The organism is Bradyrhizobium retamae (assembly GCF_001440415.1).
GTDB lineage: Bacteria > Pseudomonadota > Alphaproteobacteria > Rhizobiales > Xanthobacteraceae > Bradyrhizobium > Bradyrhizobium retamae.
The window spans coordinates 1-55,305 of sequence record NZ_LLYA01000013.1 but is presented as its reverse complement, the minus strand read 5'-3'; the positions used below and the strand labels follow the sequence as shown (position 1 = coordinate 55,305).

The window sequence follows — 55,305 nt, the reverse complement described above, 5'->3', positions numbered from 1 at the left end:
GGATGCGCCCGTTCCAGATCGGCGGGCCTTCGTCGGGATAGAGTTTTTCCCGAACCGCCGAATGGATACCGTCGGCCGCGACCAGCAGCGTGCCATCGTGAGCGCCTTTCGATTTGCCGGTCGCCCTGTCGATGAATTCGGCGTGGACGCCATTCTCCGTTTCGGTCCAGCCGGAGAGGTGATGGCTGGTCAGGATGTTCTCTCTTCCTAACCGCTCGATTGCGGCATCGAGCAGGATCTGCTGCAGCGTGCCGCGATGGATCGAGAATTGCGGCCATTTGTAACCGGCCTCGATGCCGCGCGGCTCGCTCCAGATCGGCTTGCCGTGTTTGGAAAAATACGCGAGCTCCTTGGTGCGGACGGCGACCGCATCGAGCGCATCGTGCAGGCCGAGCTCGATCAATTCGCGTACCGCATGCGGCAGCACGTTGATGCCGACGCCGAGCGGCCGCAGTTCGGGCACGCTTTCGAAAACTTTAGCGGGAACGCCGATCTGATGCAGGCTGAGCGCCAGCGTCAGCCCGCCAATGCCGCCGCCCGCGATGAGAACAGTCATGGTACGCCCCTGTTGCTTCGCGGGCGTCATGGCATGAGGGAGGGCAGGGGGCAACTGCGAAGGGCGGCAAGTCCCTCAGCGCCCCGGTCATTTACGGAAGCGGCGGGGCTGGGCCGAAGAAGCCGACGATCTTGACCAGACGGCCGTCGGGACCGACCTCGCCGAAATCGATCGACGTGTCGCCGCAGGTTCCATCCGCACGCACCAGGCGCCAGAGGAAACGGACCAAGTGGTGGTGCACATCGATGCCGCTCATGAACTCGAGCCGAGCGCCGGGCCGGCTGGCCAGCACTTCGCCTATCTTCTCCGCCAGCGCGTCGCGTCCGGCCAGCGAGACGTTCGGATCGAGATAAACGCCGTTGTCGCTCCAGCATTGCGCGAGCAGGGTGCGTCTGGCCGCATCGTCTAGCTCGTTCGATGCCGCCATGTACTGCGTTACAGTTTTCGCGATTGCGCTCTTGTCCATCCGTGCTGTCCTTGAAGTTCGGGTTCTACAGGGTTCACTCTGCAAGGAATTCCGAAGTTCGTCACTTACATCCGAGGTAATTGCTCTTCCGAAGCGATGCTCTAGATTGCCGGCATGGCTGCTTCAGACACAGACTCGCACGAAATCCCGGCTGGACATTTCAGCCGCCTGCTGAAGCACTGGCGCGGCGTTCGCCGGCTGACCCAGATCGAACTGGCGGCTGACGCAAACGTGTCGGCCCGGCATCTATGCTTTCTGGAGACCGGCCGGTCGCAGCCGAGCCGCGAGATGGTGCAGCTACTCGGCAGCGCGCTCGATCTGCCGCTCGAGGAGCGGAATGCACTGCATGTCGCTGCGGGCTTCGTGCCGCCCTATGGCGACAAGGGGCTGGCGGCCGAGAATTTGCAGCCGGTGCGGCAGGCGCTGGACTTCATTCTCCGGCAGCAAGAGCCCTATCCGGGGATCGTGATCGATGGGCATTGGGACGTTCGCATCCGCAATCAGGCGTCGCCGCGCCTGCTAAAGCCTTTCCGCGATGCGTACGAAATGGAGAACGGCCTTGCGGACAACGCCATGCACGTCGTCTTTCATCCAAAGGGCCTGCGGCAGTTCATGCTGAACTGGGACGAGTTCGCACGGCAGTTGATTCAGATACTGCACCGCGACGTCGCGCAGGGCAGTCGGGCCGCGGCGCAATTGCTCGATGAAATCATGGCCTATCCCGGGCTGTCGGCCGATTGGCGGCTGCCGCGGCATCCGCAGGCGTCTTCGCCGGTCATGACCATGCACCTGGCCAAGGGCGACTATCGTCTCGCCTTCTTCTCCACCTTCACGACGCTGGCGATGCCGATGGACGCGGCGCTGCAGCAAATCAAGATCGAGTGCTTCTTTCCGGCTGATGATGCGACCGCCAGAAAGGCGCACCAACTGGCCCTTTCACAAAGTTCGGGAGACAAAAATGCAGCATGCCTTGCGGAATGATCCACCGGGCAGTTCGATGGATGAACTGCGTGCCCTGAACGCCCGCTTCATCCATAATTTCGTAACGCGCGACGTGGCCTCGCACGACGCATTACTGCATCCTGATTTCATCAATATCTGGCCGACCGGCCAGCGGTGGGATCGCGCGACCTATCTGAAATATTGGGCGACCGCCTTCGATCCTAACGTCATCTTTTATTGGGACGTCCGTGACGAGCGCATCACCATCATCGGCGACGTTGCGCTGGTGCGCTCCACCAACAAGCACATCCGCCGCCGCAATGGCAACGAAGTGACCGGCATGACCATGTACACCGACACATATCTGTTCGAGAACGGCGCGTGGAAGTGCATCCAGGCCCAGCTAACAGCGGTGGCTCCCGAGCACTATCCCCCCGACGATACGATCGTCAGCGTCTATATCGAGGGAACGCTTCAGCCGCGGGCGAATTGAACTGCGAAGGCCGCTCCACCCACTTGGGTGTGGACGGCGGATGAGCATGCCATTAACGTCCGGCTTCCCGTGAGGACAGCCATGTTCAAGCTCTACTACGCCCCCGGCACCTGCGCACTCGCATCGCATATCGCTCTGGAAGAGGCCGGCGCCGCCTACACGGCAGAGCGGCTCGACTTCAAGAACAGCCAGCAGACCACCCCGCAATATCTTGCCATCAACCCGAAGGGCCGCGTGCCCGCGCTGGTGACGGACCGCGGCACGCTGACCGAAACGCCGGCGATCCTTGCCTTCATTGCGAGCAGTTTTCCGAAAGCGCAGCTTGCGCCCGAAGATCCCTTCGCCTTCGCGCAGGCACAGTCCTTCAACAGCTATCTCTGTTCCACCGTGCATGTGTCCCACGCCCACAAAATGCGCGGCTATCGCTGGGCGGCCGAGGAGTCCTCGCTTGCCGATATGAAGCGCAAGGTGCCGGAGACCATGGCCGCCGGGTTTGCGCTGATCGAGCGCGACATGCTGAAGGGGCCGTGGGTGATGGGCGAGCAGTACACGATCTGCGACCCCTATCTGTATACGATCGGGCTCTGGCTGGAAGGCGACGGCGTCGATCTCGCGACGCTGCCGAAGGTGGCCGCTCATCGCAAGCGGATGTCGGAGCGGCCGGCCGTGCAGAAGGTGATGGCGGAAGAGAAGGCCTGATTCGTAGGGTGGGCAAAGCCACCGGGTCGCGCGAATGCGCGCCCGATGACAGGCTCCGCGTGCCCACCGTCACGAGCGCGAATGGAGAGATGGTGGGCACGGCGCAAGCGCGCCTTTGCCCACCCTACGCAGCCTTTTTCGCGCGCTCCATCTCGCGGCCGATGCCGAGCATGATGTTGCGCAGCCAGATCGAGCCGGGGTCCATCTGGGCGCGGGTCGGATAGAACATGAACTGCTCGTCGATTCCGGGATCGAGCGGCGGCGCGACGGTCGAAAGCGACAATTGCTTCGCCAGCGCACCGATCAGCCGGCGCGGCACGAAGGCGACGAGATCGGTGCGCGCGGTGACGTGCAGCGCCTCGAGATAGCCCGGCACGACCAGCGCGATCCGCCGCTCGATCCCCTTGGGGCGCAACCACATGTCGATCAGGTCCTCGCTCTGGCCGCGGATCACGACCGCGACATGGCGCGCGTCGAGAAAGGCTTCGATCCGCTTCAGCCGCGCGCCGGCGGGATGACCGCGCCGGACGGCAAGCGCGTCGCTGTCGGTGTAGAGCCGTTGCCGATGAAATCCGGTGAAGGCGTTGCCGATCGAGATCACAAGATCGATGGTGCGAGCGAATTCCGCGGTGAAGATCGCCGGCCCGCGCCATGGTACCACGTCGATCCGGACGTTCGGTGCAGCCTTGGTGATCTTCTCCATCAGCGGGGGCATCAGAAGCTCGACCGCCAGATCCGGCATCATCAGGCGAAACTGGCGCTCGCTCCGCGCAGCGTCGAATTCATCGGCGATGAATAGCGAGCGTACCTGGTCGAGCGCCTGCGCCAGCGGCGCGCGCAAGGCTTGCGCCCGCGGCGTCAACTCCATGCGCGCGCCGGTTCGAACCAGCAGTGGATCTCCGATCAGGTCGCGCAGCCGCTGCAGCGCGTGGCTCGCCGCCGGCTGCGACAGCCCGATCCGCATCGCGGCGCGGCTGACGCTGGTTTCCCTCAAGAGCGCGTCGAGCGCCACCAGCAGATTGAGGTCAAGCGAATTCAAATTCATCAAGTGAATATATATCATATTCTCTATTGATTGGAAGAATGCCGCGCGGCGCGCGATGATCTCGACATCGGATCCAAGGAGAAGCCGCCATGAGCGCAGCCGACAACAAGAAACTCGTGCAGCAGATCTACACAGAGTCAGCGAACCGCAGCGGAACGACCTTCCTCGACAATATCGCCGAGGACGTCACCTGGGTCGTCACCGGCCAATATTCCTGGTCGGGCGAGTTCAAGGGCCGTGAGGCTATCAATAACGGCCTCATGGGTCATCTGCGGTCGCTGCTCGCCGCCGGGCGGCCGCGCACGCTGGCGTTCAACTTCATTGCGGAAGGCGAATATGTCGTGGTCGAAGCGCGGGGCGACAACGTCACCAAGGACGGCGTCCGCTACGACAATCAGTATTGCATGGTCTGGCGCATCGAGGACGGCAAAATCAAGGAGATCAAGGAATATTGCGATTCCGCGCTGGTCGAGCGCGTGCTCGGGCCGTTCCCGGCAGAGCGGAAGCTTGCCGCTGCGGTTTAGAGCGCGCACGACACGGCCGAGCTGAAAATGAAAAACGGCGCCCGCAAGGGCGCCGTCTTTGCCTGAATGCGTTCGTCCGCTCAGGCCGCCTTCACCGACATATGCCTGAACATGTTGCTGCGGGCTTCGTCGTCCATCTCGGCCTTGAACTTGAAATTATCCTTCAGCGCGATCGCCTTGGCGGCGGCCGGCCGAGCCGAGATTTCGTCTACCAGCCGCTTGACGTTGGGATATTTCGCCGCCGCATCATCGCCCATCACGAACGCGGCCATCCGCGCCCAGCCCCACAGCGCCATGTCGACGATGGTGTAGGTGTCGCCCACCATATATTTGCGGCCGGCGAGATGATCATTGAGGATCGCGTAGTGGCGCTGCGCCTCGAACTGGTAGCGGTTGTGGGCATAGTCGTGGTTCTGGTCCTTCGGCGCGAAATGCTTGAAGTGAACCGCCTGTCCCGAGTACGGCCCGACGCCGGTCGCCACGAACATCAGCCAGGACAGCGTCTGCGCACGATTTTGCGGCGTGTTGGCGGGCAGAAACTTGCCGGTCTTTTCCGCCAGATAAAGCAGGATCGCGTTGCTGTCGAACACCGTGACGCCGTCGTCGTCGATGGCGGGCACCTTGGCGTTCGGATTGATGGCAAGATATTCCGGCTTGAACTGGTCGCCCTTGCGGGTGTCAACGGCGACCGGCTGGTAGGCGATGCCGGCTTCCTCGAGGAAGAGGGCGACCTTGGTCGGGTTGGGCGATCCGTTGAAGTAGAATTTGAGCATTTTGGAATTTCCCCATTGCTTCTTTGCAGGAAGCTTACTTGCGGACTCCGGACACGGCGGGAATGCCGCCGGAGGGCACGTCCATGCTCAAATTTTTGCGGGCTGCGCAAGCGACGAGTTCGTGAAAAGCCGGACCTTACGAAAGACCGGGCCCTACGATATGAGCAGGCCGCCTATACCGGTAACCGCAAGGGCGACGCCGGCAGCAATCATCACCGACGCAAAGCGGATTTCCGAACGCAAAGCGGTGCGTTGCCCCGTGCGTTCCGATCCTCGCGCATAACCGTGGACGATGACCTGTTCGCTAAAGGTGCCGTTGGCGTCCAGAATGTCGGTCAAGCCCGCGCTGGCAATCAGGATGCCGAGGATGACCAATCCGGCAGGACCCAGCAAGCTCAACAGCAGCATTGGAAACACGCCAATCAGGAAGACCGGCAGCAGCGGCAGCACAATGAGCGACTCGGAGCCTCGGGTGCGCATGGGAGCAATCTCTTATGCGAAAATGAATGTAGCACGCGTGTCCCGAAATAGGAACGAAAAGGCGCATCGCCACCCGCTTGCATGGCACGGCTGCCATGCCGACGGACCGCGCCGGCTGCGCGGAGTATGGGCCAAGCCGAATTTCGCGCCATCGCCGGCCCGGCGAGCCATACGCGCACTGCGGTGCTTTGGCGCGGCCGTGCCATAAGCCTCGCCTGGGCGTCTCGTGATGATGCGAAACGAGGCTTAGCCTGCGGCCATCCCGGAGCGGATTTCGGCGCGCAATTCATCGATGAGCTTGAGGCCGTTCTTGGTCTCGACATGCCAGTAGGTCCAGCCGTTGCAGGCGCCGGAGCCCTGCGCCACTGCGCCGATTCGGTGAATGGACCCGACCTTGTCGCCGAGCATGATGGCGCCGTCGGCGCGGACCAGCGCGCCGTGGCGCTTCTTGGAGTCGACCAGTTTGGTGCCGGGCGGAATCATGCCGCGCTCGATCAGTTCGGAAAATGCCACGCGCGGGGCGTCGCGCGCAGTCATGAACGGCGCTAGCGTTGCTTCCGGCAGCGGTTCGACGGCGGCGATGCGTTCTTCGGCTGCAGCAGCATAGATCCTGTCGCGCTCGAAGCCGATGTAGCGGCGGCCGAGACGCTTTGCCACGGCCCCTGTCGTGCCGGTGCCGTTGAAGGGGTCGATCACGAGATCGCCGGGCTTTGACGAGGACAGCAGCACGCGCGCCAGCAACCCTTCCGGCTTCTGGGTCGGGTGCACTTTCTTGCCGTCGGCGCCCTTGAGGCGCTCTTCGCCGGTGCAAAGCGGGATCAGCCAGTCGGAACGCGCCTGCACGTCCTCATTGGCGGCCTTCAGGGCCTCATAATTGAAGGTATAGCCCTTGGCCTTCTCGTCGCGCGCCGCCCAGATCATGGTTTCATGGGCATTGGTGAAGCGGCGGCCGCGGAAATTCGGCATCGGATTGGTCTTGCGCCAGACGATGTCGTTGAGGACCCAGAAGCCGAGGTCCTGCATGATCGCGCCGACGCGGAAAATGTTGTGGTAGGAGCCGATCACCCACAGCGTTGCCGACGGTTTCATGACGCGGCGGCAGGCGAGCAGCCAGGCGCGGGTGAAATCATCGTAAGCGGCGAACGACGAAAACTTATCCCAGTCGTCGTTGACGGCATCGACGTGGGATTCATCGGGACGCTTCAGGTCGCCCTTGAGCTGCAGGTTGTACGGGGGATCTGCGAACACCAGATCGACCGAACCAGCCGGAAGCTTTGACATCTCGGCGACGCAATCGCCGACGACGATACGCACGCTTGAGTCAGACTCAAATTTGGTGCGGGGCGCCCTTACAGACGCCCCGCGACGCGACACAACCATGACTCAATTACTCTGACTCAGGCGACGCTGTCGGCGACGCGGGACTAAACAACCGACTGGCGATACATTGACCGGGCAAAGTAAAAATCGACTTAACCAAGAAAGTTATCGACGCAGAATGCGAAGAGAGATCATCGGCAAGATTGCCAGCAGAGATTGCGACGGCTTGCGCACTAGGCAATTTTTGCCGGGCGGGTTATTGATTAATGAAATGGAAATTTTACGTGATGGCCGAGTTGAAGATTCCGGCCGACAGCCGGGGATGAGGAAATAGCGCCATGCGTTACGATGATTTCCGCCGCAGCGACGAAATCGAAGACCGTCGCGACCAGGGCGGCGGCGGAATGGGTGGCGGCGGCGGCTTTGGCCTGCCGATGGGCGGCGGCGGGCTCGGTATCGGCACCATCATCGTGCTCGGCCTCGTCGGCTATGCCTTCGGCATCGATCCACGCATCCTGATCGGCGGCGCCGAAATCCTGACGGGCGGCGGTCAGGCGCCGACCTACCAGACCGATCGCCGGTCCGGACCGGCCAAGACCGGCGCGCCGAAGGATGAGGTCGGCAGCATGATCGCCGGCATTCTCGGTGAGATTGACGACCGCTGGAGCGAGATCTTCCAGTCCAGCGGCCAGAATTACACCGGTCCTCGCATCGTGCTGTTTCGCAACGCCACCAATGGCGGACGCTGCGGCATGGCGCAGTCGGCGATGGGGCCGTTCTACTGCCCGCCGGACAAGCAGATCTTCCTCGATACCAGTTTCTTCCGCGAGGTCGAGACGCGCTTCCGCGGCTGTTCAGGCAGTGCCTGCAAGTTCACGGCCGCCTACATCATCGCGCATGAGGCGGGACATCACATCCAGAACCTGCTCGGCATCCTGCCGCGCGTGCAGCGGCTGCAGCAGCAGGCCGGCAGCAAGGCGGAAGCCAATGCGCTGCAGGTCAAGGTCGAGTTGCAGGCGGATTGTCTTTCCGGCGTCTGGGTCAATCGCGAAGAGAAGAAGCGTCCGGGCTTCATCGAGCCCGGCGATATCGACGCGGCACTGAGGACGGCAACCGCGATCGGCGACGACACGCTGCAGCGGCAGTCGACGGGCAGGGTGGTGCCCGACAGCTTCACCCACGGCTCAGCAGCGCAGCGCAAGCAGTGGTTCATGACCGGCTACCAGCAGGGCACGGTGCAGGCCTGCAACACGTTTGCGGCGGGAGCGTTGTAGCTTGAGCAGAAGTAATTCGTCATGGCCGGGCATAGCCGTCCGAAGGACGGTGTCGCTTCCGCTCGCCTATGTCCGGGCCATCCACGTCTTACTTCCAGGAATTGAAAGGTGCCCGGGACAAGCCCGGGCATGACGAGAAAAAGCAGTCATGTCCATCGACGAAACCAAACAATTCGTGCCGCTCAACATCGCGGTGTTGACGATCTCGGATACCCGCTCGCTGGCGGACGATAAATCCGGCGCCACGCTGGCCGACCGGCTGACGGCGGCAGGCCATCGTCTTGCCGCGCGCGAGGTCATTGTCGACGACGTCGATGCGATCCGCGTCATCATCAAGCGCTGGATTGCCGATCCTGGCGTCGATGCGATCATCACCACCGGCGGCACCGGTTTCACCGGCCGCGACGTGACGCCGGAGGCGGTCGAGCCGCTATTCGAAAAGCGGATGGATGGTTTTTCCATCGCCTTCCACATGCTGAGCCATGCCAAGATCGGCACGTCGACGGTGCAGAGCCGCGCCACCGCCGGCGTGGCGGGGGCGACCTTCATCTTCTGCCTGCCGGGATCGCCGGGCGCTTGCCGCGATGCATGGGACGGCATCCTCGCCCCCCAACTCGACTACCGCACGCGCCCGTGCAATTTCGTCGAGATCATGCCGCGGCTGGATGAGCACCTGCGGCGGCCTAAAGCCCAGGGCGCGTCGGCCTGACCAGCGCCCATAACGCACGCCACATGTTGTGCCAGGCCTCGACGCGCAATTGACGTGCGCGCTTGACATGGAAGTCGATGAGTTCGGGCGTGACGCGTCGCGGACGATCGCGACGCTCGGGCTTCACAGGTCCAGCTCCCAGGTTTCCCCGACGAGATCGACGCCAAAGCTATGGTGCGGCTCTTCCTTGACGCGACAGAAGCCCGCGGCCTGATAGATACCGCGCGCGGCGACAAGGATGCTTTGGGTCCACAGCGTCATTTTCTTGTAGCCTTTCTCGCGCGCTGCGCGGACGCATTGCTCGACGAGCGCGCGGCCGACGCCGAGCCCGCGTGCCTTTTTCTCCACTAGCAACAGCCGCAGCTTTGCGACGTCATCGCTGCCCTTCACCAGAAAGATCGAGCCGACCGGTTCGCCGCCTGCTTCCGCGATCCAGCAATGCTCGCGCGAAGCGTCATAGGTCTTGATGAACTGCGCGCAGATCTCGGCGACGAGTGCCTCGTAGCTGATGTCCCAGCCATACTCCTCGGCATAGGCCTTTGCCTGGCTCGAGATCACCCAGCCGATGTCGCCGGGTCGATGGCTGCGCAAGAGAAAAGCGGCTGGCTTCTCCGTGGGCCGTTCCAGTGCCCGCTCGATCGTCGTCATCGCTTGCACGACAGCGGCGCGCTGACTGTCTTCGAGCGAAGCGAGCAGGCTTCCGACCTCCTCGCGCGAGCGGCGCTCGAGCTCGGCAGAGGCGGTGCGGCCTTTGGCGGTCAGCGAGAGTTCGTTGACGCGGCCGTCGTCCTTTGACGGCTTTCGCGTCACGATCTGGCGGCGCTGCAGCGCCTGCAAGGTCCGGCTCAGGAAGCCGGGATCGAGGCCGAGGTCGCGGGTGAGGTCGGTGGCGGTGCAGGTCGAGCGATGCGCGATCTCGTAGATGATGCGCGCTTCCTGCAGCGTGAAGGGGCTGTGCAGGAGCTTCGGCTCGATGATGCCGAGCTTGCGGGTATAGAAGCGACTGAAGCCGCGGACAGCGTCGATCTGTTTATCGGCAGCGTTGTTTGATTCCATCAAGTGATTATTTGACGGAATCAAATAGATTGCAAGCCCGTTGCATGCGCCTAGGCACGTTGTTCCATTTCGATTGTGAACTCAGGCCGTCAGGCGACGACCATGATCCGGCTGCGCAATTGGGTACGCGCCGAGCGACCGAGCTGGCGCAACAGCCTCGTCTCGGAACGGCGGGAATCCGGCCGGTAGCCGCCAAGCCGCTCATAATGATCGCGGGCGATCAGGAGCCCCTGTTCCGCCGATGGCCCGGCGATCATGCGGGCGACGAATTTGAAGCCGTCGCGCAGCCGCGTCTCGGCATAGGGCGAGCGGGCATAGCGAAATACTCCGGCACGCGGCCGTCCGCTGTTCGATACGTTCTGGATGAACTGCGTGGTCTCTTCGATCCAGCCGCTGTCGAGCACCGCGCCGGCGTGCAGGAACATCAGCCATGGCGAGCGCGCCGCCCGCGCGCCGGCGGCCAGCGCCGCGGCGTGTGTTCCATCGAACTTAAGAAAGCGGCAACCGGCCACGTCGGCCACCCGTTCGATCACGCCGTTGCCGGCCCGGTCGATCAGCAGCACCTCGCGGATGACGCCGGCTGCGGCTCCCGGTACCAACGCTGCCAGCGTGGCGACGGCGGGCTGTTCTATTCCTTCGGTCGGAATGATCACGCTCAGCATGAATGAGGTTTCGATGGCTCAAACGGTGAAAAACGCTGCACAGTTATCATCTTGTCACAATCAAAACAGCCGCTTGCGTGCAGATTTTTGCGGCATCGGGCGTGCCCCGTCTCTGGTGCTGCGCCTTCTGTAAATTGTCGTCGGGGATGTTCTTGATTTGTTCTTGATGCGTGCTATGTTCGCTTCATGAGCCGAGCATCCTCTCATGCCCTCAAGCACCCGCCGGTCAAGCCGCCCTCCGAGCCGGCGGGTGCGACCCCTTTTCCCGAGCTCGCGGTCGCCATCGAACGCCAGCGGCGGCGCGGCCGCGGCGCGCAGTCCAACGACAGCGGCCGGTTCGAAGCCGAGGCGCGGGTCGCCTTCGACGATGGCTGGCAGAGTCTGGACGACCTGCCGCCGTTCAAGACCACGGTCTCGCTGGATACCTCGCGCAAGGTCATCACCCGCAACGACTCGCCCGACATCGGTTTCGACCGCTCGATCAATCCCTACCGCGGCTGCGAGCATGGCTGCGTCTACTGCTTCGCGCGGCCGACCCATGCCTTTCTCGGCCTGTCGCCCGGGCTCGATTTCGAATCCAAACTGCTCGCCAAGCCGGACGCGCCGGAATTGCTCGAGAAGGAGCTGGCGGCGCCCGGCTACGAGCCGCGCATGATCGCGATCGGCACCAACACCGATCCCTATCAGCCGATCGAGCGCGAGCACAAAATCATGCGCGGCATCCTCGAAGTGCTCGATCGGGCTGGTCATCCCGTCGGCATCGTCACCAAATCGGCGCTGGTGACGCGCGACATCGATATTCTGCAGCGAATGGCGAAGCGCAATCTGGCCAAGGTCGCGATTTCGGTGACCACGCTCGACCCCAAGCTCGCCCGCACGATGGAGCCGCGCGCCTCGACGCCGCCGAAGCGGCTGGAGGCGCTGCGGCAATTGTCGCAAGCCGGCATCCCCGCCACCGTCATGGTCGCACCCGTTATTCCCGCGCTGAACGATTCCGAGATTGAACGCATTCTCGATGCCGCGGCTCATGCGGGCGTCAAGGAGGCGAGCTACGTGCTGCTGCGGCTGCCGCTCGAGGTGCGCGACCTCTTTCGCGAATGGCTGATGGCGAATTATCCCGACCGTTACCGTCACGTCTTCACCCTGATCCGCGACATGCGCGGCGGGCGCGACTACGACTCGCAATGGGGTACGCGGATGAAGGGCACCGGCCCGATGGCCTGGATGATCGGGCGGCGGTTCGAAATCGCCAGTGAGAAGCTCGGCCTCAACAAGCGGCGTTCGAAACTGACGACCGATCATTTCGCCAAGCCGAAGCGGAACGGACAGCAACTGAGTTTGTTCTGATCGTCATTGCGAGCCATCGGGGTCGCGCGAACGCGCGCCCGATGACGGGCTCCGCGACGCAATCCATCTCGCTACGCGAGGAAGGATGGATTGCTTCCGCCTTCGCTCTCCGAGCGACGGCGGACACGTCGCCGCTTGCGCCCCTCGCATGACGCGGAGGGAGAGTCGCATGAGTACGAAGAAGCCAGTCCCCCGGTTCACGGTCATCACGCTCGGCGTCAACGATATCCGCGCCAGCATCGCCTTTTATGAGGCGCTCGGCTTTGCCCGAAAAATGAACGCAACCGGTGAGGCCGTCGCTTTCTTCGACACCGGCGGCACGGTAATCGCGCTGTTCCCGTGGGACCAACTCGCCGGCGACGCCAAGCTGCCGGATCAGCCGCGGCCGAAGACGTTTCGCGGCACGACGCTCGCCTGGAATTGCAATTCCACCGAGGAGGTGGACGCTGCGCTCGATTTCGCCATCTCCTGCGGCGCGTCGCTGTTGAAACCCGCGCACAAGACCGACTATGGCGGTTATTCCGGCTATTTCGCCGATCCCGACAACCACACTTGGGAAGTCGTGGTGGCGCCCCGCATCGAGGTCGGCGAGGACCGGCGGGTTCACCTGCCGGATTAATTACGCGACGTTACGGCAGCGCCACTTCTCCCGGCCGTATTTGCATTTGCCGGAGCGCCGATGGCAACGGACGCTGCCGGCGAGTGGCGACGAGGTCGCGCTGAATAACGGGAATTGTGCCAGGTTCCCGGTTGCGCGCCGCCGCGCGCTGGCGCACGAATCTCGACCATGATTCGGGACAAGTCTGCCAAGAAACCTGACGGGAAATCGGCCAAGAGAGCCGGCAAGGAAGAGGCCGAGCTGCCCAAGGGCGTGATCACGCTTGCCCCGCCGAGCTTTCGCCGCGAGCGGGCGCTGATCAAGCGCGGCGTCTGGCCGGTTGCCGGCTGCGATGAGGCCGGGCGCGGCCCGCTGGCGGGTCCAGTGGTGGCGGCCGCGGTCATCCTCGATCCCAAGCGGATCCCCAAAGGCATCGACGATTCCAAGCGGCTGACGCCCGAACGCCGCGAGGAATTGTTCGAGGAGATCTGCGCGACGTCGTCCTTTGCGGTCGCCTTTGCCTCGCCTTCGCGGATCGACCGCGATAATATCTTGCGCGCTTCGCTCTGGGCGCTGGCGCGTTCCGTGCGCGCGCTGCCCGAAATGCCGAAGCATGTATTCGTCGACGGCCGCGACAAGATCGATGCGCCTTGCGACTGTAACGCCGTGATCGGCGGCGACGGCATCGTCATGTCGATCGCCGCAGCCTCGATCATCGCCAAGGTGACGCGCGACCGCCTGATGAGCGCATTGGCGCTGGATTGTCCGGGCTACGGCTTTGAAAATCACAAGGGCTACGCCGTGCCGGAACATCGCGAGGCGCTGGACCGATTAGGCCCGAGCATCCACCACCGCAGATTTTTCGCGCCGGTGGTTGCCGCGCGGCTGAAACATGACCCGGAGAGCATCGAGCGCGATCTGTTCACGGTGGATATCACAGCGGAGACGGAGATCGAATCTGAGATTTCGGTGGCGATTTGACTCGGCTGTGATTTTTTCCTGACGCAGAACCGGTAATCCGTTCGCCTGAAATGCTGCAGTTGCCTCGGCGGCTCGTGCGCTCTATCAAAAGTGCTGGGGACAGGGCTGCCCGGCCCGGCATTCGGACGTTTCATGCGCTTCACCTCGCTCGTTGTCGAACTGATCCGCGCCCGGCCGCGGCTGGTGGTCTGGCTCGTGGTGTTGGTCCAGGCCGCAATTTGGCTGATCCTGCCGATGCTGCTGTACCGCAGCCCGCCTGGTGACCTTGCGACCGTGCTGGCCTTTGGCCGGGAATACCAGGTCGGAACATGGCTCGGTCCGCCGTTGGCGTTCTGGCTCGCCGATACCGCGTTTCGTGCCGCCGGCAACCATATGTTCGGCGTCTATCTGCTGGCGCAGGTCTGCGCCGTCGTTACCTTCTGGATCTACTATCAACTGGGCCGCGCGATTGTCGGCGGGCAGCAGGCGGTGCTCGCGGTGCTGCTGTCGATGACGGTGGTGGCCTTCAGCTCGCCCGGCGTCGAGTTCGGCCCGCTGGTGCTGGCGCGCCCGCTATGGGCACTGCTTTTGCTGCATTCCTGGCAATTGATCGGCCAGAACCGGCGCAACGCCTGGTTCGCCTGGTCGATCGAGGCGGGGCTTTTGCTGCTGACGACGCCGGCCGCGCTCGGATTGCTGCTGCTGCTCGCCGGATTTGCCGTTGCCACCACGCGGGGGCGGCGCGTGCTGATGTCGCTCGATCCGCTCTATGCGCTGCTCGTGATCGCCGTCCTGGTCTTGCCCTATCTGATCTGGTTGCTCCGCGCCGATGCGCTCGCGATGCCGCCGTCGCCCGCGATCTCCGATCTCGGCGGGCGCATCCAGCAATGGGGCTGGCTGCTCGTTGGCCTCGTGCTCGCAATGTCCGCCATCGTGCTGCTGGCGATCCTCAATTCCGGCCGGTTCGCCCGCCATGCCGCGGAGGCGCCGATTATCTACCGGCCGCCGGTCGATTCGCTGGCGCGCGACTTCGTCTATTTCTTTGCGCTTGCGCCGGCGCTGCTCGGAAGCCTGATCGCGGGCATCTTCAACCTCGATCATGTCGTCGGCGGGGAGGGCGTCGCCTTGCTGATGTCGGGGCTCGCCGTAATCGTGGCGAGCGGCGATCTGATCCATCTTCGGCGCCAGCGCCTGTTGCGGACGCTGTGGGCGGCGGCGGTCGTCGCGCCTGCCTTGGTGACGATTGTGGCCACGCTGTTTTTGCCATGGACCGCGAATGAAGTGCCGACCTCGCTGCCGGCAAAAGCCATTGCGCATTTCTTCGGCGACAGCTTTGAGCGCCGGACCAACCAGCGGCTGCGCGCGGTGGCCGGCGATCCGCAACTGGCGAGCTTCATCGCCATGAGCAGCGGGCGCCCGCATCTGTTGCTCGATGCCACGCCGGAGCGAACCCCATGGCTGTCGGTCGCGAAATTCAACGAGACCGGCGGTGTCGTGGTCTGGCGCGCCTCCGATACCTCAGGCGCGCCGCCGCCCGACATCGCGCAACGCTTTCCCGGCCTGGTGCCGGAAGTGCCGCGCGCCTTCGAATGGATGGTGAACGGCCGCCAGCCATTGCTGCGGATCGGCTGGGCGATCGTGCGGCCGAAGGCGCCTTAGTTCATCCCTCATGGTGAGGAGGCGCCAACGCGCGGCCCGATGACAGGCTCCGCGCCGTCTCGAACCATGAGCCCGCGGCCCATCGTTCGAGACGCCCGCTCCGCGGGCTCCTCAGGATGAGGGAGAACCTGATTGCTCCAGCGCCTTTGCGATCGTGCGCAGGTCCTGCCAGGACATCCGCTTGTAGGACGGCGAGCGCAACAAATAGGCCGGGTGGAACGTCGCCATGGCGCGGATCGTGCGGGTGCCGGTGTCGTAGTCGAACCACCTGCCGCGGGTCTTCATGATGCCATCGCGGGTCGATAGCAGCGTTTGTGTCGAGGGGTTGCCGAGCGTCACCAGTATGTCGGGATTCACGAGTTCGATCTGCCGCTGGATGAACGGCAGGCAGATTTGCGTCTCCTGCGGCGTTGGCGTTCGGTTGCCGGGCGGCCGCCAGGGAATCACGTTGGCGATGTAGGCCTTGCTGCGGTCTAGTCCGATTGCCGCGATCATCCGGTCCAGCAACTTGCCGGAACGTCCGACGAAGGGCAGGCCCTCGATGTCTTCGTCGCGCCCGGGTGCTTCGCCGACGAACATGATGCGCGCCTGCGGGTTGCCGTCGGCAAACACCAGCCGCGTCGCGGTGTTTCGGAGCGCGCAGCCCTCGAAACTTTCCAGGAGTGTACGCAGCGCTTCCAGTGTCGGCGCCGTTCGCGCCGCTTCGCGCGCGAGCGCGATGGCCGCCTCCGGCGCTATTTCGCTGCGCGGAACCGCCGGCATCGCGGCGGGCATTTCCCTGACGGGGCGGGGTGGAGCAGTCTCGCGGACAGCGATGGGGGCAGCAGCGGTGTCGGGCTCGGTCAGCCGATCGACTGGTCCCTCCGTCAACGCGCAATCGACCCCGGCCTCCAGATAAAAAGCCAGCAATTGCCTGACATTAGGCGCGGGTTCGGGGATCAAATCCATGATGCCAATCTAATATGGATCGAGCCGGCGTGAAACGCCTCGCATTGCATTTCCATGGTTGTCCTCCCCGCAAAAATCGGAAACAACGAGCCTTTAGAGCCGTTCTCAATTGGGCTGAGATCAGATCATGAGTGCAGAAGAACTTTTTCCCCGCGAATCCATGGAATTCGACGTCGTGATCGTCGGCGCCGGGCCGTCCGGCCTCGCTGCGGCGATCCGGCTGAAGCAGCTCAATGCCGATCTCAGCATCGTCGTGGTGGAGAAGGGTTCCGAGGTCGGCGCGCACATCCTCTCGGGCGCGGTGATCGATCCGGTGTCGCTCGACAAGTTGATTCCGGATTGGCGTGAGGACGCCGATTGCCCGCTCAAAACCCAGGTCAAGGACGACCGCTTCTACTGGACCACCGCGACCAGCGCGATCCGGCTGCCGAACTTCGCAATGCCGCCGCTGATGAACAATCATCACTGCTATATCGGCTCGCTCGGCAATGTCTGCCGCTGGCTGGCGCCAAAGGCCGAGGCGCTCGGCGTCGAAATCTATCCTGGCTTTGCCGCGGCCGAGGTGCTGTATGACGATAACGGCGCGGTGCGCGGCATCGCGACCGGCGACATGGGCATCGCCAGGGACGGCAGCCACAAGGATTCATATACCCGCGGCATGGAACTGCTCGGCAAATACACGCTGTTCGCCGAAGGTGCGCGCGGCAGCCTGAGCAAGCAGTTGATCGCCAAATACTCCCTCGACGCCAAAAGCGAGCCGTCGAAATTCGGCATCGGATTGAAGGAAGTCTGGGAAATCGATCCCGCCAAGCACCAGAAGGGCCTGATCCAGCATTCGTTCGGCTGGCCGCTCAACAATAAAACCGGCGGCGGCTCGTTCCTCTATCATTACGACGACAACAAGGTGGCGGTCGGTTTCGTCGTGCATCTCAATTACGACGATCCGTATCTCTCGCCATTCGACGAGTTCCAGCGCTTCAAGACGCATCCCGCCATTCGAACCGTGTTCGAAGGGGGCAAGCGTATCTCCTACGGCGCGCGCGCCATCACCGAGGGCGGCTATCAGTCGGTGCCGCGACTGAGTTTCCCGGGCGGCGCGCTGATCGGCTGCGCGGCAGGCTTTGTCAACGTGCCGCGCATCAAGGGCGTGCACAACGCGATGGGCAGCGGCATGCTCGCGGCCGAACATGTTGCGGCGGCGCTCGGCGCCGGCCGCGCCAACGACGAACTGGTGGAATACGAAAACGCCTGGCGGGATTCCGCCGTAGGTCGAGACCTGCGTCGGGTCCGCAACGTCAAGCCGCTATGGTCGAAATTCGGCACCATCATCGGCGTGGCGCTCGGGGGCTTCGACATGTGGTGCAACACGCTGGGATTTTCGCTGTTCGGAACCCAGTCGCACGCCAAGTCCGACCGCAAGACGCTGGATCCGGCCAAGGCGCATGCGCCGATCGTCTATCCCAAGCCGGATGGCAAGCTCACCTTCGACAAGTTGTCCTCGGTGTTCCTCTCCAACACCAACCATGAGGAGGACCAGCCGGTTCATCTCAAGGTCGCCGACATGAACCTGCAGAAGGCATCCGAGCACGATGTCTATGCCGGTCCGTCGAACCGCTATTGCCCGGCCGGCGTCTATGAATGGGTCGAGGAGGCTTCGGGTCCGCGCTTCCAGATCAACGCCCAGAACTGCGTCCACTGTAAGACCTGCGACGTGAAGGACCCGAACGGCAATATCACCTGGGTTCCGCCGGAAGGCGGCGGTGGGCCCAATTACCAGGGCATGTAGCGAGGCCGTATAGACCACGATTGCGTGAGTTGGAGGAGGGTGATACCGCCTCCGGCCACGATACCGCCACAGTAAAAGCGTTTCCGGGTTGGGCTGGCTAAATCGGAGCTCTAAGGGCCTGTCTGCCAATCGATTCGCCAACCCGTATCCTTGCGGTTGAAGGCCAAAAGCGGCATTGTCGCTGCCTGAGATGCCGCCGCTTGGGTTTGCATTCGAGACCGATCGTAACGATCCCGCCATACATCCTGGAGCTAGGCGAACTGTGATGCTTTCCACTCGTATGAATCGTTGGACCATCGCCGCAATTACTGTTGCCAGCCTGGCCGTGCCTGGCGTGGCCTGGGCCCAGACGCCCGAACATACGGCCGACAACGCCGCGCAATTCCCCACTAAATCCGATCTGAAGTCGCTAACGACGGCAGGCAGCTATCTCGCCGCGCGCCATGCCAGCGTCGAGCGCGATGCGGCCTCGGCTGCGGCATTCTATCGCTCCGCGCTGCGCACCGATCCGAAGAACAACGAACTCCTGGATCGCGCCTTCATCTCTTCGCTCGCCGATGGCGACATCGATGAAGCGGTCAAGCTCGCCGACCGCATCCTGACGATGGACAAGGCGAACCGCGTCGCGCGGCTGGTTGTCGGCGTCCGCGACCTCAAGCAGAAGAAATATGCGGCCGCGCAGCTCAATATCAACCAGTCGATCCGCGGACCGATCACCGACCTGGTGGCGACGCTGTTGTCGGGATGGGCGAGCTACGGCGCGGGCGATGCCAAGACCGCGGTTGCCAATATCGACAAGCTGACCGGACCTGAATGGTATCCGATCTTCAAGGATCTCCACACCGGCATGATCCTGGAGATCTCGGGCAAGGACAAGGACGCCGGCACGCGGTTCGAGCGCGCCTACAAACTCGACGATTCGATGCTGCGCGTATCCGACGCCTATGCGCGCTGGCTGTCGCGCAACAAGGATGGCGCGGCGGCGGCTGGTATCTACGAAGCGTTCGACAAGAAGTTGCCGCGGCATCCGCTGGTGCAGGAAGGCTTGCGCGAGACCCGGGCCGGCAAGAAGATGTCGGCGCTGGTCGATTCGGCGCAGGCCGGCGCGGCCGAGGCGCTGTACGGCATCGGCGCCACGCTTACACGCCGCGGCGGCGAGGATCTGGCGCTGGTCTATCTGCAGCTCGCGCTCTACCTGCAGCCCAATCATCCGCTGGCGCTGTTGTCGCTCGCCGATCTCTACGAGTCCGTGAAGAAGCCGCAGATGGCGATCAAGGTCTACGAGCGCATGCCGGCCAGTTCGCCGCTCAAGCGCAACGCGCAGATCCAGCTCGCCACCAATCTCGACGCCGCCGACCGCAGCGAAGAGGCGATCAAGATCCTCAAGGCTGTCATCGCGGAGGCGCCGAAGGACATCGAAGCCGTCATGGCGCTCGGCAACATCGAGCGCGGTCGCAAGAAGTTCAGCGATTGCGCCAATACCTATACGCTCGCGATCGACGCGATGCCGGGGGTGACGGACAAGAACACCTGGGTCACCTATTACTATCGCGGCATCTGTCTGGAACGCTCCAAGCAGTGGAGCAAGGCCGAGGTGGATATGCGCAAGGCGCTCGAACTACAGCCCGAGCAGCCGCATGTCCTCAATTATCTCGGCTATTCCTGGATCGACCAGGGCATCAACCTCGACGAAGGCATGAAGATGATCCGGCGCGCCGTCGACCAGCGCCCCGATGACGGCTACATCGTGGATTCGCTGGGCTGGGCGTTTTACCGGATCGGCAATTTTGAAGACGCGGTAAAGCATCTCGAGCGTGCGATCGACCTCAAGCCGGAGGACCCGACCATCAATGACCATCTCGGCGATGCCTATTGGCGCGTCGGGCGGACGCTGGAAGCCAAATTCCAGTGGGCCCATGCCCGCGACCTCAAGCCCGAGGCGGAGGAATTGCCGAAGATCGAAGCCAAGATTGCCAACGGCCTGCCCGAAGACACTTCCTCCGCGGCTTCCGCCGACAAGAAGAAAGAAGACGGCAGGGGTGGCTGAGGCAAGGACCTTGGGGGCTGTTCGGCAATGCCGCTGTTGAATGACAAAGCGCGCGCCAAGGTCAACCTGACCTTGCGGGTGAATGGCCGCCGTGCCGACGGCTACCATGATCTCGAAAGCGTGGTGGCGTTCGCCGACTGCGCCGACCAGCTGATGCTGACGCCGGGCGCGGATCTGGATTTGAAGATGTCGGGACCGCTGGCGCAGGCCTGCGGCGAGACCTCGGACAACCTGGTGCTCAAGGCCGCGCGCCTCTTGGCCGAGCGCGTACCGGACATGAAAGCCGGCAGCTTTACGCTCGACAAGGTCTTGCCGGTCGCGGCCGGAATCGGCGGCGGTTCGGCCGATGCCGCGGCGGCGCTGCGGTTGCTTGCACAGTTGAACGGGCTCGCGCTCGACGATCCCCGCATCATCGAGGTCGCGCAACTGACCGGCGCCGACGTGCCGGTCTGCGTCAACTCGCGCGGCTGCGTCATGACCGGCGTCGGCGAAACGCTGCAGCCGCTCAGTCTGCCGAAAATGCCGTGCGTAATGGTCAACCCCGGCGTTGCCGTCGCGACCCGCGACGTTTTCAACGCGCTCGGCCTGCGCAACGGTGAATTACTGGTCGGCGTCACCGACGTGCTGCTGCGGGACCGCTGGCCGGACGAGAAGGCATCGCTGGAAGATTGGGTCGAAGCGATCGCTGCCAGCTCCAACGATCTGGAAGCGCCCGCCATGCGTGTCCAGCCCGTGATCGGCGAGGTCATCGCAGCGCTCAACGCGACCAACGGCGCTTGGCTGGCACGGATGTCCGGATCGGGCGCGACCTGCTTTGCGATCTACGAGAACACCGTCGAAGCCGGACGCGCGGCGGAGCAGATCCGGCGCGATCACCCCGGATGGTGGGTGCATGCGGGAACGCTGAGCTAACTTGCGGGCCGCCGCGCCAGCGCCAGCGAAACACCGAGGCCCGCGATGAACAGCCCTGAACCCTGTCGCAATCGTTGAAGCAAGTTCGGCCTTCGCGTGAGACTACCGCGCGCGGTGGCGGCCATCATTACCACGATGATATCGACAAGCGTGTTCAGCGCGATCGAGACCAGGCCCAGCGCCATGAACTGGAGCGCCGGATAACTGCCGGCCGGGTCGAGGAATTGCGGAATGAAGGCCAGGAAGAACGCCGCGGTCTTCGGGTTCAAGGCTTCGACCAGCACGCCTTCCCGAAACGCCCGCTCTGTACCGACCGCAACGGCTTGTTGCGGCAGCAGATCGCGCGCCTCGCGAAATGTCTTGATGCCGAGCCAAACGAGATAGATTGCGCCGGCAAATTTGAGCGCGGTGAACAGCTCAGCGCTGGCCAGGATGAGCGCCGAGACGCCAAGCCCGCCCGCGATCACATGCACCAAGCCGCCGAGCGCAGTCCCGAACGTCGACGCGATACCGGCGCTCTTGCCGCCCGACAGCGTCCGTGCGGCGACGTAAAAGATTCCCGGACCGGGGACGGCGGCAATGACGAGTGCGGCGGCAAGGAATAGCGTGAAGCTGGTGCCGTTCATTTAGTCGCCTTTGTAGGGTGGGGAAAGCGAAGCGTGCCCACCAAAGCATGTTCTAAAACGGGTGAAAGTTGGTGGGCACGGCGCTGACGCGCCTTTGCCCAGCCTACGAAGGTCAATGCGATCGCGCCAGGCAGAACGCTACGACCTGTTCGAGCGCGCTCTTCATCGGTGAAGCCGGAAATAGCGCGAGCGCGTCGACGGCCATTGCGCCGTAGTGCTGGGCGCGGCTGATCGTGTCTTCCAGCGCGCGGTGTTTGGTCATCAGGCCGATGGCGTGATCGAGGTCGCTGTTGCCGATCTCGCCGCGCTCCAATGCCTTGATCCAGAACTTCCGCTCGATGTCATTGCCGCGGCGGAACGCCAGCACCACCGGCAGCGTGATCTTGCCTTCGCGGAAATCGTCGCCGATGTTCTTGCCGAGTTTCGCGGCCTTGCCGCCATAGTCCAGCACGTCGTCGACGAGCTGGAATGCGATGCCGAGATTCATGCCGACCGAGCGGCATGCGGTCTGCTCGGCCTTCGGCCGGTTGGCGATCACGGGTCCGACTTCGCAGGCGGCGGCGAACAGTTCGGCGGTCTTGCCCCTGATCACGGCGAGGTACTCGTCCTCGGTGGTCGCGGTGTTCTTGGCTGCCGCAAGCTGCATCACTTCGCCTTCGGCGATGGTGGCCGCGGCCGAGGAGAGAATGTCGAGCGCACGCAGCGAGCCGACCTCGACCATCATGCGAAAGGCCTGGCCGAGCAGGAAGTCGCCGACCAGCACACTGGCCTCATTGCCCCACAGCATCCGCGCCGACAGCTTGCCGCGGCGCAGCTCGCTCTCGTCGACCACGTCGTCATGCAATAGCGTCGCGGTGTGCATGAATTCGACGGAAGCCGCGAGCTTGATGTGACCATCGCCGGAATAGCCGGCGAGGCCCGCCATCGCCAGCGTCAGCATCGGGCGCAGACGTTTGCCGCCGGATGAGATCAGGTGGTTGGCGACTTCCGGAATCATGGTGACTTCCGATCCCGTGCGCGACAGGATCGTGGCGTTGACCCGCTCCATATCGGCGGCGACCAGCCCGACCAGCGCATCTATCGAAGCGTTCGAAGGGCTTTCGAAGGGTACAATAACCGCCACACGGGTCTCCAATTTTGGCCAATTCGCACTATCCTTGTTCTACAATAGAAAGTGCCGGCAATCGCGGCAAGGGCACGTAGCGGTTGACAGACCTCGTGCCGTCCGTCGCATCGGGGCGAAAAGGAGAACACCACTTGCGGGAATTGGTCAGGACCAATGATATTGTGCTGGTTTCTGCGATCGGCGCGCTGCTCGACGGCGCCAATATCCATCATCTGGTGCTGGACCAGAACATGAGCGTCATCGAGGGATCGCTCGGCATTTTGCCACGCCGCATCCTTGTTCATGAGGACGACGATCGCGCAGCCCGCCAGTTGCTGGCCGAGGCGGGTCTGGCTCACGAATTGCGCCCCGATGACTGACCTCGAACTCACCGAGGATGCGTTTCTCGGCGGGCAATTGCGTTTGAAGCAACTGAAATCGGGACATCGCGCCGGTCACGATGCGGTACTGCTGGCGGCAGCGACAGCGGCCCGTCCGGGTGACCGCGTGGCCGATCTCGGCGCCGGCGTCGGCGTCGCGGGGCTTTCGGTTGCCAGGCGCGTGGCCGGCATCGATCTGGTTCTGGTCGAGATCGATGCTGTGCTGGCGGGCCTTGCACGCGCCAATGCGGAGGCGAATGCGATTCAAGCTGACGTGATCGTGCTTGACGTGGAGGCCGATGCCACAGCCTTTGCCGCTGCCGGACTCCTTCCTGACAGCGTCGATGCGGTGCTGATGAATCCCCCCTTCAACGACCCGGCGCGGCATCGCGTCTCGCCGGACACGGCACGCGGGACCGCGCATATGGCGACCGCAACGACGCTCTCGAAATGGATTCACGCGGCGCGGCGTATTCTCAAATCGAAGGGAGCGCTGACGCTGATCTGGCGTGCCGACGGAATCGGCGAGGTGCTCTCGGCGCTAGATCACGGTTTCGGGAGCCTGCAGGTGCTGCCGGTTCATGGTGACGCACGGGGGCCTGCCAATCGCATCCTGGTTCGCGCCACCAAGGGTGGGCGGGCGCCGACGCAAATCCATCCCGCCCTGATGCTCAATGACGAGCAAGGTCAGCCCCATAAAAGGGTGCAGGAGATTCTGGCCGGGAAGGGAACCTTGCCGCTGGCGAACCTGTAAAGTCGGCCCGCAACTCCCAATTAGTCGCTATTGCGGAAGCGCGTATCGGACTGTTGTTTTGGCGCCGACGTAAAGTGAATCCCGGTCAGAAGGCTGCCGATGAGCATTATCAGCAGGTAGATTTTCATGTCAGTCTCCGCTGATGCAGAAGGCGTTCCTGCCAAAAGGCGTTCCGGCCTTTCCAATGACATTGGCGTGATAAAAAATGGTTAATTCGAGGTAACGGAATGAGTGAACAATTAAGTGATCGCACGGGATTTCCGGGCCTCATTGACGGGATGAAACGATTCATTCCGGCAAAATTCCGGCGCGATGCCGCGGTCGTTCCGGTGGTTCGCTTGTCGGGTGTCATCGGTGCGGTGACGCCATTGCGGCCGGGCCTGACCCTGGCCGGCATCGCCAAAACGCTCGAACGCGCTTTCGCCACCCGACACGCCAAGGCCGTGGCGCTGGTGATCAATTCGCCCGGCGGCTCGCCGGTGCAATCGCGGCAGATCTATTTGCGGATCAGGCAGCTTGCTGCGGAAAAGAAACTGCCGGTGCTGGTGTTCGTCGAGGACGTCGCGGCATCCGGCGGCTACATGATCGCCTGCGCGGGCGACGAGATATTCTGCGATCCGTCCTCAATCCTCGGCTCGATCGGCGTGGTCGGCGGCAGTTTCGGCTTTCAGGACTTGATCAAGAGGATTGGTGTTGAGCGGCGGCTTTACACGGCAGGCGAGCACAAGGCGATGCTGGACCCGTTCCTGCCCGAAGACCCAGACGACGTCGCCCGCCTGAAGACGCTTCAGCGCGAGATCCACGCCATCTTCATCGCGCTGGTCAAGGGCAGCCGCGGTGCGCGCCTCAAGGGGGCCGACGACGTCCTGTTCACCGGCGAGTACTGGGCGGGCGAGAGGTCGGTGTCGCTTGGCCTTGCGGACAAGATCGGCGATCTTCGCTCCACGCTGCGTGAGCGCTATGGCGACAAAGCGCTGACGCCCGTCATCGCGCCGGCAAGCGGGATGCTGGCCGGTCTCTTGGGCCGGAGATCGCCGGGCGCGGGCTCGCTAGCCGACGGTATCGGGGGATTGCCGGACGACCTGATTTCGGCGCTGGAGACCCGGGCAATCTGGGCCAAATTCGGGTTCTAGGCCGGGCGTACCCGCGCCATTTAGTCCCAAAAGCGGAATTGCGGCGGAGGCCGGCTTCGGCGAGAATGTAACCCATTGGGGGCTGACACGTGAACGACAAGGATCGACCGATGCCGCCGCTGATCGCATTCGCGGGTGCCCTGGGAGGGCTCGCCGTGGTCCGCTGGGCCTACAAGACCGCTGTCCGCATCAACAGGGAACTCGAAGAGGCACGGCTGGCGCGCGTCGCCGAGACCACCCAGGCGGCCGATATCCCAACGCTGCGCCGCGACCCCGTCACCGGCGCCTACCGGCCGGGCTAGCCACGAGATTTCCCGGCGCGCAATTGCGCACCTGAGGTCTGGTGCTAGCACACCAGCCCGGAATGACATTGTGGGCTCGCCTTGATTCCACGCCCCTACGCCGATACGGTCCCGCGCACTTCAACCCCCCCTTCGCGAGACCGATTCTGCCGATGGACGCTTTGCCTGCCCATATGCGCCCGGAACGTTCGTTCCAGGGCTTCATCCTTGCTCTCCAGCGGTTCTGGGCGGAGCAGGGCTGCGTGATCCTGCAGCCCTACGACATGGAAATGGGTGCAGGCACCTTCCATCCGGCGACGACGCTGCGCGCGCTCGGGCCGAAGCGCTGGAATGCGGCCTATGTGCAGCCCTCGCGCCGGCCGAAGGACGGCCGCTACGGCGAGAACCCCAACCGGCTGCAGCACTATTATCAGTTTCAGGTGATCATGAAGCCGTCGCCGCCGAACCTTCAGGATCTGTACCTGAAGTCGCTCGCTGCGATCGGCATCGATTCAGGCATACACGACATCCGCTTCGTCGAGGACGATTGGGAAAGCCCGACGCTTGGCGCCTGGGGGCTGGGCTGGGAGTGCTGGTGCGACGGCATGGAAGTCAGCCAGTTCACTTACTTCCAGCAGGTCGCGGGCGTCGAATGCGCACCCGTTTCCGGCGAGCTCACCTACGGGCTCGAGCGTCTCGCGATGTATGTGCAAGGCGTCGACCGCGTCTACGATCTCAACTTCAACGGCCGCGACGGCGCCGATAAGGTCACCTATGGCGACGTCTTCCTGCAGGCCGAGCAGGAATATTCCCGGCACAATTTCGAGCACGCGGATACAGCGATACTGTTCGAGCAGTTCAAGATGGCCGAAGACGCCTGCAAGAAATATCTCATGGCCGGGTGGAACGAGGGCGGCAATCAGAGGGAGCATCTGATGGCGCTGCCAGCCTATGACCAGTGCATCAAGGCGAGCCATGTCTTCAATCTGCTCGATGCGCGCGGCGTGATCTCGGTCACCGAACGGCAGAGCTACATCATGCGCGTGCGTGAGCTGGCAAAGGCCTGCGGCGAAGCCTGGGTTCACACCGAAGCGGGCAGGGCGGTCTGATGCCTGATCTTCTGCTGGAATTGTTTTCCGAGGAAATCCCCGCGCGAATGCAGGCGAAGGCGGCGGACGATCTGCGCCGCATGGTGACTGACAAGCTCGTCGCCGAGGGCCTGGTCTATGAAGGCGCAAAGGCGTTCGCGACGCCGCGGCGGCTGGCGCTGACCGTGCACGGCATTCCAACGCGGCAATCCGACCTCAAGGAAGAGCGCCGCGGCCCGCGCGTCGGCGGCCCCGATGCCGCGATCCAGGGATTCTTGAAGGCGACCGGTCTGGCCAGGATCGAAGACGCCAAGATACAGACCGACCCGAAGAAGGGCGACTTCTACATCGCCCTGATCGAAAAGCCGGGCCGCGCCACCATCGATGTGCTCGCCGAGATTCTGCCGGTCATCATCCGAACCTTCCCATGGCCGAAATCGATGCGCTGGGGCGCACGTTCGACCAAATCGGGTTCGCTCTCCTGGGTGCGGCCGCTGCATTCGATCATCGCGACCTTCGGTCCGGAGACCGAAGACCCCGACGTGGTGAAGTTTTCCGTCGACGGCATAGAGGCCGGGCAGACCACGTTCGGCCACCGCTTCATGGCGCCGTCGGCGATCTCGGTGCGCCGCTTCGCGGATTACGAAGCCAAGCTGAAGGCCGCGAAGGTCGTGCTCGATCCGCAGGCGCGCAAGGACATCATCCTGGCCGACGCCAAGCAGTTGGCATTCGCTCAAGGCTTTGAGCTGGTCGAAGACCAGGTGCTGCTGGACGAAGTCGCGGGCCTCGTCGAATGGCCAGTCGCGCTGATGGGCTCCTTCGATGAGGAATTCTTGTCGATCCCGGGCGAAGTGATCCGCGCCACCATCCGCAACAACCAGAAATGCTTTGTGGTGCGCGACCCCAAGACCGGGAAGCTCGCCAACAAGTTCATCCTGACCGCCAATATCGAGGCGACCGACGGCGGCAAGGTGATCGTTGCCGGCAACGAGCGCGTCATCCGCGCGCGGTTGAGTGATGCGAAGTTCTTCTATGAGACGGACCTCAAGACGAAGCTGGAAGACCGCCTGAAGAAGTTTGACCAGATCGTGTTTCACGAGAAGCTCGGCACCCAGGCCGAGCGGATCAAGCGGATCGAACGGCTGACGGCTGAGATCGCGCCGCTGGTCGGCGCCGACGTTGCGAAGGCCAAGCGCGCCGCGCATCTGGCAAAAGCCGATCTGTTGACCGAAGTCGTCGGCGAGTTCCCCGAGCTGCAGGGCTTGATGGGGAAGTACTATGCGCAGGCACAAGGCGAAGACGCCTCCGTCGCCGCCGCGAGCGAGGACCATTACAAGCCGCAAGGCCCTACTGATCGCGTGCCGAACGATCCGGTAAGTGCGGCCGTCGCACTGGCCGACAAGCTCGATACTCTGGCGGGTTTCTGGGCGATCGACGAGAAGCCGACCGGCAGCAAGGACCCCTATGCATTGCGGCGCGCTGCGCTGGGTGCCATCAGGCTGATCGTTGATAATACGCTCCGGCTACCGATCTTGGACGTGGCGAAGTCGGCATTGGCTGGCTTGCCGGAAAAGAGCGACGCCGAGAAGCTTCCGGGCGACCTGCTTTCTTTCTTCGCCGACCGCCTGAAGGTCCAGCTCCGCGACCAGGGCGCGCGGCACGATCTCGTCGACGCCGTGTTTTCGCTCGGCGGCCAGGACGATCTCCTACTCGTTGTCCGCCGCGTCGAGGCGCTCGGCAAGTTCCTCGACACCGACGACGGCAAGAACCTGCTTGCAGGGACCAAGCGTGCGAGTAACATCCTCTCGATCGAGGAGAAGCGGGACAAACGCACGTTCGATGGTGCGCCGGATGCCGGACTCTACAGGCTCGACGAAGAAAAGACGCTTGCGAAGGCGATCGAGCAGGTTAGGAGCGAGGCCTCCGCCGCGGTGCAGAAGGAAGACTTCGCCACCGCGATGAGCGCGATGGCAAAACTGCGCCCCGCCGTCGATGCGTTCTTCGACAAGGTCAAGGTCAACGATGATGAACCTGCCGTGCGCGAGAATCGACTAAAGCTTCTGAACGAAATCCGCGCGGCGACCCGCGCGGTGGCGGATTTTTCCAAGATCGAAGGCTAGACCATGGATCCTCAGACGCTCGCCGCTTATGACCAGGATGCGGCGGCGTTCGCGAAGGACTGGCTCGGTCAGCCGGCGCCCGTCGACCTGCAGGAAGTCGTCGAACGCTTTTTTGTGCGCGGTGGCAATTCGGCCGATATCGGTTGCGGCTGCGGCCGCGAGGTCGCCTGGCTTCATACCCACGGCTTTTCGACGGTGGGCTTCGACGCCTCGGAGGGCCTGCTCAACGAAGCGCGCCGGCGCTATCCGTCGTGCAAGTTCGCGCGTGCCGAATTGCCCGATCTGCGCGGTATCGGCACGTTCGATAACGTGCTGTGCGAAACCGTGATCATGCATCTCGACCGCAAGGAGATTGCGGCATCGGTCCGCCGTCTGCTCGATATCGTCAAGCCGAGCGGCATTCTCTATCTGAGCTGGCGCGTCACCGAGGGCGCCGATCAGCGCGACGCGCAGGGACGGCTTTACGCTGCGTTCGATCCGGCGGTCGTGCAGGCGGAGCTGAAGGCCGCGACCGTGTTGCTCGATGAAGAGATCGTCAGCGCCTCATCGGGAAAGAAGATTCACCGGCTGGTGGTGAAGAAGCCCGGATTGGAAATCAGGGAGTAGCGGATCGGTGGGACAACAGTCACACAAAAAAGACCCCGCCCGGAGGGGACGCCGGGCGGGGCTTCTTGTCCGGTCGTATCTCGCGCACATCCGCTTGCGCGGCGCCCGGACTGATCGTTCAGGCTACTGAAGGTCAATCGACCACCTGAACGATGCGACGCGAACGCGGTTCGACCAATATCGTCTGGCCGTTCACCACGGTGTAGCGATAGGGAGTCACCCCGAACGATTGCGGCACGTCGTAGTAGGTCACGCCGGTTTCCGGCAGCACGGTGCCAACCGTCACACGCTCGGAAATAGTGTAATTCGGCACGCGTTCACGCACGATGTATTCGCGGAAGGCCGGACGCACGTCGGGCGCGATGCCTTCTACATGTTCACCGATGACGACCGCGCTGCCGCCGCCCGTGCCGATCGTGGATTGCGCCTGAGCCGCGATCGGGACGGCCATAACGCCCGCGATCGCCGCCATGGCAAATAGTCTGTTCCGCATGGTCAACTCCTTCGCGAGAAGCGGTGCCGGCTTTCGCCAGCACACACAATGCGGGCCAATTCATCGCGTGCAGCATTGTTCCGGGAAAAGCGCGGCCTCATCTGCGGCATTTCCGGGGAATTGTTGCGGAGGCTGGAACCCATTGAAGCGGTTGAGCGTCTTGCTATTCCCGAGCCGCGCCAGCGGTTAAGTTGCCGCCCTCGATTCGATTTCCCACCCCGATCATCCGGAGATTTCAATGACCATCACCGCCACGCATGTTCCCGCGATCGTTGCTCTGCTCGCCGGGATATTCATTCTGATCATGCCGCGGCTGCTCAACTACATCGTCGCGATCTACCTGATTTTCGTCGGACTGGTGGGTCTTGGCGTGCTCAAGATGTTCAAGTTCTAGCACCGGAAAGCGGGGTTTCGCGGCTTGCGCGGAACCCCTCAAAATGGTGTAAGGCGCGCAATCTTCTTCCCTTTTTCGGATAGTTGGAATCCATGGCCAAAGCCGTCGCGAAGTCCAAGAAGGCTGCAGTGAAATCTGTAGCGAAATCAAAGCCATCAGCCCGGCCGAAGGCCGTGCCGCAGGCCTCGGCCCGCAAAGCGCTGAAGAAGGCCCCGACCAAGCCGGTCGCCAAGGTCGCGGCCAAGAAGGCTGCGGTCCGCAAGCCTGCCGCCGAGGCGGTAAAATCCGGCAAGTGGGTCTATACCTTCGGGGACGGCAAGGCAGAGGGCAAAGCGGGCCTGCGCGACCTGCTCGGCGGCAAGGGCGCCAATCTCGCCGAGATGGCCAATTTGGGCCTGCCGGTGCCTCCGGGCTTCACGATTCCGACCTCGGTCTGCACCTATTTCTACGCGCATGACAAAACCTATCCGCCGGCGCTGAAGGCGCAGGTCGAGAAGGCGCTTGAGTATGTCGGCAAGCTGACCGGCAAGGCATTCAGCGACTCGAAAAATCCGCTGCTGGTGTCGGTCCGCTCCGGCGGCCGCGCCTCGATGCCGGGCATGATGGACACCGTGCTCAATCTCGGCCTCAACGACAAAACGGTCGAAGCGCTCGCCGAACTCTCCGGCGATCGCCGCTTTGCCTATGACAGCTATCGCCGCTTCATCACGATGTATTCGGACGTGGTGCTCGGCTTCGAGCATCATCACTTCGAGGACATTCTCGACACCTTCAAGGACAGCCAGGGCTACACGCTCGACACTGATCTGACCGGCGACGACTGGGTCGAACTGGTCGGCAAGTACAAGGAAGCGGTGGCGCGCGAGACCGGCAGGGATTTCCCGCAGGATCCGCACGAGCAATTGTGGGGCGCGATCGGCGCGGTGTTTTCATCCTGGATGAATGCGCGTGCGGTGACTTATCGCCGCCTGCACGACATTCCGGAATCCTGGGGCACTGCGGTCAACGTGCAGGCCATGGTGTTCGGCAATATGGGCGAGACGTCCGCGACGGGTGTTGCATTCACGCGCAATCCCTCGACCGGCGAGAGCAAGCTGTACGGCGAATTCCTGATCAACGCGCAGGGGGAAGACGTGGTGGCGGGCATCCGCACGCCGCAGGACATCACCGAGGAGGCGCGCCAGGAGTCCGGTTCCGACAAGCCGTCGATGGAAAGCGCGATGCCGGAGGCCTTCAAGGAACTGACGCGGTTCTACACGCTGCTCGAAAAGCACTACCGCGACATGCAGGACATGGAGTTCACGGTCGAGCAGGGGAAGTTGTGGATGCTGCAGACCCGCGGCGGCAAGCGCACCGCGAAGGCTGCGCTGCGCATTGCAGTCGAGCTCGCCAATGAAGGCCTGATCTCGAAGAAGGACGCGGTGATGCGGATCGATCCGGCTTCGCTGGATCAATTGCTGCATCCGACCATCGATCCCCAGGCCAAGCGCGACGTGATCGCGACCGGCCTGCCGGCCTCGCCCGGCGCCGCATCCGGCGAGATCGTGTTCTCATCCGATGAAGCCGCGAAACTTCAGGCCGATGGCCGCAGCGTCATTCTGGTGCGCGTCGAAACCAGTCCGGAAGACATTCACGGCATGCACGCCGCCGAAGGCATTTTGACCACCCGTGGCGGCATGACTTCGCATGCCGCAGTGGTGGCGCGCGGCATGGGCAAGCCCTGCGTTTCCGGCTGCGGCGCCATCCGCGTCGACTATGGCCGCGGCACGATGAGTGTGGGCTCCCGCACCTTCAAGACCGGCGACGTCATCACCATCGACGGCTCGCTCGGCCAGGTGCTGGCGGGCAAGATGCCGATGATCGAGCCGAAACTGTCGGGCGAGTTCGGCACGCTGATGGGCTGGGCCGATGATGTCCGCAAGCTCGGCGTTCGCGTCAACGCCGACACGCCCGAAGATGCGCGCACCGCGATAAAATTCGGCGGCGAGGGCATCGGGCTGTGCCGCACCGAGCACATGTTCTTCGAGGAAACCCGCATCCGCACCGTGCGCGAGATGATCCTTTCCGAGGACGAACAGTCGCGCCGCGCGGCGCTGTCAAAACTGTTGCCGATGCAGCGCGCCGATTTCGTCGAGCTGTTCGAGATCATGAAGGGCCTGCCCGTCACGATTCGCCTGCTCGATCCGCCGCTGCATGAATTCCTGCCGCACACCCAGGCCGAGATCGAGGAAGTCGCGCGCGCGATGAATACCGATCCGCGCAAGCTCGCCGATCGCGCCCGCGATCTCGCCGAGTTCAACCCGATGCTGGGCTTCCGCGGCTGCCGTCTTGCGATCGCTTATCCTGAGATCGCCGAAATGCAGGCGCGCGCGATCTTCGAAGCGGCGGTAGAAGCCGAGAAGCGCACCAGCGAGGCCGTCGGCCTCGAGGTGATGGTGCCGCTGATCGCGACCAAGGCCGAGTTCGACCTGGTCAAGGCTCGGATCGACGCCACCGCGCAGGCGGTGATGAAGGAGACCGGCAAGAAGCTCGCCTATCAAGTTGGTACGATGATCGAGTTGCCGCGGGCGTGCCTGCTGGCCGGCGATGTCGCCCAGACCGCGGAGTTCTTCTCGTTCGGCACCAATGACCTGACCCAGACTACCTACGGCATCAGCCGTGACGACGCCGCGAGTTTCCTCGGAACCTATGTCAGCAAGGGAATTCTCGAGATCGATCCGTTCATCTCGGTCGATCGCGACGGCGTTGGCGAGCTGGTGAAGATCGGCGTCACCCGTGGTCGCAAGACACGGCCCAATTTGAAGGTTGGCATTTGTGGCGAGCATGGCGGCGATCCCGCCTCGGTGGCGTTCTGCCACGAGATCGGGCTCGACTACGTTTCGTGCTCGCCCTACCGCGTGCCGATCGCGCGCCTCGCTGCCGCGCAGGCCGCGCTCGGCAAGAAGATTGAGAGCCAAGCGTAGGACTTCTTCGAAACGATGACGAACACGACGTGATGCCCGGGCTTCGTCCCGGGCATTGCGTTTTGCTGCCTGGGTGAAAGTCGTCGCAATTCATCGACAGCAATGACGAAACTCAAACGCTTCAGCGCGACACAGTGAATTGGAACTCGCGCCATTGCGAGGTGAGTGAGCCGCGCAAGAATTTCTTTATCATCTTCGTTGACGGGATGTTTACCACTTTCATCGAGCGGCCATTTACCAACGCTTCTCATGCGCTCAGCAAAATTCGCGCAACGTCTTGCGTGTAGCACGCACGCCACGCCGATTAACTCCCCGGCAACCTAAATTCGATACCAACAGGAAAGGTCGAATTGCACGGATGTACTGACATTCGATCGTGTAAGCGTTGCGTGAGCGTATCGATGTTTGTGTTGCGTAACCAGCCGAAGGGCGCGCGGTTCGCGTCCTTCGGCCTCGGTCTCTGCGTCTTCGCTTTGATGCCGACCGAGATCGGATATCAGGATATCGCCTCGCTGCTGGCGCGCCAGCCAGGCGTCGCCGAGCGCTGGCAGAAGCGCGTGTTTTCCTCCGCCGGCACGATCCAGGTCGCGACGTTCTCCTTCGGCCGCCCGATCGGAACCTCGTCCCCGCAGACCGCGACTTACCGTCTCGCAAGCCTCGACACTCAGGGCATCGACATCACGGGTTCGGTGACGCGCAATCCTCTGGTCGCTCCACCGCCACGCTATCACGCCGCCGATTTCCCCAAAGTCGATCGCACGTTGAAGGGCGACCGCCTTATGATCGCGCCGCCGTCGCCGGCAGTGGAGACCACAGGCCCTGCTGATCGAGCGCCGGCGATCGAGGATCCCGCGACATCCAATGCATCAGTCAAGGGCGCCAAGACCGCTGAGACGCCGCCGCCCGTGAAGCGTGCACCGCTCGATCCCGAGCTGCAGGCCGCGCTGAACGCGCCGCCACTGGATATGTCGCTGTCGCTTGAGAGCAAGCCGCAGGACGATCTCAAGGTCGCGCCGCAAGCGGCTACGCCACCGCGCGATGGTTTCTCCTTCAAGACCTCGAGCCTGTTCTTTGGCTCCTCGCTCGGCTCGCCCGAAAGCATTGAACGCTGGCAGCCCGGCGAAGAGCCCGTCATCGTCATGCCACCAGCGCATCCGGATCCCGAGATGAAGGTGATGGCCTCGCTGCCGGTCGATGCCGATGGTCCGGTGCGGGCCGGCGAGATGGGCGAGAGCGTCGCGCCGAAGGGCGAGGTCAACGCCGACAACCAGCGCGCCAAGACGCCGGCCGAACGTCTCGGCCTGTTCGACGAGAAATCGCGCGCCAAGTCGGAAAAGTGCCTGGCTGAAGCGGTCTACTTCGAGGCCCGCGGCGAAGCGGTGCGAGGCCAGATCGCGGTGGCGCAGGTGGTTTTGAACCGCGCCTTCTCCGGCAAATATCCCGAAACCGTGTGCGGCGTGGTCTACCAGAACAAGCATCGCCATCTGGCGTGCCAGTTCACCTTCGCCTGCGATAACAACAAGGACGTCATTCGCGAGCCCGACATGTGGGAGCGGGCGAAGAAGATCGCGAAGGCGATGCTCGACGGCCAGCTCTGGCTGCCGGAAGTCGACAAGTCGACGCACTACCACGCCTATTGGGTGCGGCCGTCCTGGGTCAACGAAATGAAGAAGATGCACAAGTTCGGAGTGCATACTTTCTATCGGCCGCGCGCCTGGGGCAATGGCAGCGACGCGCCGAGTTGGGGCACGCCTGCCGAGACTGCGGCGATCTCCGCCAAGCTCGCGGAAGCCGCGCAAAGCTCCGCCGAGCAGGCAAGCGCGAAGCGGTAACAGCCGTCATCGCGTGCGAACGCAGACGACATCTCTGTCAGGTGCACGCATCAATAAATTGCACTCATTGCCCTCGCCAATTTTGCAGAGCTGCCCTGCAGCGGAAAATTTTTCTCTTCCGCCCTCTTGGGGTTTGCATGCAACTGCATTAACTCACCGTAACGTTTCGCCCGGCCGTTCCGGGCGCCGATTGGTCCAGGGGGAAGCAAATGGCTGTAACGACCGACCTTCGTCCGTCCTCCGGCCTAGGCACCTGGCGGACGCCGGTCGTCATCATCATCTGTGGCTGCGCGATCGCGCTGTTGAGTTTTGGACCCCGCTCCAGCCTCGGTTTCTTCGTGCAGCCGATGAGCCGCGAATTCGCCTGGGGCCGCGACGTTTTCGGCCTCGCGCTGGCGCTGCAGAATCTGCTGTGGGGACTGGGGCAGCCGATTGCGGGCGCCATCGCCGATCGCTTCGGCATCCTGCGTGTGATGATTGTCGGCGCCTTGCTCTATGCCGCCGGCCTGCTTCTGATGCGTTATTCCACGGCGCCGCTGTCGCTCGATCTCGGCGCCGGCGTCCTGATCGGCTTCGGTCTTTCAGGCTGTTCGTTCAATCTCGTGCTGTCGGCGTTCAGCAAGCTGCTGCCGGTCGAGAAGCGCGGTATTGCGCTCGGCGCCGGCACCGCGGCCGGGTCCTTCGGCCAGTTCCTGTTCGCACCGTTCGGCGTGGCGATGATCGACAATTTCGGCTGGCAGGCAGCGCTGACGGTATTCGCGCTCCTGATGCTGTTGATCGTGCCGCTGTCGCTCGCGATCGCGACGCCACCCTCGACGTCGTCGAATGAGCCTGTCGGGGATCAGCAATCGTTCAAGACCGCGCTGGCGGAAGCGTTTGGTCATCGCTCCTACGTTCTCCTGGTGCTGGGCTTCTTCACCTGCGGCTTCCAGCTCGCCTTTATCACGGTGCATCTGCCGGCCTATCTCGCCGATCGCGGAGTCTCGTCGCAGACCGGCGGCTGGGTGGTCGCGGCGATCGGCCTGTTCAACATCATCGGCTCGCTCAGCGTCGGCTGGCTGCAGAACAAGTACCCGAAGCGTTACATCCTCTCGCTGATCTACTTTACCCGCGCCCTGGCGATCGTCGCGTTCATCTCGTTTCCGATCACGACGTTCTCGGCGATCATGTTCGGTGCGGTCAGCGGCCTGACTTGGCTCTCGACGGTGCCGCCGACCTCGGCGCTGGTGGCGCTGATGTTCGGCACAAAGTGGTTCGCAACGCTGTACGGCTTTGCCTTCGTCAGCCATCAGGTCGGCGGTTTCCTCGGCGTCTGGCTCGGCGGCATCGTGTTCGAGCAGTTCGGCTCCTACACCCCGATCTGGTGGCTCTCGATCCTGTTCGGCGTGCTGTCGGCGCTGATCAACCTGCCGATCGTCGAGCAGCCGGTCGCGCGCCCGGTTGCACAACCCGCCTGATGCGGTAAACACTCTCGAGACAGAGAAAGTCCGGGGAGTTTGCCATGGGAACGTTCAAGGCCATCAGGATCGACAAGGCCGATAAAGGCACCACCGCCGCGCTGACGCAGTTCGACGAAGCCGAGCTGATGGAGGGCGATGTCACCGTCGCCGTCGAGTGGTCGACGTTGAACTACAAGGATGGCTTGGCCGTCACCGGCAAGGCTCCCGTCGTGCGGCGTTTCCCGATGATCGCCGGCATCGACTTCGCAGGCACCGTCGAACAATCTTCGCATCCGGCGTGGAAGACCGGTGACAAGGTCGTCTGCAACGGCTGGGGCATGGGCGAGACTCACCTTGGCGCCTATGCCGAAAAAGCACGCGTCAAGGGCGACTGGCTGGTGCGGCTGCCCGATGGCATCTCGACGCGTGAGGCGATGGCGATCGGCACTGCCGGCTACACCGCGATGCTGTCGGTGCTGGCGCTGGAGAAACACGGACTGACGCCGAAGAGCGGTCCCATCGTGGTGACCGGTGCCGCCGGCGGCGTCGGCTCGGTCGCGTCAGCCGTGCTCTCGAAACTCGGCTATCACGTCATCGCATCCACGGGGCGGATGTCGGAGGCCGACTACCTGAAGGGCCTCGGCGCCGCCGAAGTCATCGATCGGGCCGAGCTCGCAGGGCCCGCCAAGCCGCTGGCGAAGGAGCGCTGGGCGGGTGGCGTCGACAGCGTCGGATCGACCACGCTCGCCAACCTGCTGTCGATGACCAAATATGGCGGAGCCATTGCCGCCTGCGGCCTTGCCGCCGGTATGGATTTGCCGTCCTCGGTCGCGCCGTTTATTTTGCGTGGAGTGTGCCTTCTCGGCATCGACTCGGTGATGTGCCCGATCGAGCAGCGCAAGCTTGCCTGGAATCGCCTTGCCAGCGATTTGGATAAGGGAAAACTATCTGATATTACTCATGAAATAGGTTTGGACCAGGTAATCGGCGCGGGCGCCGAAATCCTCGCAGGGAAGGTCCGCGGTCGAATCGTGGTAAAAATCCTCTAACGGTGTTCAGACTTTCCCAACCAACCTGCTCCAATGTTGCCATGGTGGTTGGTATGGTAAGCAGCGGGTAAAGGCGGGCGCCCGCGCTCTTGTTAAGTTGGAGTAGCTGCATGCTTGCGCGTTTGGTTCTGGGGGCCGTCACGGCCAGTGCGATGATCGTTCCTGCGCTGGCCGGGATGATGAATGCCGACGAGGCGCGCAGGTTCGTGAGCGGCAAGGTTTTCGCATTTACCTGCTTTGACGGCACCCGCGGCGCCGGGCGCATCCTCGACGATCTCGGCGCAGCCGGTTCCGTCCAATTCAGCGGCTCGGGCCCGATCCGTCATGTGCGCCTGCCCGGCAACACGCTGCAGATTCGCGGCCAGGCCGTCTGCGCTTCGATCAAGGGACTGCCCTTCGAGCCGTGCTTCAATCTCGACAAGCGTGATGATCGCTCGTTTCGCGGCTCGGTCTCGGGCATGGGCTTCGCCTATTGCGATTTCCGCCATCAGGGTGCCTCGCAGATGCTGATGGCGCGCTCCGTGGCGCGACCGCGCTCGCTGCACCGTCGGGAGGAGCCGTCGCGTGCGCCGGCCGATGCCCGGGCCGAAGCAACGGCGCGGGCCGAGACGCCTGCGGTCGAGAGCGCCAAACTCGAGCCGGTGAAATCCGAGCCGAAGGCAGAGCAGGCAAAGCCCGAACCGGCCAGGGCCGAGAGCGCCCCGGAGCTGCGCCGCTCGACCGATTGACCGCGAACTGCGCCTGCGGCCGCCGCCAATCCCACATTGTCAGCCAACGGGAACCCGTAGTCATACGGGCTGGCGCATTCATGTCCTGGTAGCGAATCTCGCCCCAAGTGATGACCGGCAGAGAAGGCCGGGAGGCGGCCCAACACGCGAGAACAATCATGCCGCTGTATTTTTTTCGGATCAGCCACGGTCGCTACGCAGGCGCGTCCGATCAGGGATCCGAATTCGAAAGCCGCGAAGCCGCCTGGGCCGAGATGACCAAGGTCTGCGGTAACCTCCTCGGCAGCCTTTCGCGCAGCCTGAAACAGAACGCCGAATGGCAAATGGAGCTTTTGGACGAAGCCAAAAAGCCCGTGTTCAGGATTCGCCTCGTCGCCGAATCCGTCGGTTAGAGGATCATCCTCTAGCTTCCCGTGGGCGCGGCCGGGGCTGCCGCTTGCCTGCGGAACAGGATCCGCTGGTATAGCCACCCGATCGCTACCAGCACCAGGCCGAGGCACATGAAGGACAGCGCGCGATAGACGCCGGTCAGTGCCGACATGTCGATCAGGAATGCTTTCAGGATCGTCAGTCCGATGACCACCGCGGACGCCAGCCGCGCGCGCTGCGAGTTGAAAAGAATACCGATGCCGAGCAAGACGACGCCGAAGGCGAGATAGGCGATCGAGTAGGTATATTGCTCTGCGCCGCTGGTCGGGCCGGCCGCAATCGCCGGACCGTGATAGATTCGCCTGATCTCGAACGTCACATAGGCAAGCGCGAGAACGAGCGCTGCCGCCGCGATCGTGTTGGCATAGGCGACCGGCCGCCGACCCGCGACGGCATAGGACAATAGCAGCGCGAGCACCGCGGGCAGCGCGTAGCCGAGCAGCAAAAGGTTGATGACAATGCCGCCGACATCGATCCATTGCAGCATCGGGTTTTCCAACAGCAACAGCCCGAACACGGTCGCGAGGCCGGCAAACGCCGTGAGCAGGATCGCGCCGGCATTGTGAATGACGCTGCCGGTGCGGATGCGCAGCCGCTCCAACCCGATCGCCATCGCCAGCGCGACGCAGACCTGCAGCGCGACTTCGGTGAGGCCGGCGCTCTGCCGGTATACATCGCCATTATTGACGGCGTGGCGGATTTCCATGAACGCCAGCAGCACCGTGAACAGAATCGCCGCCGATTCCACGGTGCGCAGTGGTGCGTCATCGCCGCCGCGGCGCAGGAAGATGCTGCCGGCCCAAAACGATGCCGCCGGAATGCCATAGCCCCACAACAGCCAGTTGAAAATCGGCGTGGTGCCGACGGCCTGGCCGACGATGCGCGGCTCGTAGCCGATGCGAAGCACGACAATGCCGGCGAGGATGGCAGCGAGGGCGCGCAGGAACGGAATCGGCCGCTGCGTGGATATCCAGGCGGTGCCTGCCGACATCAGCGCCAGGGCGATCGTCAGCCAGCCTTTTTCCAGCGCAAAGGTCAGCGCCAGCGCCAGCGCTGCGAGGGTGCCGGTCGCAAACAGCGCGATCGAGGCTTGTAGTCCCGGACGATCTTCGCGCCTGCTGAGTATCTCGGTCGCAGCGGCATAGGCCGCGGCGAGCATTACCGCGAGAATCGCAAACGGAATCGAGCGGTCGAGATGCGCAATACGGGCGTAGAGTGCGACCAGCAGCGCCAGAGGCGTGAACACCGCCGCGGCCGACCAGATCACCGGTATCACCGGCCCCGCGAAGCGGGCCTGCGCGAAAAATCCCGCCACGCCAAAGCCCGCCGCGAAGATCGCGGCCGAGATCAGATGCAGCGACACTGATCCGTCAGTGGCGGTCGGCCCGATGCCTTGCAGCGGCCCGCCGGGCAGCACCAGCATGTCGGGATTGGCGCGAATCGCCCATTCGGCGAACACGACGAAGACCAACGCAGCAGCGGCGCCGACGGCGCCCGCGGCGGCATCGCTGCGCCAGGCAACCGCGAGGCTGCCGGCCACCAGCAGCCCGAATACGATCATCGCGGCGTCGGCATGAAAACTGTTCAGCACGATCAAGGTCGCGCCGAGCAGATAGGCCGCCAGCGAGCCGGACGAGATCGGCTCAACCTGGCCTTCGTCCGCGGGCGGGCCGAACATGAAGCCGCACACCACAAGTAGCGCGGCGAGAATGAAACCGGCGAGCACGTGGAACGCATGCGGGCCGACCATCGATGGACCGCATTGCAGGCAGGGGAATGTCCATAACAGAGCAAACGCGATCGTGGTGACCGCGAGCCAGCGCCACAGCCTGACGCGCGCCAGGCCGAAGGCCGCCGCAGTGACGATTGCGAGATAGATGTAGAGCGCCCAGAAGTCCGGTTTGTCGGACGAGACCAGGACCGGCGTCACAAAGGCGCCGACCACGCCGAGGCCGGCCAGCGCCGGGCCATGCAGCAGCGCCGCGGCCAGCGTGCCCAGCGCTACAAGTCCGAGCAGGATGAACGCGGTCGCCGGCACCAGGAAGCCGTACAGCGCATAGGCTGCATAAACCGTGGCAAATGCGACCGCCGTTCCGGCGGCGGTCAGGATGGCCGGGATATTGGCGATCGGTAGCGCGTCGATCGTGGAAATACTTTCCTTGCGCCGCGTCCATTCGCCCGCAAGCAGCAAGGCCAGCGCGAACAGGCCGCCGAGGATCGTGCGCACGCCGGGGCCTAGCAAACCGGCTTCGATCGAATAGCGCACCATGAAGAATCCGCCGAGCGCCAGCGTCAGGCCGCCGATCCACACCACCCAGCGCGTGCCGACAGTTTCCTCGAAACCGCGATCGGCCGGCGGTAATGGAGGCGGCGGCGGTGCCCCGCCGGCGGCTTGCCCAGCCGCCTCAGGGCTGGCGGCGGACGCGATGGATTCCGCCTCGGGAACGATCGGCGGAGGCGTCGGTGTGGCCCCGCTCGGAGCTGGCGGCAGGCTTTGCTCGAAGGCTTCAAAAGGCGTGAGGGGCGGAGGCATGGCTGCAGCGGCCACCGCCGGCGTGGCCTGCATCGCCTCCAGGCGCTGACGCAACTGCGCCACCTCATTCATGGCCTTCCGCGCGAAGATCAGGGCGACGATCGCGATCACAAGCGAAAAGAAGACGAAGGGTTCGTCGAACATCGGGCCTCCAGGCGGGCACGTCAGAGCGTTAACCGGCCACGTCCGCAGCCCGGTTGCAATCCTGTGTGTACCTTTGTCCGCTAAAAGTTCACGCCGATCCGGGCGTCATTTGGCGCCACGCCGCAAACCATGGCGCGTCAAAGATGCGGGTGAACGCGCTGATGGCGCTGCGCAGCATCGGGGAACGTCACGTCATTCCAGATCTAGTCGGAACGGCCGGCCTTCGACCATGATGCTGCCCGGACCCATTTCGTCCAGCGCGCGCAGCATTCGCCCCTCACGGCCCAACGCCTTGTCGGCGAGGCTGACGATCAACCGATTCGGCGACGCGATCGGGGAGCGGGCGCGAATCTGCCGGGCGATCTCGATCTCGGCGCGATGCGGATTGAGGGCGCAGGCGGCGGCAAACGCGCTCGCCGTCGAGCGGCTGATGCCGGCATAGCAATGCACGACCATCGGCGCGCTGCGGTCCCAGCTTCGGACGAAATTCAGCACTCTTTCGATATGATGATTCGTCGGCGCGACAAAGCCGTCGATCTCCTCGATGATGTCGTCCATCGAGATTTTCAGGTGGTTGGCCTCGAGCACCGAGGCCGGGCGCTGCACCTGATCGACATTGGCCATCACGGTGAGAATGTGGCTGGCGCCAGTCGTCCTGACGGTGTCGGGAAGTGCGGCAAGCGAACAGACGTGAAGCATGGCGTTCCCTGGTATCCTTGGTTGCCGCAATTATAGCTGCTGCCTGTAGGGTGGGCAAAGCGAAGCGTGCCCACCATTTTGCCGAATGGTCGGCACGGCGCAAGCGCGCCTTTGCCAACCCTACGCTGACGATAACAGCTCGAATCGCGCCAAAAACTGCTTTTCGGCCCGGGCCGCGGTCCACGGCGTCAGGTAGTCCCGCACGGTGGCCTCGGGCAGGCCGGGATCCCTGCCGAACAGGCGCTTCGCTTCACTTACCGAAAATCCAGCCAGATGGGTGGCTTCGAGATAGGCCGCACCGCGGTCGGCCGCTTTGATGGCCCTCGTGATTTCATCGGCGAGACTTGGCGGCAGGCCGAAGCGCATATGGATCGCGGCCAGCAGGCGCTTCTCCACCACCTTGTAGTCGCCGCCGAGCACTGCCTTGAACGGCGAGATCATGTCGCCGATGACATATTCCGGCGCGTCGTGCAGCATCGCAGCGAGACGGAAGCGGGCGTCGACGCGCGGCATCTGCTCACGCATCACGGCTTCGACCAATAGCGTGTGCTGCGCCACCGAAAAGATGTGCGCGCCGCTGGTCTGCCCGTTCCAGCGCGCCACGCGCGCCAGGCCATGGGCTATGTCAGCGATTTCGATATCGAGCGGGGAAGGATCGAGCAGATCGAGCCGCCGCCCCGACAGCATCCGCTGCCAGGCGCGCGTGGCGACGCTGGACGGTCTTCGCGCCGTCATTTGGCCTTGTGGCGGGGCTTGCGCAGTTTGCCGCTGCAGGCCTCGTGGCAGAAGCACGTGACGAGATGGTCGTTGACCATGCCGGTCGCCTGCATGAAGGCGTAGACGATGGTCGGGCCGACGAATTTGAAGCCGCGCGCGCCGAGTTCCTTTGATATCTTGACCGAGACCGGCGTCGAGGCCGGTACGCTGGCCGTGGTCTTGAACTGGTTGAAGATGGGCTTGCCATCGACGAAGTCCCACAGGAATTTGGAAAAGCCCGGGCCTTCTTCCATGATCTTCAAATAGGCCTTGGCGCTGTTGACGGCGCCTTCGATCTTGGCGCGGTTGCGCACGATGCCGGCGTCGTTCATCAGCGCGTGGATTTTCTTGGCATTGTAGCGCGCGATCTTTTCCGGCTGGAAATCGTTGAATGCTTTGCGGAAGTTTTCGCGCTTGCGCAAAATCGTGATCCACGACAGCCCGGCCTGAAAACCGTCGAGGATCAGCTTCTCGTACAGCGCCCGGTCGTCATACTCAGGCACACCCCATTCCGTGTCGTGATAGGCCATGTAGAAGGGGTCTTCGCCGGGCCACGGGCACCGTGTCTTGCCGTCAGCGTGCAGGCGCGCAGATTTGCTCATGCGACGGTCTGCTTCGGTGGGACGCGAACGTCGTTCGGATCGGTCAGCCGGATCGCAAGGCCGCCGGCCGTCAACGAAAGTCCCGCATCGAGTGCATCCGCAACGCGGTCGATCCGGACCAGTGCGAGGCCGTGGCCGCCGGCGGTCGATCCCATGGTGCCGACCTGCTTGTCGCCGCCGAGAACGGCGACGCCGGTTTCCGGCGAAAAGCCTTCGAGCGTGACCCGCACGATCCGCGTGCGCGCGGTGCCGCGATGCTGCATGCGCGACACCACTTCCTGGCCGACATAGCAGCCCTTGTCGAAATCGACGCCGTGCAGGCGGTCCATGTTGGTCTCGTGCGGGAATGCGTCGCTGTACATGAAGTCGAGCCCGCCGCGCGGCACGCCCAAGGCGATGCGATGCACCTCGTAGGTCTCGCTGTCGACGAGGTCGGCGCCGATCAGCTCGGCTACCTTTTGCTTGAGATCTTCAGGGACAAGAATACGCCAGCCGAGAGCTTCATGCCGCGGATCGGCAAAGGCCAGATCGGGCTTCACCGCGGGCTCGCCGTCCCAGGCCGCGAGCACGCCCATGCTGTCGGAGATGTTCTCCACCGCGACCTTGGCGCGCAGCTTATAGAAGCCGAACTTGTCAGCGAGGTTCTGCGCCAGCACGCGGGGCGCATCGATCAGGAAGGCGCCACCGTGACCTGCAGGGGCTTCGGTAATGAGGAAATCCGCCGTGATTTTTCCCTGCGGCGTCAGCAGCGCGCCGAACCGGCCAAGACCGGGCTGCAGCGGCGTGACATCTGTAGTGACGAGGCCATTGAGGAAGTTGCGGGCATCCTCGCCGCTGACCTTGACCACGCCCCGGTCCGGAAGAAACGCTGCTTTCATTAGGTAAAACGGCCTCTTTTGCAGTGCGGTTTGCAGTGAGCTTTCAAGTTCCTGGGAAAACGCAGGAGCCGGATATCACATGAGAACGTAAGGCGCTAAGGTGCTGTCAACAAGGCCTTAAAGCGAGCGCCAGAGGACCATGAAGCAGCGATGAATCAGCGATTTGATACCATTCTAAAATCCGGCACCGTGGTCAATCAGGACGGTGAGGGCATCTGCGACATCGGCATCTCCAATGGCCGGATCGCTGCGATCGGGGGGCTCGGACAGGCCTCCGCCGGCGAGACCATTGACTGCAAGGGCCTGCACGTCCTGCCCGGCGTGATGGACACGCAGGTGCATTTCCGCGAGCCGGGGCTGACGCACAAGGAAGACCTCGAGACCGGTTCGCGCAGCGCCGTAATGGGCGGCGTTACCGCGGTGTTCGAGATGCCGAACACCAATCCGCTCACGGTCACCGAGGAGACGTTCACCGCCAAGATCAACGCCGGGCGTCATCGCATGCATTGCGACTTTGCCTTCTTCATCGGCGGCACCCGCGAGAACGTGAACCATCTGCCCGAACTGGAACGCGCGCCGGGTTGTGCCGGCGTCAAGGTGTTCATCGGCTCCTCCACCGGCGCGTTGTTGGTCGAGGACGACGAAAGCCTGCGGCGCATCTTCCAGGTAATCCGCCGCCGCGCCGCCTTTCACGCCGAGGACGAATATCGACTCAATGACCGCAAGTCGCTCCGCATCGAGGGCGACCCGCGCTCGCATCCGGTATGGCGCGACGAGACTGCAGCGCTGAAGGCAACCCAGCGGCTGGTCAACCTTGCGCGCGAGACCGGCAAGCGCATCCACGTGCTGCACATCTCGACCAAGCAGGAGATCGAATATCTGCGCGACCACAAGGATGTCGCATCCTGCGAGGCGACGCCGCATCATCTCACCATGGCCGCGCCGGAATGTTACGAGCGGCTCGGCACGCTTGCGCAGATGAACCCGCCGGTGCGCTCGGCCGATCACCGTGAGGGAATCTGGTATGGCATCGAGCAGGGTATCATCGACGTGCTCGGCTCCGACCATGCGCCGCATACGCTGGAGGAAAAGGCCAAGACCTATCCGGCCTCTCCATCGGGCATGACCGGGGTACAGACACTGGTGCCCTTGATGCTCGATCACATCAACGCGGGCCGGCTGTCGCTACAGCGTTTCGTCGATCTCACCAGCGCAGGACCTGCGCGGCTGTACAACATCGCCTGCAAGGGCCGCATTGCTGCGGGCTACGACGCCGACTTCACCATTGTCGATCTCAAGCGCTCTGAGACCATCACCAATAAGTGGGTGGCCTCGCGCGCCGGGTGGACGCCCTATGACGGCGTCCGCGTCACCGGCTGGCCGGTCGGCACCTTCGTGCGCGGCAGGCGCGTGATGTGGCAGGGCGAGGTAACGACGCCATCCACCGGCGAACCGGTGCGGTTCCTGGAGACGTTGAGGGCGTAAGACCTCTGCCGTCGAGCGAGGGCATGGCGTCGCGCCGCCCACAGTCGTCGTCACCCGCCTTGTGCGCAATAGCGTACAGGGGCGGGTGATCCAGTATTCCAGAGACAATAGTGATTGAATCGAAAGGCCGCGGCGTACTGGATCGCCCGCCACCGTGCGCAGTTGCGCACGAGGCGGGCGATGACAACAGAGATCTACTGCTTCGCCAGCGTCAGCGAAAACTCACCGTTGCGCACGCGGGCCGAAAGACCTTCGGCGAACTCCGCCACCGCGTCCTCGCCATAGGTCGAGACCAGTTCGGCGAGCGCCGTAAACAGGCTCGCCTGCGCCAGGCAGTCGCCGTCGACACCATCATGCCGCGCTTCGGCCCAGGCCTCGCTCAGGTAGCTAAGGGCAGTCTGCTTTTGTTCGAGATCCGGAAGCGGGTCGTGGGCGGTCGAGAAGGCGGCTGGGCGGCTCATGAAGCTCAACGAAATCTGCGCGCGAACCAGGGCGGATCGCATCCTAACGCGACAAGCTGTAGCACGCGGTGCTGAAGCGCCTAGCCACATCTTTAGGAAAGGTTAACAGCAGTGCCCGTATTTGAGGCGGCGGTTCCACGAGGTTCCGAACGTCAAGAAATGCAGCCGAGGATCGCTCCGGGCGTGGCGCAGACATGGTGGGCGCCGGCCTCGATCAACTCGGCCGGGCTGCCGTAGCCGTACAACACGCCGATGCCCTTCATGCCGTTGTTTTTTGCGCCGACCATGTCGTGGCTGCGGTCGCCGATCATCAGGGTTTTGGACGGATCGACGGCGACTTCCTTCAGCGCATATTCCAGCAGATGCGACTTGTCGGCGCGGGTGCCGTCGAGCTCGGCGCCGAACACGCGGTCGAAGTGCTTGCGCAACCCGAAATGGTCGATGATGCGCTCGGCGAACACGTGCGCTTTGCTGGTAGCGACGAACAGCCGGTGGCCGGACGCGCGGAGTGCCGTCAGCACCTCGTCGATGCCGTCGTACACGCCGTTTTCGTAAAGGCCGATGTCGGAAAATCGCTCCCGGTAGAGCGTCACCGCGCGGTCCGCGGCGTGATCGCCGAGCAACTTCACGAAGCTTGAGCGCAGCGGCGGGCCGATGCACCAGGTCAGTTCGTCCGCGGTCGGGATGGTGGGATGATCGAGCCTTTGCAGCGCATATTGGATCGAGCGGGTGATGCCGGGCTTGGGGTCCGTCAGCGTTCCGTCGAGATCGAAATAGATCGCGTCCATCATAGCGTTTTCGAGCGAAGTGGGGACCGGTTCGCGGTGAGAAAATGCGTCAAACAACAACCCTCAGTTCGCATAGCGCGCGGTGAGGTCGCGCGAGATTTTGGAGCCTTCCTCGATGTATCGGCGGATCGCGACCGAGGCTGCCGGCGTGCAGGTCCGGTAGGTCTGCTGAAAGCCGTTATAGCCGCGGTTGAAGCCGGCGATCATGCGGGCGCGGCGGTCGCCAGAAGGGGTTTCGGCATCGATCAGCGCCTGCATCTCATTGCGCCATTTCGCCCCTTCATTGGCGCCGCAAATGCCCCGGAGGTAATGCAGGGTGCCGAGAATCTCGGCGAGCCGCTGCAGGTCACCGTCGAACGGCGCTGCCGCGTCCTGGGCGCGTGCGGGGGCCACATGGCATGCCGAAATGAGGATGAGGGCGGCGAGGGCGTGCTTGAACATTTGAGGGCCGATATGCCCCCTCAATACGCCCGAGGCAAGGCGTGAGGCGCCGGTAGGGACGGCCGGCCTAGACCAGCTTCCGGGCGGCCTCGATGACCTCCAGCAGGCCGCCGGTCATCTTGAGATCGCCGAGCGCATCCGGGGCCAGCCATTTGAAATCGTCGTGCTCGTCGTTCAGGACCGGCTCCCTGGCCGTCCAGCGCGCCGCGAACGACATAATCACATAGTGCCCGCCGCCAGAGGCCCCCGGCAGCACCTCGCGCCAGCCGGCCAGGCCCAGAATCTCGATTCGCAAGCCGGTTTCCTCGTCCACCTCGCGGTGGAGCGCAGTATGCAGGGATTCGCCGAATTCGACCCGGCCGCCGGGGAGCGAGTAAAAGCCCTTGGCCGGCGAGCGGGCGCGGCGGACCAAGAGGACCTTGCCGTCGCGGAAGATCGCGCCGCTGACGGCGAGCTGGGGGCGGTCCGGCTGAATGGGGGAGGTCAAGGGGTGATCCGGTAAGCAGGGAACTCGCTGCGCACACGATCATGCCCGATCGGGCCGCGCAGGTCTAATGTGCTAGGCCGGGGACGAGGCGGCTAGTTCGACATCACCGCGTCGAAGTCGGCCTCGGCATTGCCGTTGATGACGCCGCCGGCCAGCGCCACCAGCGGCTTCACCCAGGCAGTGGCCTGCTCGGCCAGCGTGGCGCGGGTTTTGTCCTGCTGGGCCTCGCGCATCGCCTTGCCCACCGCCGTCAGAATCGAGGTCATGGTCGCCGTGAGCTTGTCGAAATCGGCACGGACCTTGGGATCGGCGCATTCATAGGCCTCGATCGCGAGGTCGCGGGCCTTGAAGTTGGAGGCCCAGAAATGCTCGGCGTAGGACAGCGGCGTCCAGGTGAGAAAATCCTCGGCGCATTCCGGCATGTCCGGAACCATTTCGAGCAGCATGATGGCTTCGTTGAAATGATTCAGATAGTCGGTGGCGAGCCCGGTGCGGGGATTGATGTTGGCGGCGCGCAATTGCTCCGCGCGGGCCTCGTCTATGCGGCCCGTCGGTGGTGGCATCGCGCAATCGGATCGCACTTCTGTGGCGGCCGTGGAGGTCATCCATTCCACTGTTAACATCTGGGGTTAACAGCCATTAAACGGAAGCTTATGTTGGTCAGATAATGTGCGGACGCTTCGTCATCACCTCGCCGCCGGAGGCGCTCCGGCAAATTTTCGGCTATATTGAGCAGCCCAATTTCCCGCCGCGGTATAATATCGCGCCGACTCAACCCGTTCCGGTGGTGATTCTGGAAAATGGCGGCCGCCATTTCCGGCTGATGCGCTGGGGCCTGGCGCCGGCTTGGGTGAAGGATCCCCGTAAATTTACGCTCCTGATCAACGCGCGCTCTGAGACGGTGCTCGACAAGCCCGCGTTCAAAAACGCAATCAAGCGGCGGCGCTGTCTGATCCCGGCGGACGGCTACTACGAATGGCAGGACGCCGGCGGCCGCAAGCGGCCGTTTTTCATCCATCGCCGCGACGGCCGTCCGGTTGGCTTTGCTGCGCTGGCGGAGACCTGGATGGGGCCGAACGGCGAGGAGACCGACGGCGTCGCCATCGTCACCGCCCCCGCGAGCCGCGATCTCGCCACGCTGCATCACCGCGTGCCCGTGACGATCGCGCCTGACGAATTCGAGCGCTGGCTCGACGGCCGCATCCACGACGCCGAGGACGTCATGCCGCTGCTGCGCGGGCCGACTGAGGGCGAATTCGCCTGGCACGAGATTTCCACGCGCGTCAATCGCGTGGTCAATGACGACGCGCAATTGCTGCTGCCGATCACGGACGAGCAGCGCGCAGCGGAGGAGCCGAAGCCTGCGAAGCGCGCCGCGCCGCGCAAGGTCGCAGCGGTGCCGGAGGATGACGGACAGGGCTCGTTGTTTTGAGGCCGCAGTCAACCTGTGTGCTGCATTTTGTAGGTGGGCACGCTGCGCTTTGCCCACTCTACGATCCTCACTTGAAAATATTCAGCGCGGCGTATTGCAACAGCATGATGGTCTTGGCGTCGACGATGCGGCCGTCCGATATCATCGCGAGCGCATGGTCGATCGGCAACTCCAGCACCTCGATGTCCTCGCCTTCGTCGGCCAATCCGCCGCCGTCGCCGACCCGCATCGCAGCTTCGTATTCGGCGACGAAGAAGTGCAGTTTCTCGGTAACCGAGCCCGGGCTCATGAAGGCCTCGAACACCTTCCGCACATCGTGCAGTCGATAGCCGATTTCCTCCTCCGCCTCCGCACGAATCCGGTTCTCGGGAGTCTCGTCGTCGAGCATGCCTGCGGCGGCCTCGATCATGAGATCGTCGTGACCGGCCCGATAGGGCGGCAGGCGGAACTGCCGCGTCAGCACGACGGTGCGGCTTGCGACATTGTACGCCAACAGCGCGGCGGCGTGACCGAGGTCGAAAACCTCCCGCTTCATCGTCTGCCATTCGCCGTTGCCGCGGCGATAGTCGAACTCGACTTCCTCCAACCGATAGTGCCGGTCGGAGAGCACGCGGACGTTCTTGACGCGGACACGATCTGTGAGGCCCATGGCAATCCTTCAGTTCACCGCGGCGGCTCCCGGCCGTCGAGCCATTTGGCGAACACGACGGTCTGGGCCACTTCGTAGCCGATCGACTCGTAGAACGCGGCGACGTCCAAGTTTTCGCGCCGAACCATCAATTGCAGTTTCGGAATACCGGCTGCGCGCAGCCAGTCCTCGGCTGCGTTCATGATGGCGCGGCCATAGCCTTGCGCGCGGAGCTTGGGATCGGCGGCGACGTAATAGGCCCAGCCGCGATGGCCGTCATGGCCGACCATCGCGGTCGCCACGATCGCGTCACCGTCGCGGCCGATCAGCACCGTGGAGTGCGGTCCACGGCGAGCGAGCGCAATATCGCTGGCTGGATCGTTCCACGGCCGCGTCAGGCCGCAGGCCTGCCACAGCGCGATCACGGCCGCGACGTCGGCATCCACGATGTCGGTGATAGCGAGCGCAGGCATGGGCTTCGTCGCTGATACGGTCACAGCACCTTGCCCGGATTCATGATGCCGAGCGGGTCGAGCATCGCCTTGATGCCGCGCATCAATGCGATCGCGACCTTGTCCTTGACGTCGGGCAGTTCGTCGCGCTTGAGCACGCCGATGCCGTGTTCGGCCGAAATCGATCCGCCCATCCGCAAGACGATTTCGAACACCACCTCGTTGACCTCATGCCAGCGCGACATGAAGTCGGCGGTGTCGCCGCCGATCGGCTGGCTGACATTGTAGTGGATGTTACCGTCGCCGAGATGGCCGAACGGCACCGGCCGCGAACCCGGAATGAGTTTTGCAACGGCCGCGTTGGCCTCCTCGATGAAGGCCGGGACGGCCGCAACCGGCACCGAGATATCGTGCTTGATCGAGCCACCTTCCGGCTTCTGCGCCGCCGACATCTCGTCGCGCAGTTTCCAGAACCCGGCGCGCTGCGAGAGATTGGCCGCGATCACGGCATCATCGACGATGCCTTCCTCCATGCCTTTGGCGAGGATCGCTTCCAGCGCGTCACGCGCGTCGTCGCGCGAGGACGACAATTCCATCAGCACGTACCAGGGATGCTTGGTCGAGAGCGGATCGCGGATGTCGATGCCGTGACGCAGGCTGAAATCGACAGCGATGTCGGCCAGCAATTCGAAGCTGGTCAGGCTGCCGGCGACCTCATTCTGCGCGATCGACAACAGCTTCAATGCCTGCGCCGGCGATTGGAGGCCGACATAGGCGGTCTCCACCGCGTGCGGCTTCGGAAACAGTTTTAACGTCGCCGCGGTGATGATGCCGAGCGTGCCCTCGGCGCCGATGAAGAGGTTGCGCAAATCGTAGCCGGTGTTGTCCTTTTTCAGTTTGGACAATCCGTTCAGGATCCGGCCGTCCGCCAGCACGACTTCGAGTCCGAGCGCCATCTCGCGCGCCACGCCATACGCCAGCGCCGCCGTGCCGCCGGCGTTGGTGGAGAGATTGCCGCCGATGGTGCAGCTTCCTTCCGCACCGAGCGAGAGCGGGAACAGGCGATCGACTTCGGCCGCGCGAGCTTGCGCGATCTGCAGCACCACGCCGGCCTCGCACGTCATGGTGTTGGAGGCGGGATCGATCTCGCGGATCTTGTCGAGCCGCCGCAGCGAGACGACGACCTCGCCATGATGCGGGGTCTGCCCGCCGACCAGGCCGGTATTGCCGCCCTGCGGCACCAGCGCGATTTTGTGCTCGCTGGCGAGCTTGCAGATCGCGGACACTTCTGCCGTCGAGCCCGGCCGCAGCACCAGCGGCGAGCGGCCGTGGAACAGGTCACGTTCCTCGGTGACGTAGGGCGCGATATCGGCGGCATCGGTCACCGCATATTTATCGCCAACGATAGCGCGAAACTTTGCGATCAACTCGGCGGGAAGCCGTGGCACGGAACCCTGAACGATATTCATTTTCTTCTCTTTCATTCCCGCCCCACCGCCGCGCGGCGCAGCCGGTCGTTGATGGCTTCGCCCAATCCTTCGTCGGGGATTGGCATCACCGCGATGGTGCGCGCGCCCTTGCTGTCGAGCGCGCGAAGATGGCCGAACAAATTGGCGGCGGCCTCGTCGAGATCGCCGCGCTCCGACAGATTCATCACGCTCGAGGCGGCGTCAATTCCTGAAATTGCTCCGAGGCCAAACGCGAGCAATGCCTCGCCCGGCTCGACCGCAACCGCATTGAGCCGCACGCGCGCGCGCGGCGCGTAGTGCGAGGCCAGCATGCCCGGCGCCAGCGGTTGGCCGCTTTCGCTCTCAGTGTCCGCCGGCGGCTGCACCAGCGCGCAGTCCAGCACGCGCTCGATCTCGGCGCGGGGCAGGCCGCCGGGGCGCAGCAGCATCGGCGCGTCAAGGCAGCCGACGATGGTCGATTCGACGCCGACCTCGACCGCGCCGCCATCGACGATCAGGTCGATCCGACCCGCGAGGTCGCTCTGCACATGGAAGGCCGTGGTAGGCGAGACGTGGCCCGAGATGTTCGCGGATGGCGCCACAACCGGGCCCCCGAACTCGCGCAGGATGTCGCGCGCGATCCCGTGGGCCGGAATGCGGACCGCGACCGTGTCGAGGCCGGCAGTGGCGAGATCGGCGACTGCGCAACCTTCCGCCTTCGGCAGCACCAGCGTCAGCGGGCCGGGCCAGAACGCTTCGGCCAGCGCCGTCGCAGCCGCATCAAACCGGGCGATCTGCCGCGCAGCGGCGAGATCGCCGACATGGGCGATCAGCGGGTTGAAAGCGGGCCGGCCCTTGGCCTGGTAGAGGCGGGCGATCGCGGCCGGATTGGTGGCATCGGCGCCGAGGCCGTAGACCGTTTCGGTCGGGAACGCCACCAGCCCGCCTTCTGAAAGTGCACGCGCGGCAGCCGCCACGGCGGCTTCGCCGGCGGGCAAAATCTGGGTTTTCAGGCCAACATTCACTGTGATTAATTTCCTTAATTCGGCTGCTTGCGGTCGCCGAAACCCAAGGCTATAAGCCGCGTTCCAAGTCGGAGTGTGGCTCAGCCCGGTAGAGCACTGCGTTCGGGACGCAGGGGTCGCAGGTTCGAATCCTGCCACTCCGACCATTTATTCAATGACTTATAATTTCGATGTTTTGGCCGCGCAACGAAATGCGCAACGAATTGAACTCTTTGTACGCTTATACGCCCCCCGATTGAGGGGATTCCTGCCGGTTGCTGGGCGCGCGCCTTGGCAGCGCGATCCCGTAACTAGGTTCCGTGGGATGTCGAAGACGGCGCCCGGGAACGCCGGTCGAGATAATCGGACTCGCAGGGCAAGTGCCCGCGAATGACCGCGTATCGACCATGCGCGGAGCAACGATCATCGACTGACGGGATGTCTAGCGCAGTCCGAAGGCCTCTGCCGCCTGCTCTTGGAAGTCGCGAAGGAGGTAGCTGTAGTTTGCTCGAACTGCTCGAGGTCCCGCCGAGCCATCCAGCAGCTTTCCTACAGGTCGGTGCCTGCACTTGCCACGTAGCCGCGGTATGCCGGAGCGAGTGCCGCACCACGTCCTCACCTGCATTCTCAAGGATGCCGTCCCAAACGGAGCGAATCTTTCCGGCGAGAGGCTGGCCATCATGCACGCGATTGATATGAAACGGATCTCCCGCCTCCTTGATCAGCCCTGCTGCGCTTAACTCGGCCGAACGGCGCGCGTCCGAATCGACGACAAAGTTGGAAGTCGAAATTGGCGATGAGACTAGAGCGCGGCGAGGCGCGTATCCAGCAGCGTCGCTGGTTGTGGAAACAAAGCCATTCTAGGCGCGGCCGCGACTGCCAAACGCTTCCGCCACCTCTTCTTGGAAATACGGGTGGTGATGGCCGTAGTTGGCTTCAAGCTGCTCTACCGTCATTCCAAGCCAGCCAGCAGCTTCCCACATATCGACGCCGGCCTGCATCAGCCATGTTGCTGCTGTGTGGCGCAGCGAATGCCGGACAACATCTTCGCCAAGCCCCGCGTCTTGCAGGATACCTTCCCAGGCTGACCTGATCTTGCCGGCAAGAGGCTGACCGTCATTGACGGTTGACCACGAACCGGATTTGTTCGCCGTTCTCGAAAATGCCGGCAGCGCGCAGCTCGGCCGATCGCGTTTGATCCAGTTTGCACAAGGTGAGGGCGCAGACGGCTGGCGATCTTTGCTGGCGGTCGTCGCTTCTTGGTTGACCGCTCCAGTGCGCCTTTGCCCTGATAGATCATGGCATCCAGGTTCATCCAGGGATGCGTGGTGGTGGGGAGCCATTGCGTGCGCCGAATCGTTTCCTCGCGCCGCGCGCTGTAAACGCCAATCAGGCAAAAGCGGGCAGCCGGATAACGTCGCCGGATGATCCACCGCTCGCGACGGAATAGTTTGCCATCTTCCTTTCGTTTCCAGGAGCCTCGCTCGCTATCCCACACCTAGCCGATCGCAGCACCGAGCAGGCGCGCGGCTTCGTTGCGCGTCAGCCAGCGGTGGCGGCCTTCCGCCTTCGGAGGCAGGGTAATCTTCGGAACGAAGTTCAGGTGTGCTCCGCGTGGTAGGCATTGACGGCAGCCCGCAAATCTTCAAGCCGGCGCCTGGCGGTTTGATCAGACACCTTGCCTTGACGTGGCTTAATCCCGGCCTGCCTGTTGTTTTCATTCGGCGTGCCGGTGGACCAGTCCACGAAGTCGCGGCACAGCTGGGCCTTGACTTTGCTCACCGTCTTGTCACCAAAGAAGCAATTAAGATCGAGAAGCCGGATGAGCAGCAGATCGTGCTGCGCCCAGGCTCGCTCGTCCTTCTTGTCCTTGGGCCGTTTGGATATCTCGTAGGCCGTGAGCACGTCGGCTATGGCGAGGACGCTAGGGTCAGTTGCCGTCAGCCGATGTATGTTTCGAGCGCTTTCGCAGCGCCATCAACGTCGTCGCGGCTGCAACCTGTGCGGATCTGCCGTCGCTTTCCCTCTGATCGATCGAGGATGACCCAGCATCCCTCGTCTTCTCGGAACCCGGTTTCGGATCAGAACAGACCTTTCAGTTCGGAGGTCAGTTGGGAGTTTTTGTTCGGTTTCCGTGCTCGTCGACATTGCCGTCTTTAACAAATGGCGGGACGGCTGCACGTTACCGCAGCGGCTATTCCGTCCCGTTCCCGGCGGCGTGGAGCGCTCTCGCGCAGAAGCCGTGGCGACCGGTGAGCGCTTTCACCTGGAATCATCCACATCCCAATTCTCATTTCTGCATCGCGTCATCTACGCGATCCTTGCGCTCCTTGACTTCGACTTCGGTCGCGCCGCCGACGCGGATCACCGCGACGCCGCCCGCGAGCTTGG

At 63.5% G+C, this 55,305-nt stretch carries 57 protein-coding genes and 1 tRNA gene (1 of these 58 only partly in view); 30 read left to right on the top strand and 28 right to left on the bottom strand.

Annotated elements, in window-relative coordinates; all coding sequences use genetic code 11:
- Positions 1-556, bottom strand: partial view of a flavin-dependent oxidoreductase gene (locus tag CQ13_RS04075; RefSeq protein WP_057841862.1) — the beginning only. Its footprint begins 731 nt before the window's first position; only the first 556 of its 1,287 coding nucleotides appear in the window; the start codon lies at positions 554-556; the stop codon falls past the left edge of the window.
- Positions 557-647: 91 nt separating this feature from the next.
- Positions 648-1,022 carry a nuclear transport factor 2 family protein gene (locus CQ13_RS04070; protein WP_057841727.1) on the bottom strand — a complete coding sequence of 125 codons (375 nt, stop codon included), beginning with the start codon at positions 1,020-1,022 and terminating at the stop codon, positions 648-650.
- 114 nt (positions 1,023-1,136) lie between these two features.
- Here CQ13_RS04070 and CQ13_RS04065 point away from each other — a divergent pair, with 114 nt between their 5' ends.
- From CQ13_RS04065 to CQ13_RS04055, 3 genes are all read left to right on the top strand, one after another.
- Positions 1,137-2,003 (top strand): helix-turn-helix domain-containing protein, encoded by an 867-nt coding sequence (locus tag CQ13_RS04065; RefSeq protein ID WP_057841726.1) that lies wholly within the window; start codon positions 1,137-1,139, stop codon positions 2,001-2,003.
- Positions 1,981-2,457, top strand: a complete 477-nt coding sequence (locus CQ13_RS04060) for a nuclear transport factor 2 family protein (RefSeq protein WP_197427239.1) — start codon at positions 1,981-1,983, stop codon at positions 2,455-2,457. The genes CQ13_RS04065 and CQ13_RS04060 overlap by 23 nt, the downstream gene beginning before the upstream one ends.
- A gap of 81 nt (positions 2,458-2,538) precedes the next feature.
- Entirely contained in the window at positions 2,539-3,156 is a 618-nt protein-coding gene (locus CQ13_RS04055; RefSeq protein WP_057841724.1) for a glutathione S-transferase family protein, read from the top strand.
- Between the two features lie 124 nt (positions 3,157-3,280).
- Here the strand turns inward: CQ13_RS04055 and CQ13_RS04050 are convergent, their stop codons facing one another.
- Positions 3,281-4,201 carry a LysR family transcriptional regulator gene (locus tag CQ13_RS04050; protein ID WP_057841861.1) on the bottom strand — a complete coding sequence of 307 codons (921 nt, stop codon included), beginning with the start codon at positions 4,199-4,201 and terminating at the stop codon, positions 3,281-3,283.
- Positions 4,202-4,290: 89 nt separating this feature from the next.
- On the opposite strand from CQ13_RS04050, the gene CQ13_RS04045 reads away from it, so the two are divergent.
- Positions 4,291-4,725, top strand: coding sequence for a nuclear transport factor 2 family protein (locus CQ13_RS04045; protein ID WP_057841723.1), 435 nt, complete (start codon positions 4,291-4,293; stop codon positions 4,723-4,725).
- An 80-nt stretch (positions 4,726-4,805) separates the two neighbouring features.
- Here CQ13_RS04045 and CQ13_RS04040 read toward each other — a convergent pair whose 3' ends face one another.
- The 3 genes from CQ13_RS04040 to CQ13_RS04030 all read right to left on the bottom strand — a co-directional run bounded on the left by CQ13_RS04040 (position 4,806) and on the right by CQ13_RS04030 (position 7,358).
- A complete protein-coding gene (locus CQ13_RS04040) occupies positions 4,806-5,498 on the bottom strand; it encodes a glutathione S-transferase family protein (RefSeq protein WP_057841722.1) in 693 nt (230 codons plus the stop codon).
- A 153-nt stretch (positions 5,499-5,651) separates the two neighbouring features.
- Complete coding sequence (locus tag CQ13_RS04035) at positions 5,652-5,948, bottom strand: hypothetical protein (protein WP_245309020.1); 297 nt, start codon at positions 5,946-5,948, stop codon at positions 5,652-5,654.
- A 276-nt stretch (positions 5,949-6,224) separates the two neighbouring features.
- Positions 6,225-7,358: a site-specific DNA-methyltransferase gene (locus tag CQ13_RS04030; protein WP_057841720.1), complete on the bottom strand. Its 1,134-nt coding sequence runs from the start codon at positions 7,356-7,358 to the stop codon at positions 6,225-6,227.
- Between the two features lie 278 nt (positions 7,359-7,636).
- Here CQ13_RS04030 and ypfJ point away from each other — a divergent pair, with 278 nt between their 5' ends.
- Together ypfJ and moaB are read left to right on the top strand one after the other, a co-directional pair.
- Complete coding sequence (ypfJ, locus tag CQ13_RS04025) at positions 7,637-8,572, top strand: KPN_02809 family neutral zinc metallopeptidase (RefSeq protein WP_057841719.1); 936 nt, start codon at positions 7,637-7,639, stop codon at positions 8,570-8,572.
- Positions 8,573-8,720: 148 nt separating this feature from the next.
- Complete coding sequence (gene moaB, locus CQ13_RS04020; RefSeq protein ID WP_057841718.1) at positions 8,721-9,281, top strand: molybdenum cofactor biosynthesis protein B; 561 nt, start codon at positions 8,721-8,723, stop codon at positions 9,279-9,281.
- A 123-nt stretch (positions 9,282-9,404) separates the two neighbouring features.
- Here the strand turns inward: moaB and CQ13_RS04015 are convergent, their stop codons facing one another.
- Entirely contained in the window at positions 9,405-10,337 is a 933-nt protein-coding gene (locus CQ13_RS04015; RefSeq protein ID WP_057841717.1) for a bifunctional helix-turn-helix transcriptional regulator/GNAT family N-acetyltransferase, read from the bottom strand.
- A gap of 89 nt (positions 10,338-10,426) precedes the next feature.
- Entirely contained in the window at positions 10,427-10,999 is a 573-nt protein-coding gene (locus CQ13_RS04010; protein WP_057841716.1) for a glycosyltransferase family protein, read from the bottom strand.
- 186 nt (positions 11,000-11,185) lie between these two features.
- Here CQ13_RS04010 and CQ13_RS04005 point away from each other — a divergent pair, with 186 nt between their 5' ends.
- From CQ13_RS04005 to CQ13_RS03990, 4 genes are all read left to right on the top strand, one after another.
- The gene (locus tag CQ13_RS04005; protein WP_057841715.1) at positions 11,186-12,346 is read left to right on the top strand and encodes a PA0069 family radical SAM protein; all 1,161 of its coding nucleotides are present in this window, start codon (positions 11,186-11,188) and stop codon (positions 12,344-12,346) included.
- Positions 12,347-12,515: 169 nt separating this feature from the next.
- On the top strand, positions 12,516-12,965 hold the full coding sequence (locus tag CQ13_RS04000) for a VOC family protein (RefSeq protein ID WP_057841714.1): 450 nt from the start codon (positions 12,516-12,518) through the stop codon (positions 12,963-12,965).
- Positions 12,966-13,133: 168 nt separating this feature from the next.
- Complete coding sequence (rnhB, locus tag CQ13_RS03995; RefSeq protein ID WP_057841713.1) at positions 13,134-13,925, top strand: ribonuclease HII; 792 nt, start codon at positions 13,134-13,136, stop codon at positions 13,923-13,925.
- 132 nt (positions 13,926-14,057) lie between these two features.
- Positions 14,058-15,563: a glycosyltransferase family 39 protein gene (locus CQ13_RS03990; RefSeq protein WP_057841712.1), complete on the top strand. Its 1,506-nt coding sequence runs from the start codon at positions 14,058-14,060 to the stop codon at positions 15,561-15,563.
- Positions 15,564-15,674: 111 nt separating this feature from the next.
- Here the strand turns inward: CQ13_RS03990 and CQ13_RS03985 are convergent, their stop codons facing one another.
- Entirely contained in the window at positions 15,675-16,505 is an 831-nt protein-coding gene (locus tag CQ13_RS03985; RefSeq protein WP_057841860.1) for a uracil-DNA glycosylase, read from the bottom strand.
- A 133-nt stretch (positions 16,506-16,638) separates the two neighbouring features.
- On the opposite strand from CQ13_RS03985, the gene CQ13_RS03980 reads away from it, so the two are divergent.
- The 3 genes from CQ13_RS03980 to CQ13_RS03970 all read left to right on the top strand — a co-directional run bounded on the left by CQ13_RS03980 (position 16,639) and on the right by CQ13_RS03970 (position 21,256).
- On the top strand, positions 16,639-18,297 hold the full coding sequence (locus CQ13_RS03980) for an electron transfer flavoprotein-ubiquinone oxidoreductase (protein ID WP_057841711.1): 1,659 nt from the start codon (positions 16,639-16,641) through the stop codon (positions 18,295-18,297).
- 265 nt (positions 18,298-18,562) lie between these two features.
- On the top strand, positions 18,563-20,344 hold the full coding sequence (locus CQ13_RS03975; RefSeq protein WP_057841710.1) for a tetratricopeptide repeat protein: 1,782 nt from the start codon (positions 18,563-18,565) through the stop codon (positions 20,342-20,344).
- 27 nt (positions 20,345-20,371) lie between these two features.
- Positions 20,372-21,256: a 4-(cytidine 5'-diphospho)-2-C-methyl-D-erythritol kinase gene (locus CQ13_RS03970; protein ID WP_057841709.1), complete on the top strand. Its 885-nt coding sequence runs from the start codon at positions 20,372-20,374 to the stop codon at positions 21,254-21,256.
- Here the strand turns inward: CQ13_RS03970 and CQ13_RS03965 are convergent.
- Complete coding sequence (locus tag CQ13_RS03965; protein WP_057841708.1) at positions 21,253-21,882, bottom strand: LysE family translocator; 630 nt, start codon at positions 21,880-21,882, stop codon at positions 21,253-21,255. The two genes, CQ13_RS03970 and CQ13_RS03965, sit on opposite strands and share 4 nt — an antisense overlap.
- A 112-nt stretch (positions 21,883-21,994) precedes the next feature.
- Positions 21,995-23,005, bottom strand: coding sequence for a polyprenyl synthetase family protein (locus CQ13_RS03960; RefSeq protein ID WP_057841707.1), 1,011 nt, complete (start codon positions 23,003-23,005; stop codon positions 21,995-21,997).
- A gap of 134 nt (positions 23,006-23,139) precedes the next feature.
- Here CQ13_RS03960 and CQ13_RS03955 point away from each other — a divergent pair, with 134 nt between their 5' ends.
- The 7 genes from CQ13_RS03955 (at position 23,140) to CQ13_RS03925 (ending at position 29,349) form a co-directional block, all read left to right on the top strand.
- The gene (locus tag CQ13_RS03955; protein ID WP_057841706.1) at positions 23,140-23,367 is read left to right on the top strand and encodes a putative signal transducing protein; all 228 of its coding nucleotides are present in this window, start codon (positions 23,140-23,142) and stop codon (positions 23,365-23,367) included.
- Positions 23,360-24,121: a tRNA1(Val) (adenine(37)-N6)-methyltransferase gene (locus tag CQ13_RS03950; protein WP_057841705.1), complete on the top strand. Its 762-nt coding sequence runs from the start codon at positions 23,360-23,362 to the stop codon at positions 24,119-24,121. The genes CQ13_RS03955 and CQ13_RS03950 overlap by 8 nt, the downstream gene beginning before the upstream one ends.
- A gap of 227 nt (positions 24,122-24,348) precedes the next feature.
- Positions 24,349-25,254, top strand: coding sequence for a S49 family peptidase (locus tag CQ13_RS03945; RefSeq protein ID WP_057841704.1), 906 nt, complete (start codon positions 24,349-24,351; stop codon positions 25,252-25,254).
- 110 nt (positions 25,255-25,364) lie between these two features.
- Complete coding sequence (locus CQ13_RS03940) at positions 25,365-25,556, top strand: hypothetical protein (RefSeq protein ID WP_057841859.1); 192 nt, start codon at positions 25,365-25,367, stop codon at positions 25,554-25,556.
- A 152-nt stretch (positions 25,557-25,708) separates the two neighbouring features.
- The gene (locus CQ13_RS03935; protein ID WP_057841703.1) at positions 25,709-26,644 is read left to right on the top strand and encodes a glycine--tRNA ligase subunit alpha; all 936 of its coding nucleotides are present in this window, start codon (positions 25,709-25,711) and stop codon (positions 26,642-26,644) included.
- A complete protein-coding gene (glyS, locus tag CQ13_RS03930; protein ID WP_057841702.1) occupies positions 26,644-28,743 on the top strand; it encodes a glycine--tRNA ligase subunit beta in 2,100 nt (699 codons plus the stop codon). The genes CQ13_RS03935 and glyS overlap by 1 nt, the downstream gene beginning before the upstream one ends.
- A gap of 3 nt (positions 28,744-28,746) precedes the next feature.
- Positions 28,747-29,349: a class I SAM-dependent methyltransferase gene (locus tag CQ13_RS03925; RefSeq protein ID WP_057841701.1), complete on the top strand. Its 603-nt coding sequence runs from the start codon at positions 28,747-28,749 to the stop codon at positions 29,347-29,349.
- Between the two features lie 133 nt (positions 29,350-29,482).
- On the opposite strand, the gene CQ13_RS03920 is transcribed toward CQ13_RS03925, so the two are convergent.
- Positions 29,483-29,842: a DUF1236 domain-containing protein gene (locus CQ13_RS03920; protein WP_057841858.1), complete on the bottom strand. Its 360-nt coding sequence runs from the start codon at positions 29,840-29,842 to the stop codon at positions 29,483-29,485.
- A gap of 238 nt (positions 29,843-30,080) precedes the next feature.
- Between CQ13_RS03920 and CQ13_RS40470 the strand changes: the two genes are divergently transcribed.
- The 7 genes from CQ13_RS40470 (at position 30,081) to CQ13_RS03890 (ending at position 38,639) form a co-directional block, all read left to right on the top strand.
- Entirely contained in the window at positions 30,081-30,236 is a 156-nt protein-coding gene (locus CQ13_RS40470; protein ID WP_082637306.1) for a DUF3096 domain-containing protein, read from the top strand.
- A gap of 92 nt (positions 30,237-30,328) precedes the next feature.
- A complete protein-coding gene (ppdK, locus tag CQ13_RS03915) occupies positions 30,329-33,199 on the top strand; it encodes a pyruvate, phosphate dikinase (RefSeq protein ID WP_057841700.1) in 2,871 nt (956 codons plus the stop codon).
- Between the two features lie 401 nt (positions 33,200-33,600).
- The gene (locus CQ13_RS03910) at positions 33,601-35,031 is read left to right on the top strand and encodes a cell wall hydrolase (RefSeq protein WP_057841699.1); all 1,431 of its coding nucleotides are present in this window, start codon (positions 33,601-33,603) and stop codon (positions 35,029-35,031) included.
- Positions 35,032-35,240: 209 nt separating this feature from the next.
- Positions 35,241-36,488, top strand: coding sequence for an MFS transporter (locus CQ13_RS03905; RefSeq protein ID WP_057841698.1), 1,248 nt, complete (start codon positions 35,241-35,243; stop codon positions 36,486-36,488).
- A gap of 44 nt (positions 36,489-36,532) precedes the next feature.
- Positions 36,533-37,519 (top strand): acrylyl-CoA reductase (NADPH), encoded by a 987-nt coding sequence (gene acuI / locus CQ13_RS03900; RefSeq protein ID WP_057841697.1) that lies wholly within the window; start codon positions 36,533-36,535, stop codon positions 37,517-37,519.
- Between the two features lie 110 nt (positions 37,520-37,629).
- The gene (locus CQ13_RS03895; RefSeq protein ID WP_057841696.1) at positions 37,630-38,247 is read left to right on the top strand and encodes a hypothetical protein; all 618 of its coding nucleotides are present in this window, start codon (positions 37,630-37,632) and stop codon (positions 38,245-38,247) included.
- A gap of 158 nt (positions 38,248-38,405) precedes the next feature.
- Positions 38,406-38,639: a DUF6894 family protein gene (locus CQ13_RS03890; protein ID WP_028346922.1), complete on the top strand. Its 234-nt coding sequence runs from the start codon at positions 38,406-38,408 to the stop codon at positions 38,637-38,639.
- A gap of 11 nt (positions 38,640-38,650) precedes the next feature.
- Here CQ13_RS03890 and CQ13_RS03885 read toward each other — a convergent pair whose 3' ends face one another.
- The 5 genes from CQ13_RS03885 to ygfZ all read right to left on the bottom strand — a co-directional run bounded on the left by CQ13_RS03885 (position 38,651) and on the right by ygfZ (position 44,288).
- Positions 38,651-41,353, bottom strand: a complete 2,703-nt coding sequence (locus tag CQ13_RS03885; RefSeq protein WP_057841695.1) for a DUF2339 domain-containing protein — start codon at positions 41,351-41,353, stop codon at positions 38,651-38,653.
- A 192-nt stretch (positions 41,354-41,545) separates the two neighbouring features.
- The gene (locus CQ13_RS03880; protein ID WP_057841694.1) at positions 41,546-42,052 is read right to left on the bottom strand and encodes a tyrosine phosphatase family protein; all 507 of its coding nucleotides are present in this window, start codon (positions 42,050-42,052) and stop codon (positions 41,546-41,548) included.
- A gap of 120 nt (positions 42,053-42,172) precedes the next feature.
- Positions 42,173-42,787, bottom strand: coding sequence for a YfbR-like 5'-deoxynucleotidase (locus tag CQ13_RS03875; RefSeq protein ID WP_057841693.1), 615 nt, complete (start codon positions 42,785-42,787; stop codon positions 42,173-42,175).
- Positions 42,784-43,410, bottom strand: a complete 627-nt coding sequence (locus CQ13_RS03870; protein WP_057841692.1) for a DNA-3-methyladenine glycosylase I — start codon at positions 43,408-43,410, stop codon at positions 42,784-42,786. The genes CQ13_RS03875 and CQ13_RS03870 overlap by 4 nt, the downstream gene beginning before the upstream one ends.
- Positions 43,407-44,288, bottom strand: a complete 882-nt coding sequence (gene ygfZ / locus CQ13_RS03865; protein WP_057841691.1) for a CAF17-like 4Fe-4S cluster assembly/insertion protein YgfZ — start codon at positions 44,286-44,288, stop codon at positions 43,407-43,409. Before ygfZ ends, CQ13_RS03870 begins: the two co-directional genes overlap by 4 nt.
- Positions 44,289-44,438: 150 nt before the next feature.
- Here ygfZ and CQ13_RS03860 point away from each other — a divergent pair, with 150 nt between their 5' ends.
- Positions 44,439-45,773 (top strand): dihydroorotase, encoded by a 1,335-nt coding sequence (locus CQ13_RS03860; RefSeq protein WP_057841690.1) that lies wholly within the window; start codon positions 44,439-44,441, stop codon positions 45,771-45,773.
- A 194-nt stretch (positions 45,774-45,967) separates the two neighbouring features.
- Here CQ13_RS03860 and CQ13_RS03855 read toward each other — a convergent pair whose 3' ends face one another.
- The 5 genes from CQ13_RS03855 to CQ13_RS03835 form a co-directional block, all read right to left on the bottom strand.
- The gene (locus CQ13_RS03855; protein ID WP_057841857.1) at positions 45,968-46,234 is read right to left on the bottom strand and encodes a hypothetical protein; all 267 of its coding nucleotides are present in this window, start codon (positions 46,232-46,234) and stop codon (positions 45,968-45,970) included.
- Positions 46,235-46,386: 152 nt separating this feature from the next.
- Positions 46,387-47,022, bottom strand: a complete 636-nt coding sequence (locus CQ13_RS03850; RefSeq protein ID WP_057841856.1) for an HAD family hydrolase — start codon at positions 47,020-47,022, stop codon at positions 46,387-46,389.
- A gap of 63 nt (positions 47,023-47,085) precedes the next feature.
- Entirely contained in the window at positions 47,086-47,463 is a 378-nt protein-coding gene (locus tag CQ13_RS03845; RefSeq protein WP_057841689.1) for a TIGR02301 family protein, read from the bottom strand.
- 67 nt (positions 47,464-47,530) lie between these two features.
- Positions 47,531-47,950 (bottom strand): NUDIX hydrolase, encoded by a 420-nt coding sequence (locus CQ13_RS03840; protein WP_057841688.1) that lies wholly within the window; start codon positions 47,948-47,950, stop codon positions 47,531-47,533.
- A 92-nt stretch (positions 47,951-48,042) separates the two neighbouring features.
- Positions 48,043-48,555 (bottom strand): hypothetical protein, encoded by a 513-nt coding sequence (locus CQ13_RS03835; protein WP_057841687.1) that lies wholly within the window; start codon positions 48,553-48,555, stop codon positions 48,043-48,045.
- A gap of 62 nt (positions 48,556-48,617) precedes the next feature.
- On the opposite strand from CQ13_RS03835, the gene CQ13_RS03830 reads away from it, so the two are divergent.
- On the top strand, positions 48,618-49,382 hold the full coding sequence (locus tag CQ13_RS03830) for an SOS response-associated peptidase (RefSeq protein ID WP_057841686.1): 765 nt from the start codon (positions 48,618-48,620) through the stop codon (positions 49,380-49,382).
- Positions 49,383-49,449: 67 nt separating this feature from the next.
- Here CQ13_RS03830 and CQ13_RS03825 read toward each other — a convergent pair whose 3' ends face one another.
- Genes CQ13_RS03825 through CQ13_RS03810 form a run of 4 tightly spaced genes read right to left on the bottom strand, consistent with a single transcriptional unit; the run spans position 49,450 to position 52,935 of the window.
- Positions 49,450-50,031, bottom strand: coding sequence for an NUDIX hydrolase (locus CQ13_RS03825; RefSeq protein WP_057841685.1), 582 nt, complete (start codon positions 50,029-50,031; stop codon positions 49,450-49,452).
- A gap of 14 nt (positions 50,032-50,045) precedes the next feature.
- Complete coding sequence (locus tag CQ13_RS03820) at positions 50,046-50,483, bottom strand: GNAT family acetyltransferase (RefSeq protein ID WP_057841855.1); 438 nt, start codon at positions 50,481-50,483, stop codon at positions 50,046-50,048.
- Between the two features lie 20 nt (positions 50,484-50,503).
- Positions 50,504-51,931, bottom strand: coding sequence for an FAD-binding oxidoreductase (locus tag CQ13_RS03815; protein ID WP_057841854.1), 1,428 nt, complete (start codon positions 51,929-51,931; stop codon positions 50,504-50,506).
- An 11-nt stretch (positions 51,932-51,942) separates the two neighbouring features.
- Complete coding sequence (locus CQ13_RS03810; RefSeq protein ID WP_057841684.1) at positions 51,943-52,935, bottom strand: L-threonylcarbamoyladenylate synthase; 993 nt, start codon at positions 52,933-52,935, stop codon at positions 51,943-51,945.
- Between the two features lie 69 nt (positions 52,936-53,004).
- Between CQ13_RS03810 and CQ13_RS03805 the strand changes: the two genes are divergently transcribed.
- Positions 53,005-53,081, top strand: a tRNA-Pro gene (locus CQ13_RS03805).
- A 693-nt stretch (positions 53,082-53,774) separates the two neighbouring features.
- On the opposite strand, the gene CQ13_RS40465 is transcribed toward CQ13_RS03805, so the two are convergent.
- Positions 53,775-54,257 (bottom strand): tyrosine-type recombinase/integrase, encoded by a 483-nt coding sequence (locus tag CQ13_RS40465; RefSeq protein WP_082637304.1) that lies wholly within the window; start codon positions 54,255-54,257, stop codon positions 53,775-53,777.
- 256 nt (positions 54,258-54,513) lie between these two features.
- Positions 54,514-54,819 (bottom strand): hypothetical protein, encoded by a 306-nt coding sequence (locus CQ13_RS03800; protein ID WP_057841683.1) that lies wholly within the window; start codon positions 54,817-54,819, stop codon positions 54,514-54,516.
- Positions 54,820-55,305: the final 486 nt, after the last annotated feature.

Coding starts and splice junctions, on each gene's coding strand:
- CQ13_RS03935 (WP_057841703.1), top strand. CDS start 25,709: ATGGACGCTTTGCCTGCCCATATGCGCCCGGAACGTTCGTTCCAGGGC.
- glyS (WP_057841702.1), top strand. CDS start 26,644: ATGCCTGATCTTCTGCTGGAATTGTTTTCCGAGGAAATCCCCGCGCGA.
- CQ13_RS03895 (WP_057841696.1), top strand. CDS start 37,630: ATGCTTGCGCGTTTGGTTCTGGGGGCCGTCACGGCCAGTGCGATGATC.
- CQ13_RS03850 (WP_057841856.1), bottom strand. CDS start 47,022: ATGGACGCGATCTATTTCGATCTCGACGGAACGCTGACGGACCCCAAG.
- CQ13_RS03885 (WP_057841695.1), bottom strand. CDS start 41,353: ATGTTCGACGAACCCTTCGTCTTCTTTTCGCTTGTGATCGCGATCGTC.
- CQ13_RS03880 (WP_057841694.1), bottom strand. CDS start 42,052: ATGCTTCACGTCTGTTCGCTTGCCGCACTTCCCGACACCGTCAGGACG.
- CQ13_RS03870 (WP_057841692.1), bottom strand. CDS start 43,410: ATGAGCAAATCTGCGCGCCTGCACGCTGACGGCAAGACACGGTGCCCG.
- CQ13_RS03855 (WP_057841857.1), bottom strand. CDS start 46,234: ATGAGCCGCCCAGCCGCCTTCTCGACCGCCCACGACCCGCTTCCGGAT.
- CQ13_RS03825 (WP_057841685.1), bottom strand. CDS start 50,031: ATGGGCCTCACAGATCGTGTCCGCGTCAAGAACGTCCGCGTGCTCTCC.
- acuI (WP_057841697.1), top strand. CDS start 36,533: ATGGGAACGTTCAAGGCCATCAGGATCGACAAGGCCGATAAAGGCACC.
- CQ13_RS03835 (WP_057841687.1), bottom strand. CDS start 48,555: ATGACCTCCACGGCCGCCACAGAAGTGCGATCCGATTGCGCGATGCCA.
- CQ13_RS03830 (WP_057841686.1), top strand. CDS start 48,618: ATGTGCGGACGCTTCGTCATCACCTCGCCGCCGGAGGCGCTCCGGCAA.
- CQ13_RS04015 (WP_057841717.1), bottom strand. CDS start 10,337: ATGGAATCAAACAACGCTGCCGATAAACAGATCGACGCTGTCCGCGGC.
- CQ13_RS03925 (WP_057841701.1), top strand. CDS start 28,747: ATGGATCCTCAGACGCTCGCCGCTTATGACCAGGATGCGGCGGCGTTC.
- CQ13_RS03970 (WP_057841709.1), top strand. CDS start 20,372: ATGCCGCTGTTGAATGACAAAGCGCGCGCCAAGGTCAACCTGACCTTG.
- CQ13_RS03950 (WP_057841705.1), top strand. CDS start 23,360: ATGACTGACCTCGAACTCACCGAGGATGCGTTTCTCGGCGGGCAATTG.
- CQ13_RS03905 (WP_057841698.1), top strand. CDS start 35,241: ATGGCTGTAACGACCGACCTTCGTCCGTCCTCCGGCCTAGGCACCTGG.
- CQ13_RS03920 (WP_057841858.1), bottom strand. CDS start 29,842: ATGCGGAACAGACTATTTGCCATGGCGGCGATCGCGGGCGTTATGGCC.
- CQ13_RS04065 (WP_057841726.1), top strand. CDS start 1,137: ATGGCTGCTTCAGACACAGACTCGCACGAAATCCCGGCTGGACATTTC.
- CQ13_RS03820 (WP_057841855.1), bottom strand. CDS start 50,483: ATGCCTGCGCTCGCTATCACCGACATCGTGGATGCCGACGTCGCGGCC.
- CQ13_RS04030 (WP_057841720.1), bottom strand. CDS start 7,358: ATGGTTGTGTCGCGTCGCGGGGCGTCTGTAAGGGCGCCCCGCACCAAA.
- CQ13_RS03965 (WP_057841708.1), bottom strand. CDS start 21,882: ATGAACGGCACCAGCTTCACGCTATTCCTTGCCGCCGCACTCGTCATT.
- CQ13_RS40470 (WP_082637306.1), top strand. CDS start 30,081: ATGACCATCACCGCCACGCATGTTCCCGCGATCGTTGCTCTGCTCGCC.
- CQ13_RS03860 (WP_057841690.1), top strand. CDS start 44,439: ATGAATCAGCGATTTGATACCATTCTAAAATCCGGCACCGTGGTCAAT.
- CQ13_RS40465 (WP_082637304.1), bottom strand. CDS start 54,257: ATGGCTCCCCACCACCACGCATCCCTGGATGAACCTGGATGCCATGAT.
- CQ13_RS03875 (WP_057841693.1), bottom strand. CDS start 42,787: ATGACGGCGCGAAGACCGTCCAGCGTCGCCACGCGCGCCTGGCAGCGG.
- CQ13_RS04005 (WP_057841715.1), top strand. CDS start 11,186: ATGAGCCGAGCATCCTCTCATGCCCTCAAGCACCCGCCGGTCAAGCCG.
- CQ13_RS03910 (WP_057841699.1), top strand. CDS start 33,601: ATGTTTGTGTTGCGTAACCAGCCGAAGGGCGCGCGGTTCGCGTCCTTC.
- CQ13_RS03890 (WP_028346922.1), top strand. CDS start 38,406: ATGCCGCTGTATTTTTTTCGGATCAGCCACGGTCGCTACGCAGGCGCG.
- CQ13_RS04040 (WP_057841722.1), bottom strand. CDS start 5,498: ATGCTCAAATTCTACTTCAACGGATCGCCCAACCCGACCAAGGTCGCC.
- CQ13_RS04045 (WP_057841723.1), top strand. CDS start 4,291: ATGAGCGCAGCCGACAACAAGAAACTCGTGCAGCAGATCTACACAGAG.
- ygfZ (WP_057841691.1), bottom strand. CDS start 44,288: ATGAAAGCAGCGTTTCTTCCGGACCGGGGCGTGGTCAAGGTCAGCGGC.
- ppdK (WP_057841700.1), top strand. CDS start 30,329: ATGGCCAAAGCCGTCGCGAAGTCCAAGAAGGCTGCAGTGAAATCTGTA.
- CQ13_RS03815 (WP_057841854.1), bottom strand. CDS start 51,931: ATGAATATCGTTCAGGGTTCCGTGCCACGGCTTCCCGCCGAGTTGATC.
- rnhB (WP_057841713.1), top strand. CDS start 13,134: ATGATTCGGGACAAGTCTGCCAAGAAACCTGACGGGAAATCGGCCAAG.
- CQ13_RS04050 (WP_057841861.1), bottom strand. CDS start 4,201: ATGAATTTGAATTCGCTTGACCTCAATCTGCTGGTGGCGCTCGACGCG.
- ypfJ (WP_057841719.1), top strand. CDS start 7,637: ATGCGTTACGATGATTTCCGCCGCAGCGACGAAATCGAAGACCGTCGC.
- moaB (WP_057841718.1), top strand. CDS start 8,721: ATGTCCATCGACGAAACCAAACAATTCGTGCCGCTCAACATCGCGGTG.
- CQ13_RS03990 (WP_057841712.1), top strand. CDS start 14,058: ATGCGCTTCACCTCGCTCGTTGTCGAACTGATCCGCGCCCGGCCGCGG.
- CQ13_RS03980 (WP_057841711.1), top strand. CDS start 16,639: ATGAGTGCAGAAGAACTTTTTCCCCGCGAATCCATGGAATTCGACGTC.
- CQ13_RS03845 (WP_057841689.1), bottom strand. CDS start 47,463: ATGTTCAAGCACGCCCTCGCCGCCCTCATCCTCATTTCGGCATGCCAT.
- CQ13_RS04055 (WP_057841724.1), top strand. CDS start 2,539: ATGTTCAAGCTCTACTACGCCCCCGGCACCTGCGCACTCGCATCGCAT.
- CQ13_RS03940 (WP_057841859.1), top strand. CDS start 25,365: ATGCCGCCGCTGATCGCATTCGCGGGTGCCCTGGGAGGGCTCGCCGTG.
- CQ13_RS04010 (WP_057841716.1), bottom strand. CDS start 10,999: ATGCTGAGCGTGATCATTCCGACCGAAGGAATAGAACAGCCCGCCGTC.
- CQ13_RS04060 (WP_197427239.1), top strand. CDS start 1,981: ATGCAGCATGCCTTGCGGAATGATCCACCGGGCAGTTCGATGGATGAA.
- CQ13_RS04000 (WP_057841714.1), top strand. CDS start 12,516: ATGAGTACGAAGAAGCCAGTCCCCCGGTTCACGGTCATCACGCTCGGC.
- CQ13_RS03975 (WP_057841710.1), top strand. CDS start 18,563: ATGCTTTCCACTCGTATGAATCGTTGGACCATCGCCGCAATTACTGTT.
- CQ13_RS04070 (WP_057841727.1), bottom strand. CDS start 1,022: ATGGACAAGAGCGCAATCGCGAAAACTGTAACGCAGTACATGGCGGCA.
- CQ13_RS03945 (WP_057841704.1), top strand. CDS start 24,349: ATGAGTGAACAATTAAGTGATCGCACGGGATTTCCGGGCCTCATTGAC.